Here is a 57,671-nt window from a genome sequence, read left to right on the forward strand (position 1 = left end):
GACACCAGGTTGCCGAGGAACCCGATGGGGTCGCGCAGGATGCCCATGACCGCGGCGGCGGCCTTGGCCAGGATGCCCAGCAGCAGGTCCTTCAACTGCATGATGGTGTCGATGACGCCCTTGATCGCGCCGATCGCCTTGGCCACCAGGCCCTTGTTCTTCTCCTTCTCCGCGTCGATCTCCGCGTCGACGGCCTTGAGCGCCTGGTTGTACTTGGTCGCCAGCGTCTGGACGAGCTCGGATCCCTTGGCGTCGACCGACTCGGTCAACTCGTCGAACCTGCCCGCGAACTCCCCCGCCGCCTGCTTGCCCATCGCTTGGAGATCAGCGGGAAGCTTGCGGACCTCGGCCTGCAACTGATCGCGACCGGTCGCGATGCGGGTCTTGGCCCGGGTCAGCTCCGCGCCGATGACGTCGGCGACCGTGGAGATCACGCCGCGCATCCGGGTCACATAGCCCTGGCGCGCGGCGACGAAGATCTGGTTCGCTTCCTCGGGCAGACCGGCGAACTTGTCCTTGACCCACTTGAGCTTCCCGGTGACGCCGGAGTACCGCTTGTCCTTGTAGGCGTCCATCCGCTGTTTGTGCTCGGCGGTGAACGCGTCCCTGGCCGCCTTCTCCCCCGCCGTGAATGCGTCGTCGACCTTCTTGTCCAGACCGGACAGGATCGCCTCGACGTCGGTCTTGGTCGCGTCGAACACCTTCTGCAAGGTCGCGGTCACCTGCGCGCGCCGGGCCTCGTCCTTGCCCTTGGTGCCTTGCTTCTCGGCGGCGACCTTGCCGCCGGTGGCCGCGCGTGTGTTCGCCAGGCCGGCCATCGCCGCGGCGCCGGTGCCCGCAGCGGCCGACTTCGCGTCTGCCAGGGTTTCCGCTTCCGCGCCGCGCACCTTCCCCGGCGCGGTGGCGGCGTGTTGCTCGGTCTCCTTCTTCTCCTGCAGGGCGCCGGTGAACTCGGGTTCGTTGGACTTCGCCAACTGCTCCTCGGTGACCTCCGCGGCGGCCATCTCGCCGTCGACCTGCCGGGGTCCGGCCGAGAAGTCCGTCGCCGACGCGGGAGCCTTCTCCGGCACCGCCTTCGCCGCGTCCGGGGCCGGGGGCGCACCGGGCGGTCGGTCCGGGGCGAGCGGGGTGACGGGCTTGTCGACGGCGGCGCCGGTGTCGGGTGGCGCCTTGGTCGCCGACTCGATCGCGCCCGCGCTGGCCTGCTTGCCCGCGCCGACCTGTCCCTGGACCTGGCCCTTGACCGCGTCGGCCTTGCCGGACCCGCCGAAGTCGTCGGCCTCGGCGAGGTTCTTCGGCGCCTGCGCGGCGATCGCCTGCTCGACCGCGCGCACGAACCCGGCCTTGTCGAACTCGCCGGGCTTGGCGGCGTTCATCTTCTCGGCGTTCGCGGCCTTGCCCTGCGCGAGCTTGTCGTCCTGCGGCGGGACGGCGGCGGCCTGCGACGCGGCGGCCTCCGACGACGCGGGCGGGTGCGCGGCTACCTGTTTCTGCTTCCCACGAACATCGGCCTCGACCGAGGCGAACCGCGGATCGGACTCGGCGGTCGGACGTGCGACAGTCCCAGGCGGAGACTCCAGCCGCTGGACGGCAGGTCGGGCGAGCGCCTTGGTCGCGGCGCGGTTGCCGACCGACCGCTGCAACCGGCGGACGTGCGCGGCGGACATCCGCGACACCGGGAGCGGCCGGGCGCGCGGTTCCTCCGCGCGCTCCACCGGGTGGGCGGCGCGACGGGTCTCCGGGTCACCCCTCGCCGCGGGCGTCCGCACGCCCGATCACTCCTCCTCGGCGAAGTCCTCGCCGCTCTCCTGGCGCTGGACGAAGGTCTGCGCGGCGGGCGCCTCTTCCTCCTCTTCCTGTTCCGGCGCGGGCTCCTCGGCCCGCTGCACCGCGGCGTCGGGCACCGGTGCGCTGTCGGCTTGGTCGTGCCCGGAGTGATCGTGGCCGGAGTGGTCGTGCCCGGAGTGGTCTTCGTGCGCGGAGTCGGCGTGGCGTTGGACGGGGGCGTCATGGCCCGGTGTGGACATGACGCGGTCGGCGTTGGCGACGGCCTCGCGCTCGAAGCGGTCGGACGGGTCGCTGACCTTGACGCCGCCGCCGGTGTCGGTGCCGTCGACCGGGCCGGAGCGCTGTTGCACCACGTGGGTCAGCTCGTGCGCCAGCATGTGCTTGCCCTGGCTGGAGCCGGGGTCGTAGTGGTTGTCGGAGAACACGATGTCGGATCCGACGGTGTAGGCCTGGGCGTGCACGGACTTGGCGGACTCGGTCGCCGCGCCGCCGGTGTGCACCCGCACGTCGGAGAAGTCCTGGCCGCCGAAGCGGCCCTCCATCTCGGCGCGGGTCTCGGCCGCCAGCGGGCTGCCGCCGGAGCCGACCACCGAGTGCACCGGTGAGCGCTCCTCCTCCACCAGGGCGCCGACGCCCGCGTTGCCGACCGCGCGTTGCAGGCCCAGCAGTCCCGGCGCGCCGAGCACGTCGGGGCGGCCCGCCGCGGCGGCCTTCCCGAGCAGGGCGTGGTCCTCGCCGTCGTGGCCCCGGTCCCCAGCCGGGCGGTGCTCGGCCTCGTGGTCGTGCTCGTGCTCGCGCATCTGCCCCCTGCCCTCCCCCACCGTCGTCAGCCGTGTCGGCGCCGCGCGGGCGGGGCCTCGGCACGAGCGTGGCGGTGCGGGCGGACGCGGGCAACGGCCGTGCGTTCACCCGTTCGGGCAATCCGGATTGCCCTTGCCGCAACGGAATCCGGCTGGAGCGGCGGCACGGAGTGGAGCGCGATCGCCCCCCGAGTGGCCCTATCCCGATCGGTGTCGTGAGCGGAACGTGCGCTTGTTCCCCGGCCGGGTGCGATCCGCTGCTACGAACGGGCTATGCGATGGCGAGGTGGGCCCGTTGCGGAAACGCAGCCCCTATGGTCACCGATAAGGGTGTTGCGGAGGGGACATGCGTCGCAACAAGACGGTTTCTGCGGTGACCGGGGACGCCGGCCCCGACGGCGCGCGGCTGCTGCGGGAGCTGCACGACGCGATCGGGCCCGCGCTCACCGGGATGGCGTTCGGCCTGCGGGCGGCGCGCAACCTGGTCGGCCGCGACGCCGAGTCGGCCGCCCGGCTGCTCGCGCAGCTGGAGGACGAGCTGCACGGGGCGATCTGCGACCTGCGCAGGCTCACCGACGGCGGGACCCCGAACGTGCTCGACCAGGTCGGTCTGGTCGAGGCGATCCGCAGGCACGCGCTCGCGTTGAGCGGTCACGTGTCCGGCTCCGGCACACCCCTGAGCATCGACGTGCAGGCGCGCGGGAACATGACCGTGCTGACGCTGCCGGTGCAGGTGGCCACCTACCGCGTGGTGTGCGAGGCGTTGAGCAACATGGCCCGCCACTCCCGCGCGCGCACCTGCGTCGTGCTCATCCGGACCGATGACGAGCGCGACGGGGAGCTGAACGTGGAAGTGGTCGACGACGGCATCGGGGTGCCCTGGCGCGACGCGGACCCGTGGTGCGGGGTGGGGTTGCGGTCGATGCGCACCAGGGTCACCGAACTGGGTGGCCAGTGGTCGATCGAGCCGGGCGTTCCGGTGGGCACCCGGGTGCTGGCGACCTTCCCGCTCGGCACGGGCTGAGCCGCCGTGCGGTCGCGCCGGGTGCTCATCGTCGACGACCACGCCACCTTCCGGCTCGGCCTCGGCGCGCTGCTGCAGACCGTGGCGGGCATGGAGGTCGTCGGCGAGGCGGACCGGGGGCAGGCGGCGGTGGCGCTGGCCGCGACGCTGCGCCCGGACGTGGTGGTGATGGACCTGCACATGCCCGATGTGGACGGGGTGGCCGCGACGGAGCGGATCACCCGCGCGCACCCGGGCACCGCGGTCCTGGTGCTCACCATGGACGACGGCGGCGAGGCGGTGTTCGCCGCGATCCGGGCCGGGGCGGGCGGGTACCTGCTCAAGACCGCGGGCCAGGACGAGATCGTGCGCGCCATCCACGCCGTCGCCGACGGGGACCTGATCTTCGGCGGCCCGGTGGCGCAGCGGGTGCGGGCGCTGGTGGCCACCACGCCCGCGCCGACCGGCAACCTGTCCGGGCTGACCGCGCGCGAGCGCGAGGTGCTGACGATGATCGTGCGCGGCGAGGGCAACGCGGTGATCGCCAGGCACCTGGTGGTGAGCCCGAAGACGGTGCGCAACCACATCACCCGGATCTTCCGCAAGCTCGACGTGCTCGACCGCGCCGAGGCCATCCGCAAGGGCCACGCGGCGGGGCTGCGGTGAGGACCGCTCGACCGGCCATCGGGGAAGCGCCGCGGTGACCGCCCGGCTGTCCCTGCCGCCCGTGGGACCGGCGTGGGACCGGCACCCGGCGATCGGGACCAATGGGGACAGCCGGTCCCTTCTCGGCCATCCGGCCGAGCGGGAGGATATGTGCTATCGGACACATCCCAGGGGGGAGATCGACGCGATGATCACCGACCCGATCCCGGTCGTGCTGCACGCGATGGATGTCATCACCAGGGCGGGGGTGGACGCCGCGCTGCGCGCCCGCCCGGAGATCCGGCTGACCGCGGAGGAGGGCCTGCCGGTCGCCGACGCCACCGACCGCTCGGTCGCCCTGGTGGTGGCCGAGACGTGGGACAAGCCGACCCAGGCGCTGTTCCGCCGGTTGCAGGTGCAGGGCCGCCGCCGGGTCGTGCTGGTGGCTGGCGAGATCGACAACTCCCAACTGCTCGAGGCCGTCGGTATCGGCGTCGCCGCCGTCATCCGCCGCGCCGAGGCCACCCCGGAAACCCTGGTGCGCCTCATCGAGGCCACCTCGGCCGGTGACGGCACCCTGCCCCCCGACCTGCTGGCCCGCCTGCTCGACCGCGTCTCCCGCCTGCAGCGCCAGGTCCTCAACCCCCGCGGCTGGGACCTCGCGGGCGTCTCCGCCAGGGAGGCCGAGGTCCTGCGCATGGTCGCCGAGGGCATGGAGACCCGCGAGATCGCCGAACAGCTCTGCTACTCCCAGCGCACGGTGAAGGGCATCCTGCACGACATCACCAGCCGCTTCCAACTCCGCAACCGAGCCCACGCCGTCGCCTTCGCTCTCCGCGAGGGCCTCATCTAGCCACCTGGCCCGAACAAGAGCACCGCCCCCCTCTGGAGGCGGTGCTCTTGTCAAATCAACGGCTTTCGTTGTGGCGCTGGAGTGGTCAGCCCTCCATGCGGCCGGAGAGGGCGATGGCGGGGGTGCAGTTGCCCTTCTCCGGGGGGTTCTGGCAGCTGACGGCGAGGATGATGGACTCGCCCTCGGTGTAGGTGAGGGGTTGGACCCAGTGGTGGTCGAGGTCGCGGAAGTTGCCGAGGCCGAACTCGAACATCAGGGTGCGGCCGTCTGCGGTGCGGCGGATGACGCGCATGGTGCCGACGTCGGCGCGGGGGTTCTGCAGGATGAGGTCGGTCACCTGGAGGGTCTTGTTGTCCGGGACCACGAAGTCGACCTCGCGGAAGCGGCGGACGTCGGCGTCGATGGGGGCGTCGGCGGCGATGCGGCGGTCGAACGGGGTGACGGCGGGGGCCGGTGGCGGGGGCGGCGTCTTGGGCGCGGCGACCGGGTCGGAGGCTGGGGGTTGCGCGGGGTCGACGCCCTGGGCGCGCAGGGCGCGGTCGGAGCCGGTCTTGGCCTCGCCCGCCTGCTGCTTGGCCGCGCCCGCGTCCTGTTGGGCCGCTTGGGCGACCTGCTTGACCTCCGCCGCCTGCTTGGCCGCCGCGTCCGAGGCCGCCGAGCGGACCGCGGGCTTGAACACGGTGAACCACAACGCGATGATCGCGAGCAGGAACGCCAGCAGCACGGCCAGCGCCGGGATCACCCACTTCGGCAGCAGCTGCCGCTGCACGAACGTCCCGTCGGCGGTGACCGGCGTTCCCCCCACCGGGGTCACGGTCACCGTGAACGGGCGCCGCACCGGCTGGCCGCGCAGGAACCGGCGCGGTGGCTTGACCCGCAGCCGCACGTACGCGGTGGTGCCGGGCTCGAGGGTCACCTCGGTGTGCCGGAAGGCGAAGGACAGGTCGGCCTCCTGGTCGACCGCGGTGAGCACGACCGGGGTGCTCTGGTTGCCCCGGTTGTCCACCGCGACCTCGAAGGTGGCGCCCGAGGCACCCTCCACCTTGGTCGGCACGACCTCGGCGGTGATCTCCCCGAACGCGCCGACCTCGAGCTGGCCCTCGGTCATCACCGAGCCCTCGGGGTCCTCCTGGGCGAACACCCGCACGCCGAAGGGCACCACGCCCGCGGTGACCTCGGCGGTGCGCGGGGGGGTGAAGCTGACCGTGACGGTGGTCGACTCGTCGGGCAGCAGGTTGACCGCGTCGGGGGTGACGGTGGCCCACGGCGCGGGCGGGCCGATCACGTCGACGGTGAAGTGGTCGACGACGGCACCGGCGTTGCGGATCACCACCGTGGTGGTGACCGTGGCACCCGCCTGGACCGCGAGGGTCGGGGTGGACATCGTGGCGGAGGCACCCATGGCCGGGCTCCTTCCTTGCTGCTGGGATCGGGGACTGGTCAGCGCAGGACGAACGTGCGGGGATCCCCGCGCAGCACGAACGCGACCGGTTTGAGGGAGCGGATCATGACGGTGTACTGGGCGGTGGCGACCCGGCCGAACGGCGCGCCGGTCACCGGGTCGGCGGCGAGCAGGCGCGGGCCGAGGACGTCCTTGTGGAACACCAGGACCTGGGCGGTGAACGTGCCGTCCGGGCGCACCGCGACCACGCCGGGGGTCTCGGAGATCCCGGTGTCCCAGCTCAACCGGACGGTCGCGCCCGGTGGGAAGTCGGTGCCGAGCGCGTTGGTCACCGCGCCCTGCGGTCCCGCCGACGGGTCGACCCGCAGCACCGGTTGCCGGACGACGACCCGTCCGGTGGCGGTGTTGTCCGCTGGGTCGATGTCCGGTCCGGTCGTGGTGACCGTCGCCGTCACCGGTACGTCGATGGCGGCGGCGGCAACGTAAGCGGCCTGCACCTGCACCACCTGCCCCGGCGCGAGGGTGCCGAGCGCACACACCACCGGACACCCGGCCGGGGTGCCCGCGGCGAGACCGGCCGGTGCGGGAGCGGTCAGCTGGACGCCCGCCATCGGCACCGGGCCGCCGTTGCGCACGGTGTAGGTCACGGTGACCGGCAGCCCGCCGACGTAGCCGGGTACCGGGTCGGCGGTCAGCCCGACCGACAGCGCCCCCTGCGGCACCGGCGCCTTCGTGACGGTCAGTCGCGCGCGGTCGCTCACCGGCGGGTTGACCCCGTCATCGACCGTGAGCACCAGCGTGTAGGTGCCCGACTCCGCGCAAGTGACCGATGTGGACAGTTGGTCGACCGCCGTGAAGGTGCACGGCGGTTCCGGTGAGGTGTCGGTCGGCGGTTCGAGCGACCAGGTGATGTCCAGCTCGGGGCTGTCCGGGTCCTCGACCGTGCCGAGCAGGGCGATGGCCGTGTCCTCCTGACCGGTGTACGGGCCGCCCGCGTCGACCTCCGGCCCGGCGTTGCGCAGCACCAGCGTCGTGCTCGACGGTTCCGCGTCGCTGATGCCGTCCGTGCCGTCGAGGGTGAGCACGTAGGTGCCGTACCGGTCACAGTGGACGGTCGTGGTCAGGTCTTCCGGGTCGGCGAACCCGCACTCGGCCTCGTCGTCGGTGCCGGGCGCGGGCGAGATGGACCACGTGGTCTCCTGCCGGGGCCCGTCCTGGTCGGTGAACGTCCCGGCGATGGGGACCTCGGTGTCCTCCAGCCCCTCGTAGGGCCCACCGGGGTCGACCACGGGCGGGCGGTTGACGGTGATCGACCGGCACTGGGTCGCGGTCCCGTTGCCGTAGAGGTCCTTGCCGCGCGCGATGACGCAGAGCCGGTGGGCGCCGGGGGCGAGGTTGTTCACCGTCGCCTCGTAGGGGGTGCTGTAGGGACCGCTGTGCGGCAGGCCGTCGACGTCGATCCGCTGTTCCGGTCCGCCGTCGACGGTCAGGAACACCCCGTCCAGCGACGACCTGACCACGCCGGGCAGCACGTCGGGCAGCGTGGTCGGGTCGAGGATCGTGTCGCACCCGCCGTGGGTCTGGTACCCGATGTAGGCCAGCGTTTCCGGGTTGTCCGTCTCTCCGCACGAGGCGCCCGCGCCGACGGCGAAGGTGCGGAAGACGACGGTGTCGGTGATCGGCTCGAGCGCCCCCTGCACGGAGCCGCCGTTGTTGAGCCCGTCGGACATGAACACGATCAGCTTGTTGCGCTGCGGCATGGCGGCGGCGACCCGTTTGGCCTCGGTGACCGCTTGCGGGAAGTTCGTGTAGGCCACGTCGATCACCACCGGGGTGAACTGGCCGATCCCGCCGTCGTTGTCGCTGTCGTCGTTGTCGTCGTTGTCCAGCGACAGCAGGACGGTCGTGGTGTCCGGTGCGCCGTCGTGGTTCGCGTCGGTGCCGGGCGCGACGTACTCGGTGAACGGGTTGTCGTACACCTCCGGTGGGCTCAGGTCGGCCGCACCCGCCGTGGTGGCGAACGCGACGACGGCCACGGACCCGACCGACCCCTCCAGCGCGGCCTGGTGCAGCAACCCGGTCCCCGCGGTGATCTCGCACCCCAGGATCGTGTCCGTCGCGCACCCCGAGGCCGTGCTGCCGGAGATGTCGACCACCAGGACCAGCGCGGTGTCCGGCGGCAGCGAGCTGTCGCCGACCGCCGCCGTGCCGCGCACGGTGACCGGACCCGGCCCCACCACCGCGCCCTCGGCCGGTTCGCTGATCGACACCGTCACCGTCGTCGGGCGCTGCTGCGCCACGGCCACCGACGCGGGGACGAACGCCACCGCCCCCACCACCAGCGCCGCGGCGGCCGCCCTGGCCACCGCCCGCGCCCCTATCCCCCGCATCGCCAGGCCCCCCGCCGCGTCATCGTTGCTCGAACAGTTCGATCTCGGACATCGCCACGTCCAGGCCCTGCAGCGACCGGTGCACCTCGACGACGTGGATCTCGACCTCGGTGGCACCGGCGCTGCCGCCGATCTCCACCGTCTGCGGGTCGGGGGTGTCGGCGAGCGGCACGTCGAAGGTCTTGCCGGTGGAGTAGACGAGGTGCAGCTTCGCGGGCCGGTGGGTGGCCTGGAACGCCGCCGGGTCGCCGACGCGCACGATGGCTCGGCGCAGGTCGACCGGCTGGGCGAAGGTGAACACCAGCACCGGCGGGGTGGCCCCGGTCGGCGCGGCCCAGTAGGTGTTCTTGGCGTTGTCGGCGACCAGCACGGCCTCGTGCCCGGGGAGGGCGGCGGTAGCGCTCACCTTGGTCGGCCGCACCGGGGTCAGCTGGGTGCTGAACTGGCGCTCCACCCACTTGCGGCCCGCCAGGACCTCCTGGTTCACCCCGCTGCGGAACCCGGGGATGATCGCGTACAGCACGGCGAGCACCGCGAGGAACGCCAGGAACACCCGGCGCAGCCAGCGGCCGATCGCCGCGAGGGTGCCCCGGCGGCGGGGTTTGCGCGGCTTGCGTTCGCGGTCCCGGCCGCGCCACCACTGCCACCACGGCGGCTTGACGGCCTCCGGCTCGTCGAGCGGACGGCCGCAGCCCATGCACAGCGTGCGGGTCACCGGGTTCCTCGTGCGGCACCCCACGCAGACGACGTCGTCCTCGGCGAGCGCGCGCGGCTCGGTGCCCTGGGCCTTGGCCCGCAGCGGTCTGGCGTCGGCGGGCTGCTGGGCGCCGAACTGGGTGACCGGCGGCGTCGGCTCGGCGGACTGCTGGGGCCCGATCGGATCGGGCGTCACCACCCCGCTCGGCCCGACCGGTGGGGCCGTCGTGGTGGTCCCCGCCGCCGCGGACTGGCGCGCGGGTTCGGTGGCCGGAACCGCCTGGGCCTGCTGCTCGGCGTCGGTGCCGGACCAGTCGAGGAAGCTGCCGCAGCCGGGGCAGAACCGGGTGGTGCCCGCCGAGCGCTCCCCGCACTTCGCGCAGACGATCATGAACCACTCCCGTGGGTGTGCTCGGCGGCCGGACCGCCGACGACTTCGACGGTGACCCGCAGGTGCACCGGGACGGACTCGGTCACCGCGGCCCGCACCGCGGCGACGTCGACCGCGCTCGGATCGGCGACCCGGACCAGCACCCGGACCTCACCGAGGTCGGTGCCGGGCAGCGGACCGCCGTGCTCGGCGCGCACGACGCAGCCACCGCTGTCGGTGATCTCCACCTGGCCACCGGTCAACAGCTCCAACTGCCCGCCGATGCCCGGGGCGGTCCCGCGCCTGCGGTGGGTGGCCACGGCGGCGCCGACCATGTCGCGGCGCTGCTGGGCGCTCCAGGCCTCGTCGGACTCCACCGCGACCCAGGTGCACAGCCAGTCCAGGAAGTCCGGGGCGGCCAGCGCTGGGTCCAGGTAGTCGGCGAACGAGTCCAGCACCGCGAACAGCGGCGCGATGACCTCGTCCAGGGCGGCGGTGAACCGCTGGGTGAAGTCGTTCTCGGCGTAGATGGCGGGCAGCCGGTCGCCGATCGGGTGGCGGACCGGGACGTCCGCTGCCGCGGTGCGCACGTCTCAACTCCTCGTGACTCGGACCTGGTGCCGGTAGGAGAACACCAGGGCGTCGGGTGGGATGTCGATGCGCTTGACGTTGTCGCCGCGGGCACCGGTGACCGGGTCGGCGGCGAAGAGCAGGACGCTCTCCACCATCTCCACGCCGGTGAGCTGTTGCAGCACCGCGAACATCTCGCCCTCCTGCACCGGTCTGCCGAAGGGCCAGCCCTCGCCGTCCGGGCCCCCGGTGACCGGGTTGAGGTAGTCGTGCAGCGCCTCGGTGGCGCGGGCGGCGAGGGTGTCGGCGACGACCTTGGGTCTGGCGCGCAACTGGGCGACCACGGTGACGCCCTGGTAGAACGGCGGTTCGACGACGACCCTGGCGCCGAGGCAGCGCCTGGCCTCCAGGGCGCGCGCGATGTCCTGGCGCATCCGGTCGGGCAGCTTGAGCGCGCCGAAGTCGAGTTCCCCTCGGTCGGGGATCCCGGGCACGACCAGGACCCGGACCCCGTTGGAGCTGCTGGGGTCCTGGGCGCAGCGGACCCGGGAAACCTGCGGGGAGGCGCCCCTGGTGAGCTCCTCGTAGTCGTGGGCGGTGACCGCGCGGTCGAGCGTGCGCAGCGTCAGCGGACCGCGGATGGCGGCGTCACCGACCTTCTCGCCGTCCACGCCCCCGCTGGCGGGCTTGTGGTTGGTGACCCCGCTGACGAACGGCACCGGGTCGCGCAGCACGGCCAGCATGCCCCTGGCCACGTTGCCGCCCCGACCACCGCCGGTGCGGTACTGGGGGACGCGGATCGCGGCCGCCTTCGCGGGAACCGCGCCGTAGTAGCGGAACGCGCCGTCGGGCTGGCGGATGGCGGGGCCGAACACGACCTCGCCCGCGACCCGGTCGACGGTGAAGTGCCGGTCGTCCGGGCCGGAGTCGGCGAACGAGCCCACCTCGGTCCACTCCTGCCACCCCTGGTCGGTGCCGATCTCCACCAGCAGCGGGTCACCGGCCACGACCGGGCGGCGGGCGAGCGGGAAGCGCTGCCCCGGCACACCCTCGGACACCCCGACGACCTCGTCGCGCACCACCTCGGCGTGCACGGCCGCCCCGGTGGCGCCGATGGTGGCCGCGGTGATCGCCCGCAGGGTCGGCGAGGCCTGGTAGAACGGCTGCCCCGGCTCCGCGGCGGTGGCGCGGCACCGGATCCAGCCCGCGCGGTGCACGCCGACCACGGAGGCGGTGTGCGTCTCGGGCAGGTGCAGCTCCACGTCACCAGCGGTGTTGAACCCGCCGGTGGTGTCGTGGGCGACCTCGCAGGCGGCCCACCGGTCGCCGTCCCAGGCCTCCCAGGCCAGCGGCGGGTCGCGCGGGTCGATGCCGACACCCTCCACCTGGCACTCCATCCGCAGCAGCAGCAACCCACCGGGCACCGCATCGGACAGTCCGAAGTAGACGGTGTCGTCGGGTTGCGGGGTGGTGCCGAACAGCATCGGGTTGCGGTCGTCGATGACGTCGTCGGTGCGGTCCACCGGCGGGCGGTCCCCCGAGGAGGTGGCCAACCGGCTCCACGCGCACGGGCGGATCTCCAGGGTCTTCTCCAGGGTGAACACCACCGGGTCCGACACCTCGGTCCGCTGCGTCACCACCTGGCTGCCCGCCTGCACGAACACCGGGTTCTCCTGCGGCGCCGAGAGCCGGAAGGTCGCGGGCACCCGCGCGGCGGCGGGCGGGAACAGGGTCACGCCGATCAGGTCAAGGAAGCGCAGGTAGGACCGCTCCGGGATCCGGTTCACCCGGTAGATCAACTGGTCGACCATGAACGCGAACGTCTCGATCAGGGTCACCCCGGGATCGGAGACGTTGTGGTCGGACCACTCCGGGCAGCGCTGCTGCACCCGGCGCTTCGCCTCGTCGACGAGGTCCTGGAACCGGCGGTCGTCCAGGTTCGGGATCGGGATGCCCATCAGCTGACCTCCCGCGCGGGCGCGGCGATGGCGCGCTGGTCGACCTCGGCCGGCCGGTCACCCGGCTGCGGCACCGGGTCGTGGGTGGGGATGACGTAGAACGGGAACACCAGGTTGCGCGGGTCGTTGCGGTCGCGCAGCGTGTAGCGGATGTCGATGAGCAGCATGCCCTCGTCGACCGCGTCGAACCCGACCACCACGTCGTCGAGGGTGATGCGCGGCTCCCAGCGCTCCAACGCGATCCGCACCTCGTAGGCGATCTGCCCAGCCGTGGCCGCGTCCGCCGGGGCGAACACCAGGTCGTGGATGGCGCAGCCGAACTCCGGGCGCATCGGCCGCTCCCCCGGCGAGGTGCCCAGGATCAACCGGATGCTCTCCACGACCTCCCGGTCCCCGCCGACCAGCGCCACCGACCCGGTGGCGTCGGTGCGCACCGGGAACGCCAGGCCCCTGCCGATGAACTCCACGTCACCCTCCGATCAGGACAGTCGGGCACCCGACGACGATGGGCGCGCCGCACCCGGACATGTCACCCATGCGGGCCGCGGGCCTGCCGCCGATCAACACCGTCGGGCAGCCCGGCGGCACGATCGGGGTCGGCGGGTGCGGTGGCGGCGGCGGGAACGAGCAGGCGTGCATGTCCCCCACCACCGCCGCGGGTTTGCCGCCCACGAGCACGGTCGGCACCCCGGGCCCGGTGATGGTGCCCGGATGCCCGGTGGGATCACCGATCCGCGCCGCTGGTGGCATCTCGCACTCCTGTTCTCGCGTACCCACTCCGGTGGCCGACCCTCAGTTGATCTTCACGATGCCGCCGCGGACGGTGACCGCGCCGCTGGCGCTGAACTCGGCCTGCCCCTGGCCCTTGACCGCCACCGTGGCGCCCTCGGCGGTGAACTCGGCCGTCGCCTTGACCTTCACCGTCTGGCCGTTGAGCTGCAGCGGACCCTGCCCGGCGTCGACGGTGATGCCGTTGGTGGCCTTCACCGAGATCTCCTTGGCGCTGGTGATCTCGATGACCTGCTTGGTCTTGTCCAACCTGATGACGAACTTGCCGTCGCCGGTCGCGACGGTGATGCCGTCCTGCTCCACGAACTCCAGCTTGTGCGCCTCGCGGGAGACGAACCCGCGGACCGCGACCTTGCCCGCGCCCTCGTCCAGCACCGGTTTGGTGAACTTCGGCACGGTGTCCTTGCCGTTGTGCAGGGAGCCGAGCACGAACGGCGCGTCGAAGTCGCCGTGGTCGAAGCCGACGACGACCTCGTCGCCGACCTCGGGCAGCATCATCGCGCCGCGGTCCTTGCCCGCGCCCCACTGCGTCATCCGCGCCCAGCCGCTGGTGTAGTCGTCGGCCAGCCACGGGAAGGTGACCTTGACCCGTCCCAGCTTCGCCGGGTCGCGGATGTCGCTGACGATCCCGGTGACGACGCCCCCGTGGCCGACCGCGCCGCCGCGACCACCGGAGGCCAGACCGTAGAAGGACCGTTCCTGCCTGCCGGAGACGGAGAACTCGGTGGTGTAGCCGACCTCGTCGCTGAACAGGTGGCGGGTGTTGGTGAGCGTGTACTTGCCCCCGAACGGTTCGCCGACGTTGGCCAGCGCGACCTGGGCGCCCGCGCGCAGCTTCGGGTTGCCCCTGGCGACGCCGTCGAGTTCCACGCAGGCGCTGCCGTACTCGTCGGCCAACCCCTTGGCCATCGCGGTCGCCGCCGCCTGGGTGTGCTGGGTGGTGGTGGCCACCAGCGGCGGGCTGCCGAACCCGGAGGCGAGCTTCACCGGGTCGGCGCCGGAGACCTCGATACCGGCGTGCTTCGGGGTCTCGGTGGCGGTGATGGCCTGCTTGGCTTGGGGGTCCCAGCCGCGAACCTCCACTTTGGGCACTTGCTCGGCCGCGGTCACCCCGGCCCGCAACGACAGCAGGTTGCGGTGCGCCTCCAGCACGAGCGGGTCGGTGGCGGCCTTCGCCGACTGGTCCGGCGCGGCGGAGGGCTGTTCCGGCAACCGGAAGTCGAGTTTCTTGTCCACCACGGCGATCTGCGCGCCGACGGCGTCGGCCAGCCGGGACAGGAAGTCCCAGTCGCTGACGTTGTCCTGGCCGAACTGGGTGTGCGGGGCGCCGCCGTAGCCCTTGACCTCGTCGATCTTGCCCGCCTGCAGCCCGGCCCGGGTGGTGACCTTGCGGACCACGTCGGCCACCGTCATGTCCGGGTACACCGCGACCCGCCTGCCGCGGAACAGCCGGTGCGCGTGGTCGTAGCCGCGGACCTCGGTGAACGTGCCGGTGCGGTCGATCTCCAGGCCCACGGCGGTGACCTCGCCGCTCATCAGCGGCTGCGGGCCACCGGGGTCGGCGGTCTGGACCTTGAGCTCCACCACCGCGCCGACCTTGAACCCGGCCTTGCTCAAGGCGACCCCGCCCGGGTCGCGGAAGCGCAGCACGAACATGTCCGGCAGGTTCCTGCTGTCGTCCACGTAGGCCACCGCCAGCATGGACTTCACGTCGGCGGGCAGCGGCTGGCCCGCGACGGTCACCACCAGCGAGTTGGCGAAGCTCTCATTGGCCACGGGAGATCTCCTCCAGCGCGGGCACCCGCAGCCGGGTGCCGGGGCGCAGCACCATCGGGTCGTCGATGTCGTTGAGCTCGGCGATGTCGCGCCAGAACCGCGGGTCGCCGTAGGCGGTGAACGCCACCGACTGCAGCGTGTCGCCCGCGACGAGGGTGTGCGTCGAGCGGACCGCGCGGGTGCCGGAGGTGGGGTTCTGGCCGCCCTGCTCGCCGGAGATCTCCTCCAGGTTGACCGTGCACACCGCGCGCACCGGGACCCCGGCCGGGGTGAACAGGGTGTACTTGGCGGTGACGCTGGCGACGTAGGCGGGGAAGCCGGTCATCCCGCCCCACTTGAACACCACCCACGGCGGCGAGCCCTTGCCGCTCTGCCTGCTCTCCTCGGTGGCCACGCAGCAGGTGAAGACCTTCTCGACGGTCTTGACCACCTTGTCGTCCATGGTGTCGGTGGCGTCGAGGAACATCTCCAGGGCCAGCTTGACCGGGTCGGCGCCCTTGAACTCCGGCGGGCCGCTCTTCTTGGCGTTGCGCTGCTCGTCGCGCTTCCACTTGGCGTTCTTCGACAGCGACAGTTCCTTGGGGTTGAACTGGAACGGGATGTCGTACATGAACGCGCCCGGTTTGGCGGTGCTGCCCGCCTGCGGTGGCTTGTGCACGGAGAGCTTGGCGCGCTGCAGGTTCGGCGGCGCGCCCGCGCCGTAGCTGGACGCGGCGGGCGACCCGGCGGAGACGAAGGTGATCGGGGAGCTCATCACGCCCCCCGACCGAGGAACCCGTGGTGGGCCAGCTCCAGCGTCTCGGTCGCCACCTTCGGCGAGTCGGCGGACAGCTGCGGCCCGGTCCAGCGCACCGGCACCACGTCGACCAGCGACCAGCGGGCGATCACCTTGCCCGCCAGCGTCCTGGCCTCGATGGTGGCGGTCTTGCGCCGGATCCCCCCGGCCATCCCGGCGATCCAGGCGGTGACCTTCGCGCTGTCGGCGGTGACCGGCCGGGAGAACTTCACGTTGCCGTACTTGATCCTGGTGGGCAGCTGCCAGACGAAGCCGTTGTTGCCGCCCTCCTCGCGCTGCTCCATGACGAACTCGCAGCCGAGCCCGTCGCAGCTGCTGAACGCGCCGAGGCTCTCGTCGTCGATCTTGACGACGTAGCAGACGGCGACGGCCTCCTCGATGCTGGTCATCTCGCCCCCCTCGCTCTCAGCGCCACCGGTCGGTCACCCGGCCGCGACGTTCGCGGTCGAGCCGCAGCTCGGTCTTGAGCCTGCGCAGCAGCGGGTCGAACAGCTTGCGCACCAGCTCCTCCGGAACGGTCTCCGGCGGCGCCCCGGACGCGGGCGCCGCCGTGGAGACCGCCGCGGGAGCGGCGGGTACCTGGGTCACCGGGGGTGGAGCCGCCTCGGGTGTCGGGGCGGGCTCGGGGTCCGGTGGTGGTGGGTCGTCCACGCGTTGGACGGCGGGGACGAGGGTGACTGGCCGCCGCGGTGTGGGCGGCGCCGCCGTCGGTAAGGACTCGGGCGCGCGCTGCACGACGGGGTGCTCCCCGGGGGCGGTCGCGTTGGGGACCACCGGGAGTAGGCGGAGGGCACCGAGGGTCGGCGCGTCGGTGGCGGGGGGTGTGGGGTCGACGGCCCGGGAGAGGGAGACGACCTGGAGTTCGGTCTGGGGTCCGTTGTGGACGCTGGGAGCGCTGGGTTCGGTCGCGGTCTGCGCGGTGGGTTCGTGGTGCTCGAAGAGCGGTTGCGCCGGTTCGGCGTGGACCGGGGCGTGGCGGCTGGGGATTCCGGCGGGGTCGATGGGCGCGCCGAGCCCGAGCCTGCGCTGCACCGCGGCAACCGGTCGGTCAGGCTCGACGACCTGCCGCTGGATCGGCATCCCGAGCCCCGGCCTGGGCACGACCGGCTGACTCGACGCCGCGTCCCCGGCAACCGACCCGCTCACCGGGCCTGCGGTGTGGTCGGCCACCCGACTCACCACGGGCCGATCAGCCGCCAAGGGGCCGTCCCCCGCTGTGGGCTGGTCTGCCCCGAGCCGACTCACCACTGGCCGGTCCACTGCGCCGGACTCCGCCAGACCACCGGTCGGCGAATCCCCGACCCCGGACGACTCACCAGCCCCAGCGGCAGTGATGTCCCCACCTGACCGCTCCCCCACGGTGGGCTGGTCAGCGGACACCCGGCTCACCACGAGGTGCCCGGCATCACCACTCGCCGGCGCTCCAAGACCACTACTCGACCGGTCTCCCGCAGTGGGCTGCTCAACTGGGAGCCGACTCACCACGGGACGATCAACCGCGCCGGGCCCGTGAGCACCTGCCGATGGGCCACTCGACCGATCCCCCACTGTGGACTGATCGCTCACGACCGCACCAAACCCCGAGGCTTGGGCCTCCCCGCCACCCGAAGGGTCGCTCGTGAGGCCGCCCACCGTGGGCTGATCGGCCGTCACCCGACCCACCACGGGGTGGCCAGCCGCGTCGGCCCCATCCTCAAGACCGCTACTCGACCGGTCCTCCGCAGTCGGCTGATCAGCCGGGAGTCGACTCACCACTGGACGGTCGCCGGGCCTCTCCCCGCCAGCCGATGGGCCACTGGTGAGGCCACCACTCAACCGATCCCCCACCGTCGGCTGGTCAGCCACCACTCGGCTCACCACAGGGTGATCCGCCGCCTCGAACCCGGCCGTTCCACGGTCGCCCGCACCAGACCTCGGGGACTGCCCCGCCCCGCCCGTCGATGGTCCACTCACCAGGCCACTGGTCGACCGATCGCCCACCGTGGGCTGGTCAGCCGCCAACCGGCTCACCACTGGGTTGTCCGCCGCGTCGGGTGCAGCCGCGGGGCCGCTACTCGACCGCTCCTGCACTGCGGGCTGGTTGGTCGCGAGCCGGCTCACCACCGGGCGGTCGGCCGTGTCTGGCCCCGAAGTCTGAGCTTCCCCAGCGAACGACGGTCCAGTCGTGAGGTCGCCACTCGATCGATCGCCCACCGAGGGCTGGTCAGCCGCGAGTCGACTCACCACCACGTGGTCCACCGCGTCGGGCGCGGCGGTCGGAAGGTCGCTTCTCGCGGAGCCGCCTGCCGCGGGCTGGTCAGCGGTCACCCGACTCACGACGAGATGGTCCGAAGGCCTACTTCCGTCGCCTGCCGTGGGCTGGTCGGCCGCCACCCGGCTCACCATCGGACGATCCACCGCACTGGACCCGGTCGCCGGGATGTCGCCGCCGGTGTGTGCGGGCGCCGTGGTCTCGCTCGTGCCAGGGCCAGCGGTCTGGCCCTCCGCACCAACAGGAACGGCACCGTCCTGGTGGTCGGCCGACAACCGGCTCACCACGGGGCGATCGGCTCCGCCCGGCGAGTCCCCGGTCCCCGAAACCGCGCTCGCCGTCGGTCGATCGGTCGAGTGCTCCTGTTCGGCCAAGCGACTCACAACTGGTCGATCAGCCCCAACCGGCGCCTCCCCGCCGACCGAGATCCCTTCCCCGTGATCAACCACCGGACCCGATGAGTCACCAGTGGACAGTCGACTCACCGTGAGGGGGTCGGAGTTGCCAGACCGCGACCACGTCGCCTCGGGCACAACGGGCACCACGCGAGGTACCGGCAAAGCAAGGTCACCAGACCGTGGCGCACCAGACTCCGACGAAGACCCGGTGTCCTCCACATCCGCGACCCGCTGCACAGCAGGACCATCCACGACCGGCGGATCCGGCAGCGCCAGCCCCTCAGGCGCCACCGCCCGCTGCACCGGAGCCTCCGCACCCCGCCTACTGCCCACACCGGACTCAGGCACGACCGGCAGCCACACCGTCGGCTCCTCCGCCCACCTCGACACCGGCTTCGTGTCGGCGCGGCGCGGCATGGCCAGCGGGAGGTCGACCGGGGTCACCACGTCCGCCACGCCGCCCGGTTCCGCGTCACCGACGCGGTGGGCCAAGGGGCGCAGCATGGACGGGTTCTGCCAGGCGGTCAGCCCGGAGCTGAAGCGCTGCACCGGGTTCACCACCGGGTGCTCGGGGACCAGGCGCTGGATCGGGGGTAGAGCGCGCCAGTCCGCCCGCACCACCGGGGTGGCGGCGGGCGCGGCCTTGCGTCGCCACGGCCACATCGGATGCGCTCACCGTCCCTGGGAGATCCGGGTGTTGATGCGGGCTATCTCGGCCACGTACCGCAGCCGGTCGGGGTGCTCCAGGTCGAGGATGTCCTCCAGCGGCCAGTGGAAGTGGTAGGCGACGTACGCGACCTCCTCGTGCAGCCGGTCGGCCGCGTACGTCACGATTCCCCCAGGCGCCCACCGGCGACGTCGACGGCGAAGCCGTGGCCGCACTGCGGGCACTGGACCCCCGCCCTGGTGTGGCCCTCGCTGTTGACCCGGCGGTAGAGGTCCTGCAGGAACGCGAGGTCGGCGGCGAACAGGTTCTCGATGACCCCGGCGTGCACGTCGGTCACGTCGCCGAGGCGGGTCACCACCCTGGCCAGCAGCACCACGGTCAGGTACGCGGGGTTCTCCCGGACCCGGTCGTCGCGCAGCGGGACGAGCTCGTCGCGGGCGGTCGCCAGGCGCATCGTGCCCGCCGTGTGGGTCACCCCGGCGTCGTCGACGTACCCGCGGGGCAGCTCGAAGGCGAACTCGGTGCGCAGCTCCCGCCGCGGCTCGGCGCGCCGCGGCGGGTCCGCCGAGACCACACCGGTCATCGATCGGCGCACGGCTACTCGACTTCCATCTGCTCGTAGGTGATGACGAGCTTCTCGGTGAGCACACTGGTGTCGCCCGCCTTGAGCGAGCCGATCTCCAGCGTCTTGGGCCAGGCGTTGGTCAGCTTGTAGCGCTTGATCGCCTGCCCCTCGTAGTCGTAGACGATGATCGCCCCGCCCTTGCGCGCGTCGGACATCTTGCCGAAGTGCGCGTCCTTGACCCACTTCTCGAAGCTGGTGTCGCCGGTGAGGCCGCGGGTGAGGGTGACCTCGCCCGCCTTGGGCCGCCCGGGCAGCTTCTTGATGACGTACTTGCCGTCGGCGGTGTTCTGCTTGAGCTCGATCACGTCCTGTTCCATCTTCAGGCCGCTGACCTCGTTGATGGCCTTGATCTGGATGCCGTCGACCTCGAGGCCGAACGAGTGCCCTACCGAGGTGTCGAGATCGGGGAGTGCCATGTGCTGCCGCCCTTCGGGTTACTCGTTGACCAGGCTGGTGCCGCCGGACAGTTGCGCGAGCCGGAAGACCACGAACTCGGCGGGCTTGACCGGGGCGACCCCGATCTCGCACACCACGTGCCCGGCGTCGATGCTCTCGGCGGGGTTGGTCTCCAGGTCGCACTTGACGTAGAACGCCTCGTCCGGGGTGTTGCCGAACAGCGCGCCCTTGCGCCACTCGTTGACCAGGAACGAGCTGATGGTGCGCCGGATCCGCGCCCACAGCGCCTCGTCGTTGGGCTCGAACACCACCCACTGGGTGCCGTTGAGGATGGACTCCTCGAGGTAGTTGAACAGCCGCCGGACGTTGAGGTAGCGCCAGTCGGTGTCGCTGGAGAGGGTGCGCGCGCCCCAGACCCGGATGCCGCGGCCGGTGAACGAGCGCAGCACGTTCACCCCGATCGGGTTGAGCAGCGCCTGCTCGGCCTGGGTGACGCCGCTCTGCAGGGCCAGCACGCCGCGCACGACCTCGTTGGCCGGGGCCTTGTGCACGCCGCGGGTGCCGTCGTTGCGGGCCCACACGCCGGAGAGGTGACCGCTGGGCGGGACGAACACCGTGCCGTCGCCAGCGGGGTCGGCGACCTTGATCCACGGGTAGTAGAGGGCGCCGTAGCGGGTGTCGTAGTTGACCTCGTCGCGCCACTGCTTGACGCCCTGCGGGGTCAGTCCCGGTGGGGCGTCGAGGATCGCCATCCGGTCGCCCATCAGCTCGGCGTGCGCGATCATCGCGGTCTGCACGGCGCGGACGCCGTCGAGGTCGATGAGGTCGCGCTCGTAGAGGCCCATCAGGTCGGGCACGGCCACCATGGTGACCTCGTCGATGATCTCCAGGCCGCCGAAGCCGGTGCGGTCGGCGACGTCGCCGACGATGTCGTCGGCGCGGATGGGCGCGTCCGGGGCGGCGGGCGGCGCGGCGAGCACCACCGTCGCCTTGTCCGGCTTGGTCAGCGCGCCACCGGTGACCTCCTCGACGGTGATCAGCGACGAGCGCTCGCGGACCACCGTGACGACGTTCTCCTTGCCGCGCTTGGTGGTCGCGGTGTGCGTCTCGACGATCTTGCCGCCCTGCTTGACCAGGATGGTGAACCGGTCCTCCGGCGCGCCCTCCTCGGTCGGGTGGGTGACCTCGACGGTGATCTCCTCGGCGCGGCCGCCCGGCAGCTGCTTGGCGCTCACCCGGTAGTTGCCGATCTCGGCCTGCGCGGGCGGCGGGGCGGACCCGTTGCCGTTGCCGTTGCCGTTGTTGGCACCGACGCGCACGACGTAGGCGGTGGTGCCCCCGTTGAGGAAGTAGCCGAAGACGGCTTGCGCCAGGTACCCGCCCTCCAGGAAGCCGCCGAAGGTCTGGGTGAACTGCCCCCAGTTGGTGACCAACGTCGGTTCGTCGTGCGGCCCGCGCTCGGCGAGGCCCACGAAGGCGGCGACGGCGGTCCCGACTCCCTCGATCGGCCGAGACCCCGACTCCACCTCCTCGACGTACACACCCGGCGAGAGGTAATTGGGCATGACCTGCCTCCAAGGAGTCGACCGCTGACAGAACCGATACTGGTCGTGGACCCTCCCCCCTCCCAGGGCCACGCGACGGCGCCGGGGGGAAGCACCCGTTGCCCTAAGAGGCAGCCGAGCACACTCCCAACGCGACAAGGCCGCCGGGGATGGCCGGTGCCGTGGTGCGCCAAGGGGTTCAGACCGCCATCGCGGCGTGGTGGTAGGGGCCGAACTCGCGCTCCAGGCAGAGCCGCCCGAGCTTGCGGTACTCCCGGGCGACGGCGCCGACCAGCCGGGCCATGGACACCGGTTCACCCGCGTCGGCCGACAGGTAGGCGGCGGTGATCGCCGCGGACCGGATGTGCCCGCCCGCCAACTCGAAGGCGTCGGCGAGGAAGTCGAGGTCGAGGTCGTCGGCGCGGGGCAGGGCGGTGCCCAGGCAGCGGTCCCACAGTTGGCGCCGCAGCCGCTCGTCTGGCACCGGGAAGTCGACCACCACGTCGAGCCTGCGGGTGAACGCCTCGTCCAGGTTGGCCCGCAGGTTGGTGGAGAGCAGGGCGATGCCCTCGAAGGTCTCCATGCGCTGCAACAGGTACGCGCTCTCGATGTTGGCGTAGCGGTCGTGCGCGTCGCGGACCTCGGAGCGCTTGCCGAAGATCGCGTCGGCCTCGTCGAAGAGCAGCACGCCGTTGACGCCCGCGGCCTCGCTGAAGATGCGCTCCAGGTTCTTCTCGGTCTCGCCGACGTACTTGTCGACCACGGTGGCCAGGTTGACCGTGTAGAGGTCCATGCCGAGCGAGCCCGCGATCACCTCCGCGGACATGGTCTTGCCGGTACCGGAGTCCCCTGCCATCAGGCCGGTGACGCCGCGACCGCGACCGCCGCCGGGACGCATCCGCCACTCGTCCAAGACCCGGTCGCGGTGGCGTGCTCTTGCGGCGAGTTCGCGTAGGCCTACCAGGATCGGTTCCGGGAGCACCAGGTCTTCCCAACCGACGGCCGGTTCGATACGGCGGGCGAGGCGTTGCAGGCCCGCGGCGTTCTGGCCGCGCGCGCCCGCCCGCAGGTGTTCGGCGCGGACAGGGCCACCGGAAGCGACGGCGGCGAGTTCGGCGGCGTGCGCGGCGTGTCGGATCTGGCCGGGGCCGAGCACGAAGTGCGCGGTGACCTTCGCTGGGTCGGCGTCCGGGGCGAGCTTGCCCGCCAGGCAGGAGTGCCAGATCGCGGTGCGGGTGGCGACGGTGAGCGGGCGGACGTCGTGCTGGACCGGGGGTGTGGCGCTCCACTTCGGATCCCAGACGGCGGTCCCGTGCAGCACGGTCGGCACGGCGGGGTGCGACAACCGGCCTAGTGGCAGAGGGGTGCCGTCCGCGTCGATAGGGCCGATCACGATGCCCGCGCCACGGAGCAACGCCTCCCGCAGCAGAGCCCGGGCGATGTCTTCGGGGTGGTCACGGGGGAGGCGGCCGGTGTCGACGGTCAACGCGGCGAAGCCTGCCTCGGCGAGGGCGGCGGCAGCGGTTTCCCTGGCGCCGCAGCCGGGGTGCTCGCGCAGGTAGACCGATCGGACGCCGCCGCCGAACGCCCTGGCCAGCAGTTCGGTGCCGGGTAGGGCGTCGAGTTCGGTGGTGGCGGTGGCGAACCCGGTGATGCCGGGGTCCATCCGGGTGTCACCGAGCAGGTGGGCGACGACGCGGTCGGGGACCCGTAGTGAGCGGGAGAGCAGGGGGCGGTCGCGGTCGTCCACGACCAGGAGGCCCGAGGTGATGAGCGGGGCGTCGGCGTCGAGCCGGGCCCTTGCCGGTGCGGAGGCTTCTGGGACGCCGCACAGCCGGAGGGCGAGGCCGACACTGGCGCGGCGTCGGGTGACATCGTCGTTGAGGTAGCCGTAGAACTGCTCGAAGCGGCTGTCTATGTCGGGGGCGACGGCGATGAGCAGCAGCTCGGTGTCTAGAGGGCTGAGCGGTACAAGACTGGTCAGGCGGTCGGACAGGCCTGCCGGGTCTAGGTCGCCGGGTAGCGGGAACGGCGAGCGGCTGTCTGCGAACAGCGCGTCTATGGCTTCCTCGGAAAGGTAGAGCCCACGAAACGGGTCGTCCGGGTTTGGGTCACCGGCTCGTCTTAGTGCTACGGCGTCCCGGATACGCTGTTCTAAAGCTGCTAGACGGTCGAACAAGTGCACAACGCTGGTGTCGGTCACTGGTGCCCCCTCCGGACCCTGGTCATCGCGACCCGCTCCGGCACGTGGCCGGGCGTGGTGTTCGGGGGCACGTTGTGCGCGACCGCGTTGTCGCCGCCGACCTCCAGGCGCACGCCCTCGCTGGCGGGCGGGCCTGCCGGGAAGACGCGTCCGGTCTCCATCGGCGCGGACACGACGATGTCGAGAGACGGCTTGAGTTCGCCACCGAGCGCGGTCCACACATCGGCGAAGGCACGATCCTCCGGCGGCGGTAGGGCCACCGTCATCGGCAGCGGGAGGGCCAGGTCGGCGAGGGTCCCGTCGAGCATCTCCGGCGGGATCGCTTCATAGCGCAGGAATCGGCTCAAGAGGGACGACAGGAGTCTGTGCTCGTCTTCGGGGCGTTGGGTCCACGCCGTGACGAGGTACGAGAGCTTGAAGTAGCGGGGTGGCAGGTGGCGGGCGGTGACGACGCCGTCGGTGTACTCGTTGTGGAGTCCGCGCTGCCTCCGGCGCATGTCCTCGCGCACGTCGTAGAGGTAGACGTTCACCGTCGGGGCGTTGCGGCGCGACGCCCAGTCCTTGGTGGGCGCCTCGAACGCGACGTCTACATCCCCGCCGAGCAGCGCGTCGTCACGGACCAACCGCCGCAGGCACAGGTCGACCTCGTGAATCACCGCGCCTCCCGCGTGTGCTGACCTGCGCTCGACTATCGCGCCTGGGGGCGGGCGCGGACAGCCGTGCACCGCCGTCCGTGGGGGAACGGGCGGCTTCCCCAACGGGCAACTGGGAGGTGTTGACGGCGGTCCCGGACCCGGTTTGACTCACGCGGGTGCGCATGCGGCGAGTGATCGCGGTTCTCGGTCTGGCTGTCCTGGCCTCGGTGGTGCCCGGCCCGGTGGCCAGCGCGTCGGGTCTGGGGTTCGACCTCGACCGGGCGACCATCCCGCAACTACAGCGGTTGATGGACCGGGGGGCGCTGAGCGCTGTCCGGTTGACGCAGGCCTACCTGGACCGGATCAAGACCGTGGACAAGAAGGTCAACGCGGTCCTTAAGGTCGACGAGACGGCCATCGCGCAGGCCAAGGCCAGCGATCAGCGCCGCCGGTCGGGTCACACGCGGGGGCCGTTGGACGGCATCCCTGTCTTGCTGAAGGACAACATCGACACTCGCGGTCTGGCTACCACGGCCGGTTCGCGCGCCTTGCTCGGTACTCCCCCATCGGCTGACGCGACGCTGGTAGCGCGGTTGCGGCAGGCGGGGGCGGTGGTGCTCGGTAAGGCCAACTTGTCCGAGTGGGCTAACTTCCGGTCCACTCATTCGACGTCGGGGTGGTCCGGGGTCGGGGGGCAGACCAACAACCCTTACGCGCTGGACCGCAACCCGTGTGGTTCGTCGTCGGGGTCCGGCGCCGGTATCGCCGCGAGCCTCGCCCAGGTCGCCATCGGCACGGAGACCGACGGCTCGATCGTGTGCCCCGCCGCCGCGAACGGCATCGTCGGGCACAAGCCGAGCCTGGGGCTGGTCAGCCGGACCGGGGTGGTGCCGCTGTCGCTGGAGCAGGACACCGCGGGCCCGATGGCTCGCAACGTCGAGGACGTCGCGCTGACCTTGTCCGTACTGCAGGGCCGCGACCGCACCGACGCTGCGACGCTGGCGTACCCGAGCAACCAGCCCACGGACTACGCGCGCGCACTCCGCAAGCACGTCCTGCGCGGTGCCCGCATCGGCGTCTGGCGCAACGCGGGCATCGACAAGGACGTCGACCGCATCGTTGAGCGGAACGTGGCACTGTTGCGCGCGCAGGGGGCCACCGTGGTGGAGGTGGAACTGCCGTACCAGGCGGAGATCGCCGAGGCGGAGTACCCCGCGCTGCTCACCGAGATCGCCCGCGACCTGCCGCCCTACCTCCGGACCAGGCCACAGGCGCCGCAGAGCATCCAAGGCCTGATCGACTTCAACCGCCGGGACCCGGTGGAGCTGAGCAAGTTCGGCCAGGAACTGTTCGAACAGGCCGCGACCGCCCCCGGCCCCACCGACCCGACCTACCGGCAGCAGCGCGCGACCACCACGACCCTGGCCCGCCGCTCCATCGACGAGACCCTGGCCGCCCACCACCTGGACGCCATCGTCGCCCCCACCAACAGCCCCGCCTGGCGCACCGACTACACAGCGGGCGACGCGTACATCCTCGGCACCTCAACCCCCGCAGCCGCCTCCGGCTACCCCTCCACCACCGTCCCCGCGGGCTACGTGGGCACCCTCCCCATCGGCCTCTCCTTCATCGCGGGCCCCTGGGCCGACACCACCACCCTCGCCCTCGCCGCCGCCTTCGAACGCGCCAACCCCGTCCGCCGCACCCCTCGCCTCTGACCGGTCACTAGGTGCACCGTCGCTATTTGAGTTCCAGGGCGATGAGGAGGCGGAGGTGGAGGGGCAGCCAGGTGTCGACCGCTGGGGTGCGGGCGAAGGCGGCCATGGCGTCGGCGGTGGGGTGGAGGCCCGCTTCGCGTAAGCGGGCGGTCGTGGTGGGGAGGCGGTCGCGGAAGGCTGGGGAGAGGTGGCGGAGGCCGCGGTGGGCGGCTTCGGCGCACAAGGACTGGGCCTCGGTGAGCACCGCCGTCAGGTGGTCTGGTTGAGGCGACGTGGCTTGCTCCAGGCGGGCAGGGGCGTCGGCTGGTGCTAGATCGGGGACGACCAGTCCGTGCGCGGTGAACACGGCGATGGGGTCGATCCGGAGTTCGCCGTCGGCCTGGCTCACCGCGCCGCTGACGTAGGTCGGTTCGTCGGCGAGGGCGCGGGCCAGGGCGTCGAGCGCTCCCGGGGCGACTCCCCGGTGCTCGGCGGACACTAGGGCGGCCGTGCCATCGGGGTCCGTGATCACCGCTTCGAGCCGCTGGGCGCCCGGGTGGTAGCCGACGTGCTCGACCTGGGCGATCCGCAGGACGCGCACCGACTCCGCGGCCACCCGGGGACGAAGCACTCGCGGCGGCGCGGCGCGCAGGGCGGTCACGGCGGCGGCGTAGTTCGACACCACTGTGGACAAGTCAGACCACGAGTGTCCACTCGGGATGATCGAGGTCTTGGCCGCTCCGCCGCGGGCCAGGCGGATGACCCGGCTCGGACCGCGGACAACGGACTCGGAGAGCACCGTCGACGTCGCGAGTTCGCGCGGCGTCACCCCGTGCAACCGCGTTTCGCCGGACATGTGCTCGCGCAGGACGAGGACGTCGCGGGCATCGTGGAAGTAGATGTCGACTGTGCGGCTATCGACTGTGCCGCGCACCCGGGCACCCAGCGCGGTCAGCCGGACCTGGCGCAGCCGCGTCTCGGCAATCTCCTCCACGCCGAGCACCCGGGAGCGGTCACCGGTGGCCCGCGCCCTGGCGTGCACCTCGGTGATCAACTCCGCGACCCGCTCGACCCGGTGCTGGGCACCGCGCGCCTGGTACGCCGCCAACTGCTCCACCAGCTCATCGGTGGCTGCGGCGGGCCAGTGCAGGTTCGCCGAGGTCAGGTCGTCGCGGACCGCGCGCAGGGACCCGATCAGCACCGGACTGGCGTTGGCGGCACCGTCGAGCAGCACCGTCGCGGCGAGCTCCGTGGCGGCCGTGATGTCAACCGGGGCTGCCGATCCCGCACCACCCACGTCGAACCGGACGTCCTCAGTGGACGGATCCCGCTCGTCGGCGGCGCGGAAGGCCCAGACCGCAAGGACCACGGCCTCACCCCGGTAGCTCGCGACCGCGTCGGTGTCGGCGTAGGCCAGCTCGCCCGCGACCAGGAACCGCACGGTGCAGGAGGGCAACTCGACGGCGGGCACCGGGTCAGCCGCCGTGGCCCTGCGCACGCGAACCGGCAACCCAGCCCGCCACGTCCGCCGCGCCGCAGCGAGCACCCGCTGCCCGAACCGGTCGACCAGGTCGTCATCACTGAAAACCGCGGGCGACCACGGCGCGACCACAACCGCCGCCTGAGCCCGCTGATAAGCCACCACAACCGCGACCCGATGCCGGCAAACCCCCACCGCCCCGCAGGAACACACCGTCGCCCCCAACGGCACCCCCACCGCCAACACCGTCTCCACACCATCCCCGAACACCCCCCGAACACCCCCGTCGGCCCCCACCGCCAACTCCGGCCCAGCCCCCGCCTCAACCTCCCGAACAGCCCGCTTCACCAACCCCCGACTAGCCAACGCCCCCAACACCTCAGCGCTCAACGCCACCAGATCAGCCCGCATCAGCCCACCCCGTCCCCCGTGAGGCCACGACCAGGACAACCGCCCCGCCGCCACTGCCCATCTGCTGATCGGTAGGCGTGCCCAGCGCCCCCAGGTCCGCCCGCATCAGCCCATCCGTTCGGCTATGAACTCGGCTAGGGCGCCTGGGGTCATGGCGCCTATGTGGGCGCCTTCGTTGGCCAGGCGTTGGGCCAGGGCTCGGTCGTAAGCGGGGGTGGCGGACTCGTCGAGGGCGGCCAGGCCCAGGACCACGGTGCCCTGGGCGACGAGGGTGCGGACCGAGCGGACCAGGGCGTTGGGGTCGCCGCCTTCGTAGAAGTCGGAGATCACGGCGATGATGGCTCGGCGGGGGGTGTCGATGAGGGTCGCGGCGTAGGAGAGCGCCTTGGCGATGTTGGTGCCGCCGCCGAGTTGGACGGACATGAGGAGGTCGACGGGGTCGGTGACGTCGGAGGTGAGGTCGACGACGGCGGTGTCGAAGGCGATCAGGTGGGTTCGCAGTCCTGGGACGGACCACAGGCAGGAGGCGGTGACGGCGGCGTGGATCACCGAGTCCACCATCGACGCGGACTGGTCCACCACGAGGACCAACTGCCAGGTGTCGACCTGCCGTCGGGTGCGGGCGGTGAACCGGACCTCGTCCACCACCAGCCGCCGCTCGTCGGGGCGGTAGCGAGCGAGGTTGGCGCGGATCGTGCCGTGGAAGTCGAAGTTCCTGGCCAGCCGGACCGGGCTGCGCCTGCGGGTGCGCGGTCCGCTGAACGGCTGCCGCACCACCACCGCCAGCCTCCGCAGCAGGTCGCGCACCACCTGCTCGACGATGCGCCTGGCCAGCGCGAGCACCGCCGGGTTCATCAGGTGCTTGGTGCGCAGCACGGCCCGCAGCAGGGCCGCGTTCGGTTCGACCCTGGCCAGCACCTCGGGGTCGGTGAGCACGTCGGTGATGCCGTAGCGCTCGATCGCGTCGCGCTCCAGGCGTTCGACGGTCTCGCGGGGGAACAGGGTGTGGACCTCGTCCAACCAGTCCACTGTGGTCAGTGTGGACTCCCCGAGCCCACCCGCGCGCACGCCCCGCTCCGCCAGTTCCGGGTCGTGGTCGTAGAGCCAGCGCAGGGCGGCGTCCTGGCGGGCGTCGGCGTCGCACAGCGGGTTGGCGCACGAGTTCGCGGGTTCACCCAGGATCAGCCGCCACCGGCGCATGTCCTCGCTCATGCCAGCCCCTCCCTGCTCAGCACCGCGTCGACGGCCCGCTCCAGCGCCATCGCGGCGGAGACCACCGAGGGGTCCACAGCCGTGTGGACCACCGAACGCGCGGAGGCCGCGGACCCGCGCCGGTCCAGCAGCAGCCGCGCGATGGTCTCGCGTTCGGCGGGTGGGAAGTAGCCGTACGCCTGGCGCAGCGCGGGCAGGGCGAGCAGGAAGTCGTGGTCCGACAGGGCGGTGACCGCGTCGTCGAGCACGGCGATCACCTCCGGGTCGTCGAGGACCTCGGCCCTGGCGAGGGCGAACAGCCCGGCCAGCCAGTCGCCCATGGTGTCCGGGGCGGTCATGCCGCGCGCGGCGGTGACCACGTCGACCGGCAGGCCGAGCGACCACCCGAACCCGAACGCGGCCCCCCGGACGTCCGGTGGTGCGGCGAGATCGGCGGCGACCCGGCGCAGCACGTCGACCGCCGCCTCCGCACCGACCCCGAGCGCGGCGGCAGCGTGCCGCACGGTGTCGCGGGTGGCGGCGAGGGTCGACAACCGGCCGCGCTCGGCGGGTTGCGGGCCGCCGTGCAGTCCCTCCACCAACCACAGCACCCGCGTCACCGCGGCGTCCAGCACCTGCCCCAGCGCGGGGCTGCCCGCCGTCCCGAAGATCCTGTCGTGGCGCCACAGGCCGAGCACCTCGGTGAGCACGTCCCCGAGGTCGGCCAGCGCGCTCACCTGGGCGACACTGTCGGCCAGCGCGTCGACCACCCCGGTGTAGAGCGTGACGATCCCGCACAACCTGGCGTCGACCAGCAGCGCGGCCAGGCCTGGGGCGTCGGCGGGGGCGACCCGGGCGCCCAGCACGGCCGCGGACGCGTCGGCGAGGGTCGCGCCGTGCACGGCGGCCTCGATCAGCGCGGGCCCCCGGTTGTCGTCCGGCCGCAGCAGCCACCGCTCGACGAAGGCCAGCGCGGTGTCGCTGGACCGGACGGTGAACCCGGGGATCTCCAGCACCCGGAGCCGGTGCAGCGCGCGGCTGCGCTCCAGGTCGACGGGGTCGGCCAGGTCGAGCCGGACCTCGCCGCCGTGGTCGAGCCGGAGCCGGGACAGCTCGACATCGGTGGCACCGACCAGCGGCGGAGCGGGTGTGTCGGGGTGCAGCGCGCCCTCGCGGTCACCGCTGAGCGCCGCGACCACCTCGACCACGGCCGGGTGCGTCCCGAGTGGCAGCGGACCCCGGCGCGACCACGGCGGCGGCTGGGGCAGGTCCTCGGACACCAGCGCGCCGAGCAGCCCGTCCAGGACGTCGGTGCGCGCGGGCAGCTCGTGGCCGCGCATCCGAGCGAGTCCCTCGGCCAGGGTGCGGGCGGCGATCAGGTCCGCTGTGGACACTGGCTGGTGGCGGGCCCGCAGACCGCGCGTCACCGCCTCGGTCAGCGCCGTGGCGGCGCTGGCGACACCGCCGGTCCACAGCCAGTGGTAGTACTCCGGCGACGGCATGCCCGACTGGTAGCCGCTGAACGCGTCGAGCCGCCGGTAGGAGTACGGGACGAGGTAGCTGGCCCCCTCCGACCCCGGCGGCGGCGCGGGTGCCTCGGGCCACTCCCGATCGCCGCTGCCCGCGAGCACGCGCAGCGCCGGGGTGTGGAACCCGCCGGTGACCACCACGACCGGCCGGTCGCCCGCGTCGGCCGCCGCCGCTCGGACCCAGGACGCCATGTACTCCTCGCGGGCCCGGTCCTGCTCGCCCGCCGCGCTGTCGCCCCGCAGCAGGTCGAAGTACGCGGTGAGCCGGGGCGCGAGGTCGTCGTCCGGGGCGACCTCGACCAGGTGGTCCCACAGCACGTCCACGTTGTCGACCGCGAACTCCCGGCACAGCCGCTCGACGATCTCGGCGTAGCGGGTCTCGGCGTCGGCGTACCGGTTGTCCCGACCGGCGAAGGCGGGGTGCCAGGCGGGCAGGTCGATGAACCGCACCTGAGCGCCCACCGCCCGACCCGTGGTGATCGCGACCCATTCCGGCGAGTACTCGCACAGCGGCGTCCACGAGGCGTGCACCCGCTGCCCGTCGCGGTAGTAGGTGTAGACCGCGACCGGCAGGGTGTGCCCGAGCAGCAACTCGTCCACCCGGTCGGTGAAGTCGACCGGCCCCTCGACGAGCACGTGCGCGGGCCGCAGCCGCTCGATCGTGCGCTGGACCTCGCGCGCGCACGCCGGGCTGTGGTGGCGCACACCGAGGAACGTGACCGCCATCAGCCCGAGAGCAGGTGTCGGGCCCGGTGCAGCTGGGCCCACTGCTCCCCGGACTGGCGCGGCGCCTGCTGCTCCAGGTAACGGCGCAACCGGGCCAGGTCGTCGGCGTTGTCCTTGGCCGCGGTCCCGGCCAGGCACTCGACGACATCGGCCGCGGTGCCCGCCTCGCCTCGCAGGAACCACCCGCGCAACCCGACGGCGTGCGCGACCGACACCGCCTCGGCCGTGCTCATCACCGACGACAGCCGCTCGGTGCCGTCGCGCAGGTCGCGGAACGTGCGGACCAGCACCTCCAGCACGTCGCGGCGGGGCGCCACGCGCACCCCCGAGCGCTCCAGCAGCCTGCCCGCCTCCCGCTCGACCAGGTCGAGCTCGGTGTCCAGGTCGGCGATGGGGAACACCGTCTCGAAGTTGAACCGCCGCTTGAGCGCGGCGCTCATCTCGTTGACGCCCCGGTCGCGGGTGTTGGCCGTGGCGATGACGGAGAACCCCTCGCGGGCGAACACCATCGCGTCCGGACCGGTCAGCTCCGGGATCGCCACGACCCGCTCGGACAGCAGCGACAGCAGGCAGTCCTGGACCTCCAGCGGGCAGCGGGTGATCTCCTCGAACCGCACGACCTTGCCCTCGGCCATCCCGCGCAGCATCGGGGCGGGGACCAGCGAGCGCGGCGACGGGCCCTCGGCGACCAGCAGCGCGTAGTTCCAGGAGTACTTGACCTGGTCCTCGGTGGTGGCCGCGCCACCCTGCACGGTCAGCGTGGACTCGCCGCACACCGCCGCCGCGATCAGCTCGGACAGCAGCGACTTCGCGGTGCCCGGCTCGCCGACCAGCATCAGCCCCCGGGTGGTGGCCAGGGTGACCAGCGCCCGATCGACCAGCGACGGGTTGCCGACGAACTTGGCGCTGATGCCCCGGCTCGGGTCGCCGACGACGAACGCGCGGGCCGCCCGCAGGCTCAACGCCCAGCCCGGTGGGCGGGGCGCATCGTCGGCATCGCGCAACCGGGCCAACTCGTCGGCGTAGCGGACCTCGGCGGGCGGGCGCTGGACACCGGACTCGGCACTGGAGAGCGCGGGGTCGGACTTGGCGGTCTCAGACCTCCGCGTGCGGGACTCGGCGGTTGTGGGCTCGGTGGTGTCGGGCATGGTCGCTCAGCCCCGCAACGAGGTCAGGTCGGCGAGCACCTCGGACGCGGTGACTGGGTCCAGCTCGCCGAAGGTGCGCTCGCCGCGCGGGTTCCAGCTGCCCGAGCCGGGGTCGACCCAGATCTGGGTCAGCGTCTGCTCGGGGAAGACGTCCATCGAGCCGACGGCGATGCCCGGTTCGAGCGCGACGCTGATCGAGCCGCCGCCGGGCAGCGGCCGCAGGAACCAGGGTTCGACGCCCGCGTCCATCGGCGTGCCGCGCTGCCAGCCGCGCTTGGTCAGGCCGAGCAGCTTGCCGACCGGGGTGGTGGTGCCCTCGAACCGGGTCAGCCTGGTGTCCGCGCGCTCGGCGTCGGTGAGCCGGTGGACCGGGCGGCCCAGCTGCGGGAACGGCTGCAGGATCTCGTAGTCGGCGAACACCACTGCCCACGCCTCGACGGTGTCGCCGAGGTCGATCGGGTGCGCGATCCGCACCAGGGTGTCGTCGGCGACATCGCACCGCTCGTCGGCGACGTCGGCGAGGGTGCGGTCCTCGGCGAAGCGGAACGAGACGCCGTCCGCGCCGACCAGGACCAGCCTGCGCACGACGTGCCACAGCAGCGGGTGCTCGACGAACAGGCGGCGGAACTCACCGGCCTGCCAGGTGCGGCCCACCGCCATCGCCTGCTCGAACCGGGCGATCTGGTCGGCGGCGAGCGCGCGGACGTCCTTCTTCAACGCCGTGTAGCGCTTGTGCTCGGTGGCCGCCAGGTCCTGGTCGTCGCGGGCACCCGGCTTGGGCAGGTCCTTGCGCGGCGTGCCGTCCTGGTCGACGACGAAGGGCTTGAGCCGCTCGTCGAAGCCGACCACGAACCGGCGCGGGCCGTAGTCGATGGTCAGGGTGGCGGCGTCGTCGAGGCCCAGGGTGGGGACCAGCCGGTCGGCGAGCTGGTCGGCCGTGAGGCCGAGACCGGCCGCGACCACGGTGATCTTCTCCCCGGCGCGCTGCTTGAGGGCCTTGAACGGGACCTTGACCGCGATGCCGTTGAGCGCCGTCAGCGCCACATCGGTGCCGATAGCGGCGAGCACGTCGAGCCCGGCGACCGCCCTGACGTGCCCGCCCTCCCCCGGCCACGCCCGGATCACCGGTGCCAGGGCGCGCACGGTCTCGTCGTCGCCGAGCAGCCCCAGGGCGGTGAGCACCCAGTTCTCCTTGGCGGGCATGCCCGCTGTCTGCCAGCGGCCGAACAGCTCCCAGGCGAACTCGGCCAGCGACCGGGCGTCACAGGTCCGCTGGACGACCCGAACACCCTCGTACACGTCGTCCAGTGTGGACAGCGCGAGGGTGGTGATGACGTGCCGGACCGCGGACTCCGGCAGCGCGCCACTCCGGTCGCGCACCAGGATCTGCGGCAGCGCGGCGGGGTCGGCCCAGGGGCCGGGCACCGGGACACGGGTGGGGAGCACGTCGAGCGGGTCGGTGGACAGCAGCGCGTCGATCGCCGCGACCACCCGGGGACCGTGCTCGACGGCGGCGGCCCTGGCCTGGTCGGGGACCAGCCGCAGCGCTGCCTCGGCCGCGCGCCGCGACGCGCCCGCCGGGCCGAGGGCGGTCGGCACCAGGTGCCGGGCCGCGGTGTCGGCGTGGCGGCGCAGCCAGGCGCGGGCGGTGCTGCCCGCGGACTTGAGCCGGATCTGCCAGTCGGCCATCTGGTGCGCGATCTCGCCGTCCGCATAGGGCAGCAGCAGGCCGCCCGCCACGCCCGGGTTGGCCTTGGCCAGGTGCAGCAGAGCGGGCAACGCGGCCAGGTCGTGCCGGGCCGCCACCTGCCTGCCCCACTCGGCGGCGCCCCACGCGTTGGTCGGGCGCCAGCCCGCGAGCCGGGGCCCGACCAGGTCCTCGGGGGCCTCGAGGATCAGCACGCGGGTCCAGTACTCCGACCCGCCGCCCGCGAGGAAATCCGCCAAGACCTGCTCGCGGACACGGACGTTGACCAGGGATGCCCACTCGGCTCGCTCGGTGCCGGACGCGGCCCACGCTTCCCGCTCCCCCGGCTCCCAGGCGATGGCCTGGCCGGTCGGCGCGGGCAGGTCCTTGATGACCACCGGTTTCGCCGCCTTGCGAGCGGTCGTCCACGGCGGCTGGACCAGCAGCGGCGGCAGGGCGTCGCTCGGCACCTCGGGGACCGGGCGCAGGTGCTCGACCAAGCGGGCCAGGGCGGGCCGCACGTGCTCGGGCAGGTGCGGGAGCACCTGCACGACCTGGTCCAGGTTCGGCCGGACGTGCTGGCGCAGCACCTGTTCCGCCGCGCGGGCGTTCTTGCCGGACCCCGCCGCGGCCGGGGTCACCAGGCGCAGCGCGCGCACCGGGAACCGGGCGGTCGCCTCGCTCAGCAACGGCCGGGCCACCTTGCCGTCGGCCTGGCTGACCAGGACCTCGAACGCGGCGTCGGAGGACAACTCGGCGAGGGCACCCAGCACCACCTCGGGCACGTCGGGCGAGGTGCCCCAGTCCCGCCTCGCCTGCTCCGCGAGCAACGGCACGGCGTCGGGACCGAGCGCGTCGACCAGGGTTCGCAGCACGTCGACACCGTGGGGCCAGTAGAACGAGTACTCGCTGCGCTCGCGGTAGGCGGTGAACTGCTCGACCGTGCTCATCGCGCACCCGAAGAGCTCCCACGCGCTGCGGTTGCGGTTCACGTTGTCGAAGCGGTGCTCATGCGCCCCCTCGATCGCGCCGTCGACCCAGTCGACCCGCCCGGGCACCAGATAGGCGGTGACGACCATGCTCGCCAAGGTCGACCTGTCGGCCTCGAGTGCCGCGACCACCGCCGCGTACTCGGCGTCGGAGCAGGACGCGATGATCTCCCGCAACCTGCGCTGCGCGCCGGTCGCCCGTTCGTAGCGGAACGCGACGGGATTCGCCCAGTACAGCTTCATCCTCTGGTCCTCGTGTGGGTACGGGGCGACGCTCCCGAGGTGCAGGCGCGTGGACTGCACCAGCGCCCGAGCCGCGAACTCCACCCCGTGCCCGACCACCCACCGGTCCACAACCCCCGGCGAGTCCACATGATCACCCAACACCGCCCCCACAGCAGCACTGAGCGGCGTCACCACCCCACCGAGGAAGTCCCCCAGCGCCGCCACCAACTCAGGCTCCGACTCCTCAGCGACGACCAACCTCCCCGCCGCGCGACGCCACTCCTCCCACTCCCCACCCGCCCCGTCGAGCACGACCTCCCGCCGCACAAGCCCACCTCGCCGAACGTGAACGTCCGCGTGCCACCCCACCGGCACCCCGAACGGCACCTCCTCCAGCGCCCAACCCCCCGCGCTCACCGGATCACCAGCCCCCGCGGCAACACCAGCACGCGCCGCAACACCAGCACCGGCGGCAACACCCGAACCCACAGACACAGCCGAACCGGCTGACACTCCCGAACCCACGGAATTCCCCTACTCGACCCCAGCCCCACAGTGACGACCGGACCATACGACACCGGTCAGACAATTCCGCCAAATACCTCCGACGCAGGTCAGACGATCAACCACCTCGCCGTCGAGTCGCTAGACCAGCGCCGGCTCGTGGGGTCGGGTGGGTTTGCGGAGACCTGTCAGGGCGACGATGCCTGCCGCGAGGAGGAGTACGGCTTGGGTGTTGAGGAGGACCGACAAGGGGAGGAGTGGGGCCAGGGCGCCGGTGATGAGCATGCCGAGGGCTTGGAAGGCGGCCATTCCGGCGAAGGCTGTGGTCATGACTCGGCCGGTGCGGTCCGCTGGGACGCTGGACTGCAAGAGGGTCAGGGAGCCGGTAGTCGCTACGACGGCAGGAGCTCCGATCAGTGCGAAGAGTCCTATATAGAGGGCGATCGTGGTGCTCACCGGCGGTAGGTTCCAGATGGACGCGGACAGAATCGCGAAGACGACGCCGCCCCAACCGAGGAGGGCACCCGGGTGGGCCTGCCGGACGACGGTCGCCAGTGCTACGCCCGCCGCCAAGCCGCCGATCGCCTGGACGCCGCGTAAGAGGCCGACTTCAGCCTCCCCAGCACCCAGCGGACCAGTCACGAAGACGACGAAGAGCACCAAGAACATGCCCTGCGCTAAGGAGACCAGCACCAAGGTCACCCCTACCGTCCGCAGTGGGCCCCGTCCGAACTCGGCGATGCCGGTCAGCCACTGCCGCAGGACCGCGGCCCGCACGACAACCACCCGCGTCCCCGGCATCGCGGGCACCAGCAGGATCGCGGCCACCGCCAACGCCGCCACCGCGCCGACGACCACCCACTGCAGGCCGAACGCCCCCAGGACGATCCCACCCAGCGCGCTCCCGGCGAGTCGGGCCACGCTGCTGTTGAACCCCATCAGCGCGTTCGCCGCCGTCAGCCGGGCCGCGGGGACGACGGAGGGCAGCATGGCCGACCTCGTCGGCTCGAACACCGACGCGATCGCCGACTGCGCCACCAGCACCGCGATCACCAACGCCGGGCCGCGCCCCACCAGCAGCGGCACCAGCGCCGCCGCCTGCAGCACGCACACCCCGAGCAGCACCTTCCGCCGGTCCCACCGGTCGACCAGCACCCCGGTGACCGGGCTGAGCAAGACAGTCGGCAACAAGCCGGCCACCATCGCCAACGCCGTGGACCCCGCCGACCCGGTGCTTTGGTAGATGTAGACAGGTAGCGCTACCTGCGCCATCCACTCAGCGGCCTCCTCGAACAGGCTCGCCAACCACAGCCGTGTGAACGGTCCGCGCCCCAGCAGGTCCCTCATCCGCTCGGCCTGCCATCGGCCTCGACACGCAGGAACGCCCGCCAACTGGCCTGGACCGGGCGGGCGTCGGCGGGCGCGTCGGCGCGGATCGTCGAGACGAACGGCCGCACCAAGGCGTCGATCGCGGCGTTGAGCCGGGCCAGCTCGTCCGGGGTGACGCGCAGCGAGTACTGGTTGAGCTCGGAGGCGCGCCGCCACTCGGGGTCGAGCTCGGCCATGGTGTCGATGAAGCGCTGGGTGAGCAGCTGCTCGTTGCTCAACGTAGCGCCGAACGCGGCGATCTGGGCCGCCCGGGTCGCGCCGTCGCTGTCGAACTCGCCGATCTCCAGGCCGACCTGGGTCGCCCGCCACGGCCGCTCCCGGCCGTCGGTGCCCGCGACCGACTCGACCAGCCCCCACTTCCGCAACTGCCGCAGGTGCCAGCTGCAGTTCGACGCCGACGAGTCCACCGCCGCCGCGCACTCGCTGGCGGTGCGCTGGCCGACCGCCATCAGGTAGCTCAGCAGGGCCGCGCGCACCGGGTGCGCCAACGCCCGCATCAACTCGACGTCGCGCACCCGCAGTCGCGGCGGCAGCTCGGCCATGGTCAGCCCAATCTGAAAGAGTTCTTTCGAAGTTTCTCTTTCAGAGTCGCGCACCCCCGGGTCCCCGTCAAGACCCGCCGCCGGACGTGATGTGCTCTCGCCATGGCCGAGCCGCCCCTCCCGGCAGATCCCCGCGACTCCCCCGCTCCCCCTCCGATATCCCCCCGGCGCAAGACCCTGCGCCTCGTCTTCGGCCAGCTGGCCTGCGTGGGCGCCGTCCTCGCGGGCTGGACGCTGTACGAGCAGGTCACCACCGGTACGCCCGCCTTCGCCGTGCGCATCGCGGTCTGCGTCGCGCTGTTCGTGGCCGCGGGCATCCTGACCATCTACTACGCCCTGCTCGCGAACCTGTTCGCCACCGGCCTGGCCCTCGTCCTGGCGGGCGCCCCCGACACCGACTGGCTGCTCATCGGCATCGGCGCCTACCTGCTGACCGCGACACTCGCGGGCCTCTGGCTCACGACCAGCCAAGCGCGGGAACGAGCGACCTACGTGCCACTGGTCGAGACCCTCATCCAGCACGGCAGCAGGCACCCCGGCGAGGTCGCCGCCATCGAGGACGCGGGCAACGCGAGCGACGGACACGCGAAGGCAGCCGTCACCGTCACCTACCCCGGCGGCACGACAACCCTGACTCGCGAGTTCAGCGTCATCCACATCCCGCGCGTCGGCGACCCTGTCCTCGTCCTCCGCACCACCGACACCACCGGCGTCGTGTTCGCGGGCGACCGGGAGCACCGCGCGGAACTACGCCGACAACTCAAGGCGGCCAGGCAGTAAGCGTCACAAGGCCACAAGCACGGCGGGCACGCGTGTCCACCTCCTGGACGCGTCGACCAGGCTGATTGACACCCCGCCGCCCGGTGTCGTTCGCTGGCCGCCGTTGCGGCAAGCGGTGAGAGGACAGCGATGACCGAGCACGACGACCGGGTGGCGGGCACAGAGGACTGGCACCGCCCGCTGCGCCACATCCGCGGCGCCGACCTCAGCGGCGACACCACCCAGACCAGCGGGATGCGCAGGCTGGAGGCGGTGTCGGGCAAGACGGTCGGGTCGCGGAAGGTGTGGATGGGCGAGACGCACGTCGGCCCCGGCACCAACTCCGGCGACCACCACCACGGCGAGGCAGAGACCGCGATCTACGTCAAGTCCGGCAACCCGGTGTTCGTCTTCGCCGAGGGCGACCAGGAGGTGCGGCTGGAGACCGAGCCGGGCGACTACATCTTCGTCCCGCCGTACGTGCCGCACCGCGAGGAGAACCCGGGCGGCGAACCGGCGGTGGTGGTCATCGCGCGCAGCAGCCAGGAGGGCATCGTGGTCAACCTGCCCAGCCTGTGGGCGCCGGTCGAGCAGGCCTGAAGGGCCACGACCGGCGGATCCATTGACGAATTGGTCTAGGCCACCTACGGTCGCGGGTGTCAGCGCGCCGGTACCGGGGGCATCGCGGAACGGGGACCACCGGACGAACAAGTCCGGAACAGGGCCCCGGGGGCGATCGGAACCGGTATCACTGAGCCGAGGCCGCGGCGGTGGCCCACCAACTCACCGCCGCGGCCTCACCCTTGTCCCGCCCCAGCCCCGACCCGCCCAAGTCCCGACCCGCCCGGTCCCGGACGGCTAGACACCTCGACACCAGCGTGCCCAGTGCCCCATGCTGGTCCAGGCCGTGACGCGGCGAGATGACCGCATGACCGTGCGTTGACTCGACCGTCGAGACATAGGGCCGCGGGCAGGCACCCGAGCCACCACGCGCACCCCGGCCGCGCGGCCGTTCGTCCCTGCGGCTGTGCTCCGAATGAGTGGTTGACGCGCTCGCTGGGCCATTGCCGTTGTCTGGATCCCGCCGTGCCCTAGGGTGCTTGGTGAGGGACTTGCGCCCACGGGGGGTTCGCAAGGCGAGCACGTGGAGCGGCGCCGTGGGGGCGCCCTCCGCGCACGGTGGGCCGGGGAGCCCACCGCACGTCACCGGTATCCCCGGCGCGCCGCGGGTCTCCTTTCTCAAGGGGCCTGCTCACCGGGGAGGGGCGGTATGGGGGGAATCCAGACCGGGTCGGGGTGCCACGACCGCACAACGGGTCTCGACCACCGGATACGGGCGAACGCGGGCCACAGCGAGCTGTCGGTGGCCCGGTTCACCGGCGTCCCGTTCGCGCTGTCGCGGCCGCTCAACGGCGCGGAAGGCAGGGTCACCGGAAACCGGGGTTGGGTAGTCCCGCCGCGGTGCCAGCGCCGATGGACCGCGGAGTTCGACCGCCCGACGATCGCGGTGCTGCTGGGTACGGACACCGCCGCGGTTATCGCTATCGCGGCAGCGGCGTGGTTAGCGCCAACGGTGACGGTTGGCGACCTTGGCGTGTTCCTCGTTCTCATCGCGTGCGCGTTGACCTACACAGAGCTGACTGCCGCGAGCGAGCAACGGCGCAGACTGGTGCGGGCGCAACGCGGGTCAGTCGAGTTCATCGATCAGGCGTCCATCTGGTTCTTCAGCGCCGCAGTGCTCTTACCGCCGCTGTTGGCCGTGGTGCTGGTGGTAGCCGTGCGGTTGCGCCGGTATCGGATAGCGCTAAGACCCCTCGCTGTCTGGGTGGGCAACACCGCGGCGGTAGTGCTGTCCGTCGCGGCGGTGAGTCTCGTCCGCGACGCCGTAGTGGGACCAGCGTGGCCGACTGGCGCGACAGCGCTGACCGCCGATCACGGCTTGATGTTCAGTGCGGCGCTAGGCCTCACAGCGGTCGTGTACTTCGTCGTGGACGCGGCACTAGTCGCGTTGTATCGGGGCGTTCGGTTCCACAGGTGGGACTTGTCGGCGACGTTGGGCAGCCGTGAGGACAACCTGCTGTTGGCGCACACACTGCTCGTCGCGCTGGGCGCCGTGGTTGCCGCTGTCGTCACCCCGGCCGCGTTGCTCGCGGTGCTGGCGGTGGCCGTGATGGAGACCAAGACGTTGGGCAGGTTGGCCGCCCGCACCGCGGACCGGGATCAACTGCGCGTCGACGCCACCACCGACCCGCTCACCGGTTTGTACAACCGGCGCGGGTTCGAACCTGTCGCCGGGGGGCTGCTCGCCGCCGACCGCGAGGCGGGGCGGCCGACCGCGGTGCTGATGCTGGACCTCGACCACTTCAAGCGGTGGAACGACCGGCTCACCCACTTCGGCGGCGACCAAGTGCTGCGCGCGGTCGCCGACGCGTTGCGGTCCAGCACTAGAGGCAGCGACCTGGTGGCCAGGTGGGGCGGCGAAGAACTCGCGGTAGTGCTACCTGACACGACAGTCGAGCACGCGCGGGAGGCGGCCGAACGGATTCGCGTCGCGGTGCGGCGACTGGACACGGCGGTGGAACTCCCGGCGGGCGGCCCCCGGGTGCGGCTGGGGCACGACACGCCGCCGTGCACGGTGTCCATCGGCGTCGCGTGCGCGCCCGACCACGGCACCGACCTGACCGACCTGCAGCAGCTGGCCGACCGCGCGCTGGGCACCGCCAAGCGCAACGGCCGCGACCAGGTGGTGGTCATCGGCACCACGGCCGACGGCGAGGTGGTGATCGGGCACCCCCGGCTGCCCGACGCCGAACAGCGCTGACCCGGGCGCCCCGAGCCCGCGCGGATCGTCCACTGTGGACTTTAGGGTGCGCGGGAAAGTGACCTTCGTCGCATTCAGCGCTCCGATGTCACAAACCCCACCCCCCGCGGCGTTACCCCTACAGCGGACCGTTCAAGGTCAAGACGCCGTGGTGAGGACGGGTGTGACGGCCGCTCGACAGGCGTGCCCGCCGGGGTGTCGACCCCAGCCGAGGCGGGTGGCTGCGACACGCCGGGAAACGAATTTCGCCGTGCCGCTGTGCAGAGTGGCCATCGGCGTACTACGCTAGTTGAAGTTCCGCGCTCCCGGTAACCCCCAGGCCGGTTGAGCGCGGAACTCCTACTTCCCGGGGCAGGTGCTTTCCCCAGTCCCGTGGCACATCCGCGTGGTGGCGCGGGAATCCGCGACACGAGTCAGTGGTGGGGCCCCGTGTGGCGGGGTACCCCCTGGACCCCGCCACACGGCACACCCCCATCACACAAGGGCTTCACCGGCGGCGGACCCGCGCACCAGGCCCGCACACCCACACCCCCCGCCCGGGGACACCGACGGTTGGCGCTCTAACTGGGAGTTAACCCTTGCGGGTCATCGTAGCCAGCGGTGTGGGCGGATTGTCAACTGACAGTTACCCTGCGACACTGGTCGGGTTCGTGAGCGACGACCCACGCGGGGGGATGGGATGTCCGACGGCGCCAGCACGCCGTTGACCGCGCGACTGGACCGGTTGTTCCGGTTGAGCAGGCCGCGCGGGCGGCAGTGGTCCAACGCCGAGGTCGCCGCCGAGGTCAAGAGGGTCAACCCGGACCTGCGGGTCAGCGGCGCGTACCTGTCGATGCTGCGCACCGGGCGGCGCACCAGTCCGTCGACCGACCTGCTGGTGGCGCTGGCCCGGTTCTTCGGGGTGAACCCCAGCTACTTCTTCGACGACGAGGACGGCCAGGGCGAGCGGGTGCGCGAGCAGCTCGAGCAGCTGGCGATGCTGCGCGACCGCGGCGTGGTCGGCATCGCCCAGCGCGCCATGGGGCTGCCCCGGTCGAACCTGGACCTGATCACCGCGCTGCTCGACCAGGCGCGCAGGCAACGCGGGCTGCCGCCGGTCACCGACGCCGACGACGGGGCCTGACGCGGTGCCGCGCCGGGACCTGCGGGCGTTGCGGCGCGCGTGCGCCGACCTCCTCGACGGCCTCGACCTGCCCGAGCGGCTCGACCTCGCCGCGCTGTGCGCCCACCTCGCCGCCGCGCGCGGGCGCCCGCTGCACGTGGTGCCGGTGCCGATGCGCGCCTCGGAGCCGTGCGGGATCTGGGTCGCCACCCAGGAGGCGGACTTCATCTTCTACGACGAGACCACCACTCGAGCGCACCGGGAGCACATCATCCTGCACGAGATCGGGCACATGATCTGCTGCCACCGCGGCGGCGGCCACCTCGACGAGGACACCGCCGCGGTGTTCTTCCCCGACATCGACCCGGACCTGGTGCGCGACATGTTGGCGCGCAAGGACTACAGCGACGCCCAGGAGCAGCAGGCCGAGGTCATGGCGTACCTGCTGGCCAGGCGGCTGGCCCCGGCCGCGCCGCGCCACCAGGGGCTGGCCGCGCGGATCGCGGACTCGCTCGACCACTCGGCTGGATGAACGGGGTCCTCTACCCGCTGTGCGCGGGGATCGCGTGGATCAGCCTGCTGTTCAAGCTCCCGGCGCTCTCGCGCGGCGACCGGGGCCCGGCGGCGGTGGCGGTCGGGTTCTTCTACCTGTTCATGGGGCTTACGTTCACCATCAGTGACCCCAGGGTGTGGGCACTTCTCGACCGGGTGACGGGGGTGCCGAACCTGGCGTTGCTGCTGTCGCAGGGCAGCGTGATCGGCGTCGCCGCGAGCCAGTTGGCCGCGTTGACCTTCTGGGGGCACGAACCGGAGCGGGCAAGACCGGTGGTGCGCCGCCAGATCTGGGGTTTCGCGGGGGTGCTCGCGGCGATGGCGGTGCTGTTCACCCTCGCCGACCTGACCGAGGAGGACACCACCACGGCGGCGGTCCGCTACGCCGGGCACGGGTTGTACTCGGTGTACCTGATGCTCTACGTGACCGCGTTCGCCGTGACGGAGTACCTGATCGTGGTGCGCTGCCTGCGGTACGCCAGGGCCGTCGGCGGGGCGTGGCTCGCGCGCGGGCTCCGGCTGGCCGCGTTCGGCGCCGCGGGCGGGTTGGCCTACGTGCTGGCCAGGTACGCCGACGTGGTCGCGGGCCCGCTGGGGCTCGACCCGCAGCGGTGGGAGGTCGTGGCGCGGCTCGGCGCGGGGCTGGGCGGGATCTGCACGTTGATCGGGTGGAGCCTGCCCGGCTGGGGGCCGCAGGTGAGCGGGCTGCGGGCGCACTGGCGTGACCGCCGGGCGTACCGCGCGTTGTACCCGCTGTGGGCGGCGTTGACGGCGGCGAACCCGGATCTCGCGCTGGACCGGGACGCGGGCAGGCGCGCGGGCCGGGACCTGAACTTCCGGCTGCACCGGCGGGTGATCGAGATCCAGGACGGGCTGCGGTGGCTGCGCCCGGCGCGGGACAGCACCGACCTGGTGGACCCGGATCTGCGGGCGCAGTTCGCCGCGGTCGCGATCGCGGACGCGCTGGCCGACCCGGTGCGCACCGGCGCGGGGACCGTGCCCGAGCCGCCGCCGCAGGACACCGACACCGCGTGGCTGGTCCGGGTCGCCGGGGCGTTCGCCGAACTCGGGGCCGGGTCGGCGCAACGGTGACCCGCCGCGCGACGATGCCCCCACCGATGATCTTCGGCGAGATGATGACGGAGCAGGGATGAGCGAGCTGTTCGGGCGGGCGTTCCACGCCGACCCGTACCCGACCTACGCGCGGTTGCGCGCCGACGGCGGGATCCGCCAGGTGTCCACACCGGACGGCGCGGCGGCGTGGGTGGTCACCCGCTACGACGACGTGCGGGCCGGGCTGGCCGACCCGGTGCTGTCGGTGGACCGGTCGAACGCGGGCGCGGGGTACCGGGGGTTCGCGCTGCCGCCCGCGCTGGACGCGAACCTGCTCAACCTCGACCCACCCGACCACACCCGGCTGCGCACGCTCATCGCGGGCGAGTTCACCCCGCGCCGGGTGCAGGCGCTGGCCCCGGCCATCACCGCGGCGGCCGAGGAGCTGCTGGCGGCGCTGCCCTCCGGCTTACCGGTCGATCTGATCGCCGGGTTCGCCGCACCGCTCCCCCTGCGGGTGATCGGCGACCTCCTCGGCGTCCCACCCGCCGACCGCACCCGGTTCCGCGGCTGGACCACGACGCTGCTGACCCCGAGCCCCGATCAACCCCCGACGGCGGCCCGGGACGCGGTGGTCGCGATGCACGCGTTCCTGGTCGACCTGGTGGCCGCGAAGCGCGCGGACCCCGGCCCCGACCTGCTGTCCGGGTTGATCGCGGTGCGCGACGACGAGGACCGGCTCAGCGAGGCCGAACTCGTGTCGATGGCCTTCCTCGCACTGTGGGCCGGCTACGAGAACCTGGTCCACCTGATCGGCAACGGCGTCCACGCGCTGCTTTCCGCCCCCGACCAACTCAGCGACCTCCGCGCGGACGAGTCCCTCTTACCGCGCGCGATAGAGGAACTCACGCGGTACGACCAGCCCTTGCAATGGGCCATCCGCCGCTTCCCCACCCGCGAACTCGACATCGCCGGCGTCGAGGTACCCGCAGGCGACACCGTCCTCTTGGGCATCGCCTCCGCCAACCACGACGACGCCGTGTTCGACAACCCGGACTCACTGCAGCTGCGACGGGACCCGAACCCGCACTTGAGCTATGGGCACGGCATCCACCGGAGTTTCGGCTCCCGACTGAGCCAGGTGGAGGCCACTGCCGCTTTCACAGCACTACTCGCCCGCGGCTTCGCCCTTGCGGTGGCCCCGGACGCCTTGCGCTGGCAACCCTCTTTCCGCAACCGCGGCCTACTGGAACTCCCGATCTTGCTCGGCTGAGGTCGCTTGATGATCACTATCTGGGCGACTTTGCCGCTGCAGCAGCACTTTCCCCACTCGCTGGCTCGCAACCGGGGAATCCCTTGCCGACGGCGCCCGGTATTTCCGTCTTCTGGGTGACAGAAGTTATCCACATGTCGATCTCTGCGTCCCCGGTTTCAAGATCGACTGTCGGTGCGCCCCGGTAGACTGGCCCAGGGACGCCCCCCGGAGAGGGTGGGGGCCGGGCGGGGGTGGGACCGCACGCGGGCGCGAAGCGAAGCGTTGGGGCAGGGGTGGACCGCGCGCGATCCTGTGGCGGTAGGGCTGTGCGGCCGCGAAGTGTCGATCTGTCCATTGTGGACGCTTGGTTGCGGTCAGAACCTGCGGATGATCACCGTCAAGACCATGTCGGCAGAGGGCCGGGCGTGCGCGACAGGTGAGGCGTGGGCGTACTTGGGGGCGGGTATGGGCGACTGATAGGGATTCCGGGAGCGGCCAGGTGTTCGGGAGGGGGTGGGGTGTCCGCGGGGGCGTGTGGCGTTCGCGAGGCGATGGATCGCGGCGGCGGGGCTCACGGGGACGGGAGGCGGAGCCGCGAGCCGCACGCGGCGGGGGTGGGGGGTTAGGGGTGGAGGAAGTCGGTGATGTGGGTTTGGTAGGGCGGGGTTGTGGGGAGTAGGGCGTGGCCTGCGTTGGGGATGGGGGGTTGGTGGGAGTTGGGGAAGGTTGAGGTGTATTCGGCGGCTACTTCGGGGTGGGTGTGGTCGCAGGTGCCTCGGAGGATTAGGGCGGGGGTTGGGTTGCCGCGCAGTGCTGGGCGGGGGTCGGGGATGGCTTTGAAGTCGATGGCGGTGCGTTGGGTGGAGTAGAAGCCGGGGAGGGGTGCGGGGATCGGCGAGGCGGTGCCCGGGCAGCCGTCGCGGAGTAGGAGAGTCTGGGTGCGGGAGCGGTTGTCGGCTTCGGGGTCGGGCATGAAGTCGTGGGCGGCCTTGGGGTTCACCGTGAGCAGGGCGGCGGCGAGCATCATGCGTGGGGAGGACTCCAGGGCCATCGACCGGGTGGGGTCGGCTGATCTCGGGTCGCCGACGCCGCTCGGCCAGGACTGGGGCCACAGGGGGCCGGGTGCGGAGAACACGACCTTCGCGACGCGGTCCGGGTGCGCGGCCAGGTACTGGGCGGCGAGCGAGGCGCCCCAGGACTGTCCGATGAGGACCAGGCGGGGTACGCCGAGGGTGATCCGGATGGCCTCCAGGTCCGCGACGTGCCTGGCGACGGTGTACCCGGTCGGGTCGGACAAGCGCGCCGAGCGGCCCACGCCGAGTTGGTCGTAGGCGTACACGGGGTACCCGTCGGCGGCCAACGCCCGGGCCAGGTCCGAGACGCCGTCCGCCGGGGCGCCCAGTTCGTCGTGCAAGAACACCACCGGGTCCGATCGCACCGTTCCCCTAGCGGCCACGGATGTGTAGGCGATCCGCGACCCTGTCGGCAAATCCCAGTACCGCACATCGGATCGCGCACTCACAGGCCCGGGAATGCTCGGCGGCGCGAAGACCACCATCGCCCCGACAACCGCGAGCAACGTTGCGACAACGGCGAACCCCGTGCCCGACCGGCGCGCCTCGTCCGCACCGGCCACCGTGAACGCGGCCCACCCCACGAGCACGCACACCCCCGCGAACACCAGCGCGCCCGCGGTGGCCAACAACGCCGTGCGACTGGTCAACGCCGCCGCGAGCACCGTCGCGGTCAGTCCCGCCACGGCCGCCACGAACGTCCCGACCAAACCCACCACCACGGCACCGAAACGGCGCAAAACCTGTGTTCCCACAGCATCGACGCTAGGACCGGTCGCGCTCAGCGGACGTCATCCCGGGGTATGAGCCACCGCATCGGCCGGGTGCCGGTGTCCCGCCCGTTTCACCGCGCCCGCCACGACCGTCACCTCAGCCGACGGGATGTCGTGCAGCGCGGTCACGAACCGGTACAACTGGGCCAGGTCCCGGCAGAACACCGCCGCCATCAGGTTCGTCGCGCCGGTGGTGGCCAGGACGCCGTGCACGACCGGGTCCGCCGCCAGGCGTTCGCCGAACTCCGGGAGCCGACCCGGGGGCACGGTCATCCACACGTTCGCGTCCACCGCCAGGCCGAACACCCTGGAGTCCGCGACGACGCACGTGCGCACCAACCCGGCGTCGACAAGCCGGTCGACGCGGCGGCGGACCGTGGACTCCGGTGCCCCCACGGCCGAGGCGATGGCGGCGGGGGCGGTGCGCGCGTCGGCGGTCAGGACATCGAGCAGGCGCTGGTCCAACTCGTCGGGGACGTGGTGGGCGGTGGGCGCGGGCGGGGTCAGCGCGGCGGTCTCGTCGGGGGTGAGCAGACCGGTGCGCCAGTCGGCGGCGTCGGAGAACACGTGCAGCACGCGGTGCGCCTGGACGCTGGTGATCGCCTGGCCGGTTGGTAGTCGCGGGCTGCCGCCGACGGTGACGGCACTGATCTCCTCGCCGCCGGTGAGGATGTCGACGAAGAGGACCTCTTGGCGGCGGGCCAGCGCGTCGGCGAGCACCTCGACCCGGCCGCGCAGCACCCGGACCCGCAACAGGGTCACCTCGGGCAACGTTGCGCGGTCAGGCACCCGCACGACCTGCACGACCCCCGCGACCCTGGCCAGGCTCCGCGCCACGGTCCTGGCCGACACCCCGAGCACGTCGGCGATCCGACCGGGTCCGACCCGACCGTCGACCTGGAGAGCCGAGACCACGCGCTGGTCCAGTTCAGCCAGTTCGATGCCCACCCGTGTCCACTTCCGCTCATCCACGGCCAGCACTGGCGCTGATCCGGTCAGCCAACTGTAACCCTCGCCGCATGCTGAACACCGTGATCGAGACCGTCGTGGCCGTCGCCGCCCGGATCCCGGCGCCGAACGCGCCCACCGCCACCACGCTGCCCGAACTCCTGTCCCGCTTCACCGAGCTCGACGAGCCGCTCCATGCCGAACTGCGCGATCGATTGCCAGCGGGCGAGTGGGTCATCGACTCGCTCGACGGCGCCGTGCAATACCTCCAGGGCCTGCCGCAATGGTGCGTGACGGTGACCCTCGTCGACGGCGACACCCCGCTCCTCACCGTCCTGCACTCCCCCACGCTCGGCGAGACCTACGCGGCCGAACGCGGCAAGGGTGCCTGGCGGGACGGCGCACCGATCCGCCCGTCCGCCAAGGTGTCGCTCGCCGCCGCCCTCGCGGGCACCAGCCACCCCGCGACCCCGCAGCCGGACGCCGATGCCGCCGCGGGCAAAGCGTTGCCCGCGGTGCTCGGCAGGATCGCAGCGTTGCGCAACCTCGGCCCCACGTCCTGGCAGATCGCCGATGTCGCGGCCGGGCGGATGGACCTGTTCTGGCTGTTCGGCCAGGACGCGGAGAACCTGCTCGGCGCAGGCCTGATCGCGACCGAGGCGGGAGCGGTGGTGTCCACGACGACGGGCGCGCCGTGGACGCCGACCTCGTCCGGGTTCCTCGTGGCCGCACCGGGCCTGCACAGCGAGGCGGTCGCCACCTTGACCTAGGCCTCGAGGGCGCGGGCCTGCTGGAGCCAGGTGGTGATCTGGGCGGCGTCGATGTCGGCGACCGCGGTGACCTTGATCGACGCCATGGCACGGCTGCCCGCGACCAGGCCGGAGGGGTCAGCGAGTTCCTGGCCGCGCCACAGCCCGAAGGTCACGTACCGGGGGTAGGCCTTGACCAGGCAGACCGGCTGCTTGCCGGGGGCGGCGCCCAGGCTCCACACGGGGTGGCCGTGCCACACGGCGCCGGTGCCGGGGAGCACGGCCTCGATCAGGGCCGTGAGGGCGTCGGCGATCTCCCGCTGGTCGGCCGGGAGGGCGGCGTTGTACTCGGCGACGGTGGCCATCGTGGGGTGTCCCTTCGGGTTTCAGCGGAGTTCGGCGGCGACGGTGGAGATCCAGGCCATGGCGGCGAAGACGCCGACGGCCAGGGTGATGGAACCACCCGCGCCGCCGGACATCGCCCAGAGGTCCCCGACCAGCAGCGCGGTGCCCGCGACCAGCGACAGCACGGCGTGGCGACGGCGACCCGCGCGGGCGAAGGACCGGGCCAGCACGTAGCAGGCGGCGATGAGGGAGACGAACGCGATGGTCCCGGCGGCGAAGTGGCCGTAGTCGGGCCAGGTCAGCTCGACCATGCCGGTGGGCGCGCCGAGCGGGAACCCGTTGGCGGGGCTCATGACGAACACGCCCGCGGCGACCATCCCGATCCCGTTGAGCAGGACCAGCCGGGGTACCCACTTGCCGGGGAGGGCGCGGCGCAGCCCCACCGCGCCGAGGACGGTCAGGACGCCCGCGACGACGAAGTTGAGGATCTGCAGCCAGCCGAGGTCGCCGGTCGACAGGGCGCTGAGCGGGTGGCGGGTCAGGTCGAAGCCCGCGCGGGTGGCGGCCTGGATCAGGGACACGCCGACCCACAGCGGGTTGGCGACCACGACGCAGGTGAGCAGGGCGCGGGTGGTGGCGTCCCTCGTGGTGGACGGCGCGGCGGCAAGTGTCTGGGTGGTCATGGTCTCGGCCTCTCGGTTGGTGGTCCTCGCCCAGACGTCGGGCGGCCGATGTGACAGGGAACGCCGTCGGCCCATTCTTTCGCGAACAAGACTTTCGGCAACCGTGGTAAATGACGCTGGTGAACCGAGCGGGCACCCTGTGCTACTTTTCCGGAATGCGCGCAGCTTCGAGGTACCGCGGTTTCGCCAGGGTGTTCACGGCATTCGCCCTCATGCTGGTGGTATCGCTATTCGGGTCGGTGACCGCGGCGAACGCGGAGGTGTCGGGGCGCGGTTGTGAATGCGCGTCACCGTCGATCGACCGGTACCAGCAGTGGCTCGCCTCCGGTGAGGGCACGACCGTCCCCGCGACCGGCAGCCTGCTGGTGCGCGACGGTCGGCAGGGCTACACCGCGAAGGTGTCGTTCCTCAACGCCGAGTGGCACGTGGTCGTCCTGTGGCTCGCCAACAAGTTCGAGGCCCAAGCGAACCTCTCCCGTTCGTCCGGTTTCTGGCTGACCTACAGCGCCACCGACGACCTTTATGTCCAATTGCGCCCGGCGTCGCAGTGGAGCGGCGGCGACAAATGGCTGACGTTGATCCCGTCGACCGGCGGAAAGGTCGTCCGGAAGTTCTTCAGCTTCGCGCCGGACAAGTGGACCTGGCTCCCGGAACTGGGCAAGCCCGGCCACACCTTCGCCTCCGCGCTCAGCGAGGCCCGCGGCTTCGTGTTCGTCGGCAAGACGGCGAACAAGATCACCTTCAACGGCCTGACCATCAACGGATACCAGCCGCCGTGCGTCTGAGGTAGCGGGCAGCCCTCGCCTCAGAACACCTCGCGGCAGGACGGTTCGCGGTCGGCGAGCATCGCGTTCGACAACGCGGCCACCGCGCCAGCGGTGTGTTCGCGGACCAAGCCAGCCGCCGCCAGGGCGCTCAACCGGGTGCCACCGAGGTAGGCGGCTCCCAGGTCGCGGACGTCCAACTCCAGGTCCGGTGCGGCGTCGGTGCTCGCCACAGTCATCCGGCCGCCGTCTACGACAAGGTGCCACCGGCCCGCGTTCCAAGGGCAGAACGGGTCATCGATCTCGACCACGACGTCGACCGGCGTGAGGTACTGGCGCAGTGGCAACCCGGCGGCGACGTCGACCAGCCGGATGTGCAGGGCGTGGAACCGCTTCCGCAGGGCGACGCGGGTGTCCGGCAGGAGCAACGCCAGCGGGTCGTCCGGGTCGCCCTCGTACTGGATGGTGCTCACCAGGTCGACGTCGAGCAGGTAGCGCCAGAGGCTCGCTGTCGCCTGCGGTGTGGTCGCGATGAACTCGTGCACGTCCAACCGGCCGCGCGGCCCGTTGTCGGTCCACACGTGTTGAGCGCGGTAGGCGACGTAGCCCTCCGGGTGCACGGCGAACCTGAGCGGGGTGCGGCCCGCCTGCGTCCGGGCGGTGTCGTGGTAGTGGTACCCCCAGTTGCCGTCGAGCCTGCTCAACGTGCCGACCCGGCCCTCGGCGTACCGCTCGTAGAGGGCGCGGATGACCGGCATGGCCTCGTCCCTGGGCAACTCACGCACAGCGGAGGAGTCCGCCGTGGCGCCCGGCCGGAACGCGATCTTCGTCGGCACCGTGTAGTGGGTCAGCTCGGTCGCGACGCCAAACCCGAAGCGCCCGTAGATCGCCGATCCGAGGCCCACAGCGCTGACACCGGCGGACCGGACCGGGGCAGCGCGGCGCGCATCAACCGGGTCAGCAGCCCGCGCCTGCGGTGGTCGGAGGCGACCGCGACGGAGGTCAGCCCCGCGAACGGCACCTGAGCCCCGCCCGGCACGCACAGGTCCCGGACCTGCACCTGCGCCCCACCGACCTGCAGGTCGCCCGCGAAGGCCCCCAGGTTCAGCGAGTGCTCGACGAGCGGCGCCTCCTTCGCGGCGAACTCGTCGGCGGCGGAGTCGATCAGGAAGGCCCTGGCCAGCACACCGGAAGCGGTGACCGCCTCGGCCTGCGTCAACTCTCTGACGGTGTAGGTGTCCACCTCAGCGTGTCTACGGCAGTCGCCGCGCCATCGCCACGGGATTTCGCGCCGGTCAGCCGTCGGCGCGGTCGCCCAAGAGGGTGCGGAGCTGCTGCTCGGCCCAGAGGTCTTCCGCGATCTCCTTCTCCGTGGAGCCGATGCCGACAGCGAGCAGCGACAGCGCGGTGAGGACGCCGAGGACCATGGCCAGCGGACCGAAGAAGGCGTAGGCGTCGAGCCCGGTGACCGCGGTGGTGCGGCCGATCGGGGGGGTGACCTGCATGGCGGCCATGCCGGTGTAGTGCATGCCGTTGACCGCCACGCCCATGATCAGCGCCGCCGCGACCGTCGCGGCCATGCCCCGGACGTTGAAGGTCGCCCACAGCGCCGCCGTCGCCGCGACCACGGCGATCACGATCGAGAGCACGAGCAGCGTCACCGCGTAGGTCACCGACGCGCTCATCCGCATCGCGGAGATGCCCACGTAGTGCATGGACGCGACACCGATGCCGGTGATGGTGCCCGCGCCGATCAGCCGCCCCCACCCCGCGCGCCCGTTGACCACGGCGCTCAGGCCGATCGCCACGATGCCCACCGCCAGCACCAGGCTGATCACGGTGCGGAACAGGTCGTAGCGGATCTCGGTCCCGTCCACCGCGAACCCCATCATGGCGACGAAGTGCATCACCCAGATCCCGGTCCCGCCGATGGACACCGCCGCCAGCGCCAGCCACGCCCGTCTGGACCACCCGCCGTGCGCCCTGGCCCGCTGCATGCTCATCAACCCGAGCGCGCAGCCGAGGCAGGAGATGAGGTACGACAACGCCGGGGTCACCGCGCCCGCCGAGAAGTGGTGCACGTGGTCCATGGTCATCCATTCGACGGTCGAGGGTTCACGCGAGGAGACCACGCCCGCCCCCACCCCTCCAATTCCCCGGCGTGAGAGATGACTCATGCTCACCGTCCCTTGTGGACCTCGCTGACCAGCGGGTATATCCACCGAATAGCGAAATGTCGCACTCGCCCGACCACGGACCGTGACTGGACGGAGCGGCTAGACCGCCGGTAGCTCGCGCGGGTGAGTGCGGGGGTGGTGGCGAGCGGGGTGGAGTAGCGTGTGCGCCTTCGCGGGTGGAGGTGTGGGTGGGCGAGGCGCAGTGGCCGGAGATCGCGGTCCCGGTGGGGGAACAAGAGGTCGGCGTGGCGGTCGAGGCGCTGCGGGCCGGGCAGAGCTGGGCCGTGCAGTTCACCGGCGCCGCCCTGGTGGAGCACCTCGAGGCGCTCTACGGGCGCGGGTGGTGCAACCAGGCCGTGGCGCGGGCGGTGGTGTTCCGGCCCGACGGCACGCGCTACGGGCAGCCACCGGTGTCGGCGCAGGACACCGTGCGGCGGTGGTCGGCGTGGGCCTCTCCCCCGGTGATCGGGCACGAACTGGGGATCGCGCTCGCGGCCCAGTTCCGGCGCGACAGCGAGCACACCGTCCGCGACGACTGGGGCAACAAGACGATCCCGACCGACCCGGTGCAGGTGTTCCGGGCGGCCAGGTGGATGCGGTTCACCTACGGCTGGTCGACCTTCGGCGCGCTCAAGGCGCTGGTCGTGGTCCTGGCGCCGTTCTTCGCGGCGGGGTGGTGCCCGGCGGCGATCGTGTGGGCGGTGGAGAACCGGCCCAAGGGCGCCAAGTACCCGGCGCCCGCGCAGAACATCGAGCAGATCCGCACCCGGCTGGCGGCGTGGGAGAGCAGGCGGGACGCGCCGCCGATCGCGGGGGCGACCTGGGAGCGGACGGTCGGCCTGCGCCGCGAGCGGGCCAGGCGGGAGTCGTCGGCCTCCGGTGACACCGTGCAGCGCTGGCGCGGGACCCGGCAGCTGCACGACGAGCGCTGGAAGTACCGCCGCACCATCCACGCCAAGCGCGAGGAGGACCAGCGCACCCAGCAGGTCATGGAGGCGCTGCACCCCGACCCCCGGCGCCTGGTCGGCACCCCGCCCCCGGCGCGCGACTTCGGCGGGAGCCTGTGCCGGTGCATGCGCTACGAACGGCTCCCCGGACTGCCCACCTGCGTCGCCTGCGTCAACGAGAAGCGCCGCTAGCCCGACCGGGGACTAGGCGTACTTGGCCGCCACGTCGGCGAAGAAGGCCTTGGCCAGAGCCAGGAAGCCGGGTTCGCGCACCTCGATGCGGTCCCCCGCCGCGTATCCCAGCACCGTGGCGTCCGGGGTCCACCGGATGCCCTTGTCCACGGCCAGGATCCCGCCGTTGCCCAGCAGCGAGGCACTGAGCAGGCGGACCTCGTTGAGCGGGTTGCCGTCCTTGCTCTCCTTGCCGCGCAGGCGGTGGACGAACGCGGACTCCAGGACCAGGACGAGGTTGTTGAAGAACACCGGCTCGAAGGCGGCGACAGCGGCGGTGAAGTCGACGCCGTCCCCGGTGGCGATCATCGCGCGGTAGACCGAGACGTGCTCGGCGACCCTGGCGCGGCAGGTGTCGATGTAGTCCTTGCTGTAGCTGCTCACCGCGAGCATGCGGTCTCCTCCAAGCGGCGGGGAATGCGACGGGTCCGGGCGCGGCAGCGGCCTGTCTGGCCGGACGCGCGGCGGGGAGCGGGAGGGTCGCCCGCACGGAGCAGGGCGGCCGGGATCACCGGCCGAACCGACCCCCATCGTGCCACGGCGCGGGCCAGCCGCCAGCACACCGGGAATGGTCCAGACCTTGCCAGGTCCCCGGCCGCCCTCTTACGATCGCCGACACGTTGCTCTCCATGAAACGGGAATTGCGCTGAGCGCAACACCGGGAACGGGGTCGAGAGATGCGCAAGTGGTTAGCCGGAGTGGCCGTGGTAGCCCTGGCCGCGGGGTGCGCCCCGGTGCAGTCGGGACCCGCGACGTCCGGCACGGACGAGACGACCGGGCAGCTGCGGGTGTGGCTGTTCGACGAGGTCAACCGGACCGCCAAGGAGAAAGTGGTCCAAGAGGCGGTGGCGGAGTTCCAGGGCAAGCACGCCGGGGTGACCGTGGACGTGCAGTACATCCAGGTGCAGTCGCGGGCCGAGCGGTTCAAGGCCGCGTTCAGCGACCCGGGCAGCGCGCCGGACGTGGCCGAGTTCGGCAACACCGACCTCGCGGGCTACGTCGCCGCGGGCGGGTTCGCCGACCTCACCGCGGACGTGGCGGCCTGGGACGAGGGCAAGGACCTGGTGCCCGGCGTGCTCGACACCGCGAAGGTGGGCGGCAAGGTGCACGGCGTCCCCTGGTACGTGGGGGTGCGCGCGCTGTACTACCGCACCGACGTGTTCACCGAGCTCGGCGTCCAGCCACCGTCCACACTGGACGAGATCGCCCCGCTCGCGCGCCGGATCCGGGCCGCGAAGCCGGAGCTGCTCGGCATCTCCGTCGGCGGCAAGTACGTCTACGGCGCGCTGCCCTTCGTCTGGGCCAACGGCGGTGACATCGCGACGAAGAGCGGCGACAAGTACACGGCCGCGATCGACTCGCCGCAGGCCAAGGCCGGTATCGCCAAGTACGCGGAGCTGCTGCGCGACGACATCTGCCCGCCCGCCCAGTGCGCGGGCAACGGCGGGGACGCGAGCGTGGAGAACTTCCGCGGCGGCAAGGCGGCGATGACCATCGGCGGCGACTTCAACCGCAAGTCCGTCGACGCGAGCGCGGCGGCGGGCAAGTACGGGGTCGTCCCGCTGCCCGGCAAGGACCCCGGCTCGGTGGCACCCGCGTTCTCCGGCGGCAACCTGCTCGGCGTGCTCTCCGGCACCAAGCGCAGGACGCTGGCCGGTGACTTCGTGGAGCTGCTGGCGGGCAAGCGGTACCAGCGCAAGATGTACGACGCGATGGGCAACCTGCCCACCTTCACCGACGTGCAGCGCGTGGTCGCCGATGCCGACCCCTTCCTCAAGCCGTTCACCACGACGCTGGCGGCGGGGACCCGGTTCGTGCCGGTCACCCCGAGCTGGGCCAAGATCGACGCGCAGGCGGTGCTGCCGACCATGCTCCAGGAGATCGCCACCGGCGGCAAGGACGTCGACACCGCCGCGACATCCGCCGCCGACGCGATGAACGCGGCGTTCACGTCGTGACGGCCGGTCGCGGGCAGGGCAGGACCGCGCTGGCCTACCTCAGCCCCGCCCTGCTCGTGCTGGTCGCGCTGCTGGGCTACCCGGTCTATCAGCTCGTGGTGATCTCGTTCTTCGACTACGGGCAGGAGCAGGTCAGCGGGGGCGCGCCGCTGGAGTTCCTGGGGCTGGGCAACTACTCGGCGCTGCTGGGCAGTGCGAAGTTCTGGTCGGTGCTCGGCCAGACCGTCGCGTTCGCCGCGGTCTGCGTCCTCGGGACCCTGGTGGTCGGCGCCGCCCTCGCCGTACTGGCCACCAGGGTCCGCCCCTGGGCGCGCACGTGCCTGTTCCTGGCCGCGCTCGGCGCGTGGGCGACCCCGGCGGTGGCGGGCTCGACGATCTGGCTGTTCCTGTTCGACGCGAACTTCGGTCTGGTCAACACCGTGCTCGGCCTCGACGGGTTCTCCTGGACCTACGGCAAGTGGACCGCGTTCGGGCTGGTGGCCGCCGAGGTCGTCTGGTGCTCGTTCCCGTTCGTCATGATCACCCTCTACGCCGGGATCCGGGCCATCCCGGCGGAGGTGCTGGAGGCCGCCGCGCTCGACGGCGCCTCCACCCGGCGCGCCGCGCGGTCGGTGGTGCTGCCCCTGTTGCGGCCCTTGCTGATCGTGGTCACCATCCAGTCGATCATCTGGGACTTCAAGGTGTTCACCCAGGTCTACGTGATGACCGGGGGCGGCGGCATCGCCGGGCGCAACCTGGTGCTCAACGTCTACGCCTACCAGGAGGCGTTCGCCGCCTCCGAGTACGGCCTCGGCGCGGCGATCGGCGTGGTGACGACGCTGATCCTGTTGGCCATCACAGTGTTCTACCTGCGCGCGCTGCGCCGGTCCGGGGAGGTCCTATGAGCGCGATCCGCCACCCGGGCCGCGCGCTCGCCGAGGCGGTCACCGTCGTGGTCGCGGGCGTGGTGGCGTTCCCGTTGTTCTGGATGGTGCTGACCGCGGTGAAACCACCGGACGAGGTGGTCTCGTCGGCGCTGCCGTGGACGACGCGCCCGACGCTGGACAGTTTCGTGCGGGCGCTGACCGTGCAGGACTTCGGCCGCTATTTCCTCAACAGCGTGATCGTGGCGGTCGCGGTGGTGGCGTTGAGCATGCTGGTCGCGTTCCTGGCGGCGGCCGCGTTGACCCGGCTGCGGTTTCGCGGGCGCACGACCATGTTGGTCATGCTGCTGGTCGTGCAAATGGTCCCGGTGGAGGCGCTGACCGTTCCGCTGTTCTTCCTCATGCGGTCGGTGGGGCAATCAGTGCCCGCGTTCGGCTTGAACCACCTCGGGTCGTTGGTGCTCGTCCACCTGGCGTTCAGCCTGCCGTTCTCGATCTGGATGCTGCGCGGTTTCGTCGCCGCGGTGCCGGTGGAACTGGAGGAG

50 protein-coding genes and 1 pseudogene (1 of these 51 running past the window's edge) are annotated in these 57,671 nt (G+C 72.1%); 17 read left to right on the forward strand and 34 right to left on the reverse strand.

Going from position 1 to position 57,671, the window contains the following annotated elements:
• Positions 1-1,769: pseudogene (locus tag LV79_RS31175) on the reverse strand (hypothetical protein); the annotation flags it as partial.
• A gap of 6 nt (positions 1,770-1,775) precedes the next feature.
• Positions 1,776-2,588 carry an eCIS core domain-containing protein gene (locus LV79_RS31180; RefSeq protein ID WP_253841898.1) on the reverse strand — a complete coding sequence of 271 codons (813 nt, stop codon included), beginning with the start codon at positions 2,586-2,588 and terminating at the stop codon, positions 1,776-1,778.
• 373 nt (positions 2,589-2,961) lie between these two features.
• Between LV79_RS31180 and LV79_RS31185 the strand changes: the two genes are divergently transcribed.
• The 3 genes from LV79_RS31185 to LV79_RS31195 all read left to right on the forward strand — a co-directional run bounded on the left by LV79_RS31185 (position 2,962) and on the right by LV79_RS31195 (position 5,089).
• On the forward strand, positions 2,962-3,612 hold the full coding sequence (locus LV79_RS31185; protein ID WP_253841899.1) for a sensor histidine kinase: 651 nt from the start codon (positions 2,962-2,964) through the stop codon (positions 3,610-3,612).
• A 6-nt stretch (positions 3,613-3,618) separates the two neighbouring features.
• The gene (locus tag LV79_RS31190; protein ID WP_253841900.1) at positions 3,619-4,257 is read left to right on the forward strand and encodes a response regulator; all 639 of its coding nucleotides are present in this window, start codon (positions 3,619-3,621) and stop codon (positions 4,255-4,257) included.
• Between the two features lie 187 nt (positions 4,258-4,444).
• Positions 4,445-5,089, forward strand: a complete 645-nt coding sequence (locus tag LV79_RS31195) for a helix-turn-helix transcriptional regulator (protein ID WP_253841901.1) — start codon at positions 4,445-4,447, stop codon at positions 5,087-5,089.
• Positions 5,090-5,174: 85 nt separating this feature from the next.
• Here LV79_RS31195 and LV79_RS31200 read toward each other — a convergent pair whose 3' ends face one another.
• The 17 genes from LV79_RS31200 to LV79_RS31280 form a co-directional block, all read right to left on the reverse strand.
• Positions 5,175-6,491, reverse strand: coding sequence for a COG1470 family protein (locus LV79_RS31200; protein WP_253841902.1), 1,317 nt, complete (start codon positions 6,489-6,491; stop codon positions 5,175-5,177).
• Positions 6,492-6,529: 38 nt separating this feature from the next.
• Positions 6,530-8,881, reverse strand: a complete 2,352-nt coding sequence (locus LV79_RS31205; protein WP_285470695.1) for a hypothetical protein — start codon at positions 8,879-8,881, stop codon at positions 6,530-6,532.
• 19 nt (positions 8,882-8,900) lie between these two features.
• Positions 8,901-9,968, reverse strand: a complete 1,068-nt coding sequence (locus LV79_RS31210; RefSeq protein WP_253841903.1) for an NADase-type glycan-binding domain-containing protein — start codon at positions 9,966-9,968, stop codon at positions 8,901-8,903.
• Entirely contained in the window at positions 9,965-10,537 is a 573-nt protein-coding gene (locus tag LV79_RS31215) for a phage tail protein (protein ID WP_253841904.1), read from the reverse strand. The genes LV79_RS31210 and LV79_RS31215 overlap by 4 nt, the downstream gene beginning before the upstream one ends.
• Positions 10,538-10,540: 3 nt before the next feature.
• A complete protein-coding gene (locus LV79_RS31220) occupies positions 10,541-12,475 on the reverse strand; it encodes a putative baseplate assembly protein (RefSeq protein WP_253841905.1) in 1,935 nt (644 codons plus the stop codon).
• Complete coding sequence (locus LV79_RS31225; protein ID WP_253841906.1) at positions 12,475-12,942, reverse strand: GPW/gp25 family protein; 468 nt, start codon at positions 12,940-12,942, stop codon at positions 12,475-12,477. The genes LV79_RS31220 and LV79_RS31225 overlap by 1 nt, the downstream gene beginning before the upstream one ends.
• A gap of 1 nt (position 12,943) precedes the next feature.
• Complete coding sequence (locus LV79_RS31230) at positions 12,944-13,225, reverse strand: PAAR domain-containing protein (RefSeq protein ID WP_253841907.1); 282 nt, start codon at positions 13,223-13,225, stop codon at positions 12,944-12,946.
• 42 nt (positions 13,226-13,267) lie between these two features.
• Positions 13,268-15,040 carry a VgrG-related protein gene (locus LV79_RS31235; RefSeq protein WP_253841908.1) on the reverse strand — a complete coding sequence of 591 codons (1,773 nt, stop codon included), beginning with the start codon at positions 15,038-15,040 and terminating at the stop codon, positions 13,268-13,270.
• Positions 15,030-15,794: a CIS tube protein gene (locus tag LV79_RS31240; protein ID WP_253841909.1), complete on the reverse strand. Its 765-nt coding sequence runs from the start codon at positions 15,792-15,794 to the stop codon at positions 15,030-15,032. Before LV79_RS31240 ends, LV79_RS31235 begins: the two co-directional genes overlap by 11 nt.
• The gene (locus LV79_RS31245) at positions 15,794-16,225 is read right to left on the reverse strand and encodes a phage tail protein (RefSeq protein ID WP_092774524.1); all 432 of its coding nucleotides are present in this window, start codon (positions 16,223-16,225) and stop codon (positions 15,794-15,796) included. Before LV79_RS31245 ends, LV79_RS31240 begins: the two co-directional genes overlap by 1 nt.
• A 16-nt stretch (positions 16,226-16,241) precedes the next feature.
• The gene (locus LV79_RS31250) at positions 16,242-17,006 is read right to left on the reverse strand and encodes a hypothetical protein (RefSeq protein ID WP_253841910.1); all 765 of its coding nucleotides are present in this window, start codon (positions 17,004-17,006) and stop codon (positions 16,242-16,244) included.
• A gap of 2,151 nt (positions 17,007-19,157) precedes the next feature.
• Positions 19,158-19,316, reverse strand: a complete 159-nt coding sequence (locus tag LV79_RS31255; RefSeq protein WP_204452036.1) for a DUF6760 family protein — start codon at positions 19,314-19,316, stop codon at positions 19,158-19,160.
• Complete coding sequence (locus tag LV79_RS31260) at positions 19,313-19,735, reverse strand: hypothetical protein (RefSeq protein ID WP_253841911.1); 423 nt, start codon at positions 19,733-19,735, stop codon at positions 19,313-19,315. Before LV79_RS31260 ends, LV79_RS31255 begins: the two co-directional genes overlap by 4 nt.
• Positions 19,736-19,749: 14 nt before the next feature.
• The gene (locus LV79_RS31265; RefSeq protein ID WP_253841912.1) at positions 19,750-20,193 is read right to left on the reverse strand and encodes a phage tail protein; all 444 of its coding nucleotides are present in this window, start codon (positions 20,191-20,193) and stop codon (positions 19,750-19,752) included.
• Between the two features lie 18 nt (positions 20,194-20,211).
• A complete protein-coding gene (locus tag LV79_RS31270) occupies positions 20,212-21,738 on the reverse strand; it encodes a phage tail sheath family protein (protein WP_253841913.1) in 1,527 nt (508 codons plus the stop codon).
• A 178-nt stretch (positions 21,739-21,916) separates the two neighbouring features.
• Positions 21,917-23,920, reverse strand: a complete 2,004-nt coding sequence (locus tag LV79_RS31275) for an ATP-binding protein (protein WP_253841914.1) — start codon at positions 23,918-23,920, stop codon at positions 21,917-21,919.
• The gene (locus LV79_RS31280; protein ID WP_253841915.1) at positions 23,917-24,576 is read right to left on the reverse strand and encodes a Pvc16 family protein; all 660 of its coding nucleotides are present in this window, start codon (positions 24,574-24,576) and stop codon (positions 23,917-23,919) included. Before LV79_RS31280 ends, LV79_RS31275 begins: the two co-directional genes overlap by 4 nt.
• Positions 24,577-24,737: 161 nt before the next feature.
• On the opposite strand from LV79_RS31280, the gene LV79_RS31285 reads away from it, so the two are divergent.
• Entirely contained in the window at positions 24,738-26,273 is a 1,536-nt protein-coding gene (locus tag LV79_RS31285; RefSeq protein WP_253842087.1) for an amidase, read from the forward strand.
• 22 nt (positions 26,274-26,295) lie between these two features.
• Here LV79_RS31285 and LV79_RS31290 read toward each other — a convergent pair whose 3' ends face one another.
• The 7 genes from LV79_RS31290 to LV79_RS31320 all read right to left on the reverse strand — a co-directional run bounded on the left by LV79_RS31290 (position 26,296) and on the right by LV79_RS31320 (position 38,073).
• Positions 26,296-27,864 (reverse strand): YehQ family protein, encoded by a 1,569-nt coding sequence (locus tag LV79_RS31290; RefSeq protein ID WP_253842095.1) that lies wholly within the window; start codon positions 27,862-27,864, stop codon positions 26,296-26,298.
• Positions 27,865-28,248: 384 nt separating this feature from the next.
• Positions 28,249-29,355, reverse strand: a complete 1,107-nt coding sequence (locus LV79_RS31295; RefSeq protein WP_253841916.1) for a VWA domain-containing protein — start codon at positions 29,353-29,355, stop codon at positions 28,249-28,251.
• A complete protein-coding gene (locus tag LV79_RS31300) occupies positions 29,352-31,589 on the reverse strand; it encodes a DUF5682 family protein (protein ID WP_253841917.1) in 2,238 nt (745 codons plus the stop codon). Before LV79_RS31300 ends, LV79_RS31295 begins: the two co-directional genes overlap by 4 nt.
• Positions 31,589-32,737, reverse strand: a complete 1,149-nt coding sequence (locus LV79_RS31305; RefSeq protein ID WP_253841918.1) for an ATP-binding protein — start codon at positions 32,735-32,737, stop codon at positions 31,589-31,591. Before LV79_RS31305 ends, LV79_RS31300 begins: the two co-directional genes overlap by 1 nt.
• Positions 32,738-32,743: 6 nt before the next feature.
• Positions 32,744-35,965: a DUF4132 domain-containing protein gene (locus LV79_RS34715; RefSeq protein WP_253841919.1), complete on the reverse strand. Its 3,222-nt coding sequence runs from the start codon at positions 35,963-35,965 to the stop codon at positions 32,744-32,746.
• Between the two features lie 318 nt (positions 35,966-36,283).
• The gene (locus LV79_RS31315) at positions 36,284-37,489 is read right to left on the reverse strand and encodes an MFS transporter (protein WP_253841920.1); all 1,206 of its coding nucleotides are present in this window, start codon (positions 37,487-37,489) and stop codon (positions 36,284-36,286) included.
• Positions 37,486-38,073 (reverse strand): ArsR/SmtB family transcription factor, encoded by a 588-nt coding sequence (locus LV79_RS31320; protein ID WP_253841921.1) that lies wholly within the window; start codon positions 38,071-38,073, stop codon positions 37,486-37,488. Before LV79_RS31320 ends, LV79_RS31315 begins: the two co-directional genes overlap by 4 nt.
• A gap of 102 nt (positions 38,074-38,175) precedes the next feature.
• Here LV79_RS31320 and LV79_RS31325 point away from each other — a divergent pair, with 102 nt between their 5' ends.
• The 7 genes from LV79_RS31325 to LV79_RS31355 all read left to right on the forward strand — a co-directional run bounded on the left by LV79_RS31325 (position 38,176) and on the right by LV79_RS31355 (position 45,633).
• Positions 38,176-38,853, forward strand: coding sequence for a hypothetical protein (locus LV79_RS31325; protein ID WP_253841922.1), 678 nt, complete (start codon positions 38,176-38,178; stop codon positions 38,851-38,853).
• A gap of 129 nt (positions 38,854-38,982) precedes the next feature.
• Positions 38,983-39,432, forward strand: a complete 450-nt coding sequence (locus tag LV79_RS31330) for a cupin domain-containing protein (RefSeq protein WP_253841923.1) — start codon at positions 38,983-38,985, stop codon at positions 39,430-39,432.
• A gap of 670 nt (positions 39,433-40,102) precedes the next feature.
• The gene (locus LV79_RS31335; protein ID WP_253841924.1) at positions 40,103-41,653 is read left to right on the forward strand and encodes a GGDEF domain-containing protein; all 1,551 of its coding nucleotides are present in this window, start codon (positions 40,103-40,105) and stop codon (positions 41,651-41,653) included.
• Positions 41,654-42,332: 679 nt separating this feature from the next.
• Positions 42,333-42,776 carry a helix-turn-helix domain-containing protein gene (locus LV79_RS31340; RefSeq protein WP_253841925.1) on the forward strand — a complete coding sequence of 148 codons (444 nt, stop codon included), beginning with the start codon at positions 42,333-42,335 and terminating at the stop codon, positions 42,774-42,776.
• A gap of 4 nt (positions 42,777-42,780) precedes the next feature.
• Positions 42,781-43,287, forward strand: coding sequence for a hypothetical protein (locus LV79_RS31345; protein WP_253841926.1), 507 nt, complete (start codon positions 42,781-42,783; stop codon positions 43,285-43,287).
• Positions 43,284-44,399: an MAB_1171c family putative transporter gene (locus tag LV79_RS31350; RefSeq protein WP_253841927.1), complete on the forward strand. Its 1,116-nt coding sequence runs from the start codon at positions 43,284-43,286 to the stop codon at positions 44,397-44,399. Before LV79_RS31345 ends, LV79_RS31350 begins: the two co-directional genes overlap by 4 nt.
• A gap of 58 nt (positions 44,400-44,457) precedes the next feature.
• Entirely contained in the window at positions 44,458-45,633 is a 1,176-nt protein-coding gene (locus LV79_RS31355) for a cytochrome P450 family protein (protein WP_253841928.1), read from the forward strand.
• A 604-nt stretch (positions 45,634-46,237) separates the two neighbouring features.
• On the opposite strand, the gene LV79_RS31360 is transcribed toward LV79_RS31355, so the two are convergent.
• Both LV79_RS31360 and LV79_RS31365 read right to left on the reverse strand, forming a co-directional pair.
• On the reverse strand, positions 46,238-47,443 hold the full coding sequence (locus tag LV79_RS31360; protein WP_253841929.1) for an alpha/beta hydrolase: 1,206 nt from the start codon (positions 47,441-47,443) through the stop codon (positions 46,238-46,240).
• A 36-nt stretch (positions 47,444-47,479) separates the two neighbouring features.
• The gene (locus tag LV79_RS31365) at positions 47,480-48,409 is read right to left on the reverse strand and encodes an AsnC family transcriptional regulator (protein ID WP_253841930.1); all 930 of its coding nucleotides are present in this window, start codon (positions 48,407-48,409) and stop codon (positions 47,480-47,482) included.
• Positions 48,410-48,480: 71 nt separating this feature from the next.
• On the opposite strand from LV79_RS31365, the gene LV79_RS31370 reads away from it, so the two are divergent.
• Positions 48,481-49,179, forward strand: coding sequence for an inositol monophosphatase family protein (locus LV79_RS31370; RefSeq protein ID WP_253841931.1), 699 nt, complete (start codon positions 48,481-48,483; stop codon positions 49,177-49,179).
• Here the strand turns inward: LV79_RS31370 and LV79_RS31375 are convergent.
• The gene (locus tag LV79_RS31375; RefSeq protein WP_253841932.1) at positions 49,176-49,523 is read right to left on the reverse strand and encodes a DUF1801 domain-containing protein; all 348 of its coding nucleotides are present in this window, start codon (positions 49,521-49,523) and stop codon (positions 49,176-49,178) included. The genes LV79_RS31370 and LV79_RS31375 overlap by 4 nt on opposite strands.
• 21 nt (positions 49,524-49,544) lie before the next feature.
• Positions 49,545-50,186 carry a DUF998 domain-containing protein gene (locus LV79_RS31380; protein WP_253841933.1) on the reverse strand — a complete coding sequence of 214 codons (642 nt, stop codon included), beginning with the start codon at positions 50,184-50,186 and terminating at the stop codon, positions 49,545-49,547.
• Between the two features lie 155 nt (positions 50,187-50,341).
• On the opposite strand from LV79_RS31380, the gene LV79_RS31385 reads away from it, so the two are divergent.
• Positions 50,342-50,971: a hypothetical protein gene (locus tag LV79_RS31385; protein ID WP_372495512.1), complete on the forward strand. Its 630-nt coding sequence runs from the start codon at positions 50,342-50,344 to the stop codon at positions 50,969-50,971.
• 20 nt (positions 50,972-50,991) lie between these two features.
• Here the strand turns inward: LV79_RS31385 and LV79_RS31390 are convergent, their stop codons facing one another.
• From LV79_RS31390 to LV79_RS31400, 3 genes are read right to left on the reverse strand one after another with little or no spacing between them, the layout of a single operon-like run.
• Positions 50,992-51,855, reverse strand: a complete 864-nt coding sequence (locus LV79_RS31390) for a sterol carrier protein domain-containing protein (RefSeq protein WP_253841934.1) — start codon at positions 51,853-51,855, stop codon at positions 50,992-50,994.
• Positions 51,798-52,193, reverse strand: coding sequence for a GNAT family N-acetyltransferase (locus LV79_RS31395; protein ID WP_253841935.1), 396 nt, complete (start codon positions 52,191-52,193; stop codon positions 51,798-51,800). The genes LV79_RS31390 and LV79_RS31395 overlap by 58 nt, the downstream gene beginning before the upstream one ends.
• Positions 52,194-52,245: 52 nt before the next feature.
• The gene (locus LV79_RS31400) at positions 52,246-53,046 is read right to left on the reverse strand and encodes an MHYT domain-containing protein (protein WP_253841936.1); all 801 of its coding nucleotides are present in this window, start codon (positions 53,044-53,046) and stop codon (positions 52,246-52,248) included.
• Positions 53,047-53,315: 269 nt separating this feature from the next.
• Here LV79_RS31400 and LV79_RS31405 point away from each other — a divergent pair, with 269 nt between their 5' ends.
• Entirely contained in the window at positions 53,316-54,266 is a 951-nt protein-coding gene (locus LV79_RS31405; RefSeq protein WP_253841937.1) for a hypothetical protein, read from the forward strand.
• A gap of 12 nt (positions 54,267-54,278) precedes the next feature.
• Here LV79_RS31405 and LV79_RS31410 read toward each other — a convergent pair whose 3' ends face one another.
• Positions 54,279-54,698 (reverse strand): hypothetical protein, encoded by a 420-nt coding sequence (locus tag LV79_RS31410; protein ID WP_253841938.1) that lies wholly within the window; start codon positions 54,696-54,698, stop codon positions 54,279-54,281.
• A gap of 284 nt (positions 54,699-54,982) precedes the next feature.
• Here LV79_RS31410 and LV79_RS31415 point away from each other — a divergent pair, with 284 nt between their 5' ends.
• The 3 genes in view from LV79_RS31415 to LV79_RS31425 are tightly spaced (each overlapping or abutting the next) and all read left to right on the forward strand, a layout consistent with a single transcriptional unit that may run on beyond the window.
• Positions 54,983-56,263: an extracellular solute-binding protein gene (locus LV79_RS31415; protein WP_253841939.1), complete on the forward strand. Its 1,281-nt coding sequence runs from the start codon at positions 54,983-54,985 to the stop codon at positions 56,261-56,263.
• On the forward strand, positions 56,260-57,147 hold the full coding sequence (locus tag LV79_RS31420; protein WP_253841940.1) for a carbohydrate ABC transporter permease: 888 nt from the start codon (positions 56,260-56,262) through the stop codon (positions 57,145-57,147). Before LV79_RS31415 ends, LV79_RS31420 begins: the two co-directional genes overlap by 4 nt.
• On the forward strand, positions 57,144-57,671 hold the 5' portion of the coding sequence (locus LV79_RS31425) for a carbohydrate ABC transporter permease (RefSeq protein ID WP_253841941.1). The gene runs 321 nt beyond the window's last position; 528 of the gene's 849 nt are visible here — the first part of the coding sequence; its start codon is at positions 57,144-57,146; its stop codon lies beyond the right edge, outside the window. The genes LV79_RS31420 and LV79_RS31425 overlap by 4 nt, the downstream gene beginning before the upstream one ends.

Source organism: Actinokineospora globicatena, from assembly GCF_024171945.1.
GTDB lineage: Bacteria > Actinomycetota > Actinomycetes > Mycobacteriales > Pseudonocardiaceae > Actinokineospora > Actinokineospora globicatena.

What these genes read in the sequence shown, in the direction of transcription:
- LV79_RS31245 (WP_092774524.1), bottom strand. Translation starts at nt 16,225, where the DNA reads ATGACCAGCATCGAGGAGGCCGTCGCCGTCTGCTACGTCGTCAAGATC.
- LV79_RS31355 (WP_253841928.1), top strand. Translation starts at nt 44,458, where the DNA reads ATGAGCGAGCTGTTCGGGCGGGCGTTCCACGCCGACCCGTACCCGACC.
- LV79_RS31210 (WP_253841903.1), bottom strand. Translation starts at nt 9,968, where the DNA reads ATGATCGTCTGCGCGAAGTGCGGGGAGCGCTCGGCGGGCACCACCCGG.
- LV79_RS31320 (WP_253841921.1), bottom strand. Translation starts at nt 38,073, where the DNA reads ATGGCCGAGCTGCCGCCGCGACTGCGGGTGCGCGACGTCGAGTTGATG.
- LV79_RS31385 (WP_372495512.1), top strand. Translation starts at nt 50,342, where the DNA reads ATGCGCGCAGCTTCGAGGTACCGCGGTTTCGCCAGGGTGTTCACGGCA.
- LV79_RS31300 (WP_253841917.1), bottom strand. Translation starts at nt 31,589, where the DNA reads ATGGCGGTCACGTTCCTCGGTGTGCGCCACCACAGCCCGGCGTGCGCG.
- LV79_RS31195 (WP_253841901.1), top strand. Translation starts at nt 4,445, where the DNA reads ATGATCACCGACCCGATCCCGGTCGTGCTGCACGCGATGGATGTCATC.
- LV79_RS31200 (WP_253841902.1), bottom strand. Translation starts at nt 6,491, where the DNA reads ATGGGTGCCTCCGCCACGATGTCCACCCCGACCCTCGCGGTCCAGGCG.
- LV79_RS31350 (WP_253841927.1), top strand. Translation starts at nt 43,284, where the DNA reads ATGAACGGGGTCCTCTACCCGCTGTGCGCGGGGATCGCGTGGATCAGC.
- LV79_RS31410 (WP_253841938.1), bottom strand. Translation starts at nt 54,698, where the DNA reads ATGCTCGCGGTGAGCAGCTACAGCAAGGACTACATCGACACCTGCCGC.
- LV79_RS31380 (WP_253841933.1), bottom strand. Translation starts at nt 50,186, where the DNA reads ATGACCACCCAGACACTTGCCGCCGCGCCGTCCACCACGAGGGACGCC.
- LV79_RS31335 (WP_253841924.1), top strand. Translation starts at nt 40,103, where the DNA reads ATGGGGGGAATCCAGACCGGGTCGGGGTGCCACGACCGCACAACGGGT.
- LV79_RS31330 (WP_253841923.1), top strand. Translation starts at nt 38,983, where the DNA reads ATGACCGAGCACGACGACCGGGTGGCGGGCACAGAGGACTGGCACCGC.
- LV79_RS31305 (WP_253841918.1), bottom strand. Translation starts at nt 32,737, where the DNA reads ATGCCCGACACCACCGAGCCCACAACCGCCGAGTCCCGCACGCGGAGG.
- LV79_RS31415 (WP_253841939.1), top strand. Translation starts at nt 54,983, where the DNA reads ATGCGCAAGTGGTTAGCCGGAGTGGCCGTGGTAGCCCTGGCCGCGGGG.
- LV79_RS31180 (WP_253841898.1), bottom strand. Translation starts at nt 2,588, where the DNA reads ATGCGCGAGCACGAGCACGACCACGAGGCCGAGCACCGCCCGGCTGGG.
- LV79_RS31340 (WP_253841925.1), top strand. Translation starts at nt 42,333, where the DNA reads ATGTCCGACGGCGCCAGCACGCCGTTGACCGCGCGACTGGACCGGTTG.
- LV79_RS31370 (WP_253841931.1), top strand. Translation starts at nt 48,481, where the DNA reads ATGCTGAACACCGTGATCGAGACCGTCGTGGCCGTCGCCGCCCGGATC.
- LV79_RS31220 (WP_253841905.1), bottom strand. Translation starts at nt 12,475, where the DNA reads ATGGGCATCCCGATCCCGAACCTGGACGACCGCCGGTTCCAGGACCTC.
- LV79_RS31400 (WP_253841936.1), bottom strand. Translation starts at nt 53,046, where the DNA reads ATGACCATGGACCACGTGCACCACTTCTCGGCGGGCGCGGTGACCCCG.
- LV79_RS31205 (WP_285470695.1), bottom strand. Translation starts at nt 8,881, where the DNA reads ATGCGGGGGATAGGGGCGCGGGCGGTGGCCAGGGCGGCCGCCGCGGCG.
- LV79_RS31260 (WP_253841911.1), bottom strand. Translation starts at nt 19,735, where the DNA reads ATGACCGGTGTGGTCTCGGCGGACCCGCCGCGGCGCGCCGAGCCGCGG.
- LV79_RS31270 (WP_253841913.1), bottom strand. Translation starts at nt 21,738, where the DNA reads ATGCCCAATTACCTCTCGCCGGGTGTGTACGTCGAGGAGGTGGAGTCG.
- LV79_RS31240 (WP_253841909.1), bottom strand. Translation starts at nt 15,794, where the DNA reads ATGAGCTCCCCGATCACCTTCGTCTCCGCCGGGTCGCCCGCCGCGTCC.
- LV79_RS31325 (WP_253841922.1), top strand. Translation starts at nt 38,176, where the DNA reads ATGGCCGAGCCGCCCCTCCCGGCAGATCCCCGCGACTCCCCCGCTCCC.
- LV79_RS31315 (WP_253841920.1), bottom strand. Translation starts at nt 37,489, where the DNA reads ATGAGGGACCTGCTGGGGCGCGGACCGTTCACACGGCTGTGGTTGGCG.
- LV79_RS31285 (WP_253842087.1), top strand. Translation starts at nt 24,738, where the DNA reads ATGCGGCGAGTGATCGCGGTTCTCGGTCTGGCTGTCCTGGCCTCGGTG.
- LV79_RS31265 (WP_253841912.1), bottom strand. Translation starts at nt 20,193, where the DNA reads ATGGCACTCCCCGATCTCGACACCTCGGTAGGGCACTCGTTCGGCCTC.
- LV79_RS31295 (WP_253841916.1), bottom strand. Translation starts at nt 29,355, where the DNA reads ATGAGCGAGGACATGCGCCGGTGGCGGCTGATCCTGGGTGAACCCGCG.
- LV79_RS31375 (WP_253841932.1), bottom strand. Translation starts at nt 49,523, where the DNA reads ATGGCCACCGTCGCCGAGTACAACGCCGCCCTCCCGGCCGACCAGCGG.
- LV79_RS31230 (WP_253841907.1), bottom strand. Translation starts at nt 13,225, where the DNA reads ATGCCACCAGCGGCGCGGATCGGTGATCCCACCGGGCATCCGGGCACC.